The organism is Mesorhizobium sp. M1348 (assembly GCF_040317925.1).
Classification (GTDB): domain Bacteria; phylum Pseudomonadota; class Alphaproteobacteria; order Rhizobiales; family Rhizobiaceae; genus Mesorhizobium.
This window is the reverse complement of record NZ_JAMYLH010000014.1, coordinates 115,344-166,728: the sequence shown is the minus strand read 5'-3', so window position 1 is coordinate 166,728 and position 51,385 is coordinate 115,344. Positions and strand designations below refer to the sequence as shown.

Here is a 51,385-nt window from a genome sequence, read left to right as displayed (position 1 = left end):
GTCGGGTCATCCGATGCTGGCCTCCACTCCAGCCAGCATCTTGAATCACAAAACAGATAAATCTGGAATCCCCTTTGATTCCGTCAAAGGGGGAACCGCTCTAAAGCACGTCGCGTTCGACCTGCCTCATGCGACACGCTTTAGGTTCTTGTTTTGACGCATGTCGTCATCGCAAAACCGCTGCACACCTTGCGCGACATGCATTAACTATCGAGCAGCGCCTGCAGAGTCTCGATGCGGTCGGCTTCGGCCGCCGGCTTGTCCCAGCGCAGCCGCGAAATGCGCGGAAAGCGCATGGCAACGCCGGATTTGTGCCGCGTCGAGCGGTTGAGCCCTTCGAAGGCTACCTCAAGCACCAGCCCGTTCCTGCGGTCGGCACGCACCGAGCGGACCGGGCCGAAGCGCTCGATCGTGTTGTCGCGGACATATTTGTCGATTTGCCTCAGTTCCTCGTCGGTGAAGCCGAAATAGGCTTTTCCCACCGGCACCAGCTCCTCCGATCCTTCCGGCCCGGACCAGACGCCGAATGTGTAGTCGGAATAGAAGCTCGAGCGCTTGCCGTGGCCGCGCTGGGCATACATCAGCACCGCGTCGACCGTGTGCGGATCGCGCTTCCATTTGAACCACGGACCCTTCGGCCGCCCGGCCACATAAGGCGAATCCCAGCGCTTCAGCATGACGCCTTCGATGACCGGATGCAGCGGCTTGCGGCGCAATTCCTCCAGCGCCTGCCAGTCGGTGAATTCGACCAGTGGTGAGATATCGAAGCGACTCGGATCGAGTGTCCTCACGAAGGCCTCAAGCCGGCCGCGCCGTTCGCGGAAGGGCAATCCCCGCACATCCTCGTCACCAATCTGCAGCGCATCGTAGCAGCGCATGAAGGCCGGGTATTGCTGCTGGATCTTGGGTGACACGCTCTTGCGGTTCAGCCGCTGCTGCAGGTCCGAGAAGGTGCCCGTCGCCTGCCTGGGGTCACCGACCAGAAGCTCGCCGTCGAGGGCGCCGGAAAAATCCATCGCCTCGGCAAGGTCCGGAAAGGCGCCGGAGACATCGTCGCCGGTGCGCGAATAGAGCCGGCGAATGCCGCCTTCGCAAACCGCCTGGACGCGGATGCCGTCCCATTTCCATTCGGCCGCGTAGTCGGCCGGGTCGAGCTTTTCGAGATCGCCGTCACCGACGGCATTCGACAGCATCACTGGCCTGAACAGCGCCAGCGCCGTTTTCCTGGGTTTTTCCGCCTTGCCCTCCAGCCAGGCGAACAGCGCCGTATAAGGCGGCGTCAGCCCGTGCCAGAGTTCCTCGATCTCGGCGATATCGACCTTACCGAAATCGGCCAGCGCCTGCTTGGCCAGCCGCGCCGAGACGCCGATGCGCAGGCCGCCGGTGACCAGCTTTATGATGGCGAAGCGCGCCGAAGTGCTGGCGCTGTCGAGCAGCCGGGCCAGCACTTGCGGCCCGTCGGAACGGCTCGCCGCCTGCAGCTTGGCCACCACCTCGGCCAGCGTCGGCTCGTGGTTCGCAATATCGACCGGCGCTTGCGGCCAGACCAGCGACACGGTCTCGGCCAGATCGCCGACATAGTCGTAGGAATAGCCGAACAGCACCGGATCCATGCGCTCGATCACCAGCGTGCGCAGCATCGCCGGCTTGACCGCGGCGATGGACAGATCGCCGGTGATGGCCGCCAGCGCCAGCCCGCGATCCGGATCCTCGACGCTGCGGAAATAGTCGGTCAAAAGCGTCAGCTTGCCATTGCGCGACGGCGTCAGGACGAGACGGTCGAGAAGCTCGGCGAAGCGGTTCATGGGAGGGGCGCCAACAGGATAGGTTTGCGCTCTGTCACACCCCAGAGGGGGGTGTGAAGGATCGCGGCGCCCGCGATTGGTGGTTCAACAATTGCCATCAATCGCCCTCGTCCTCATAACCGACGAGATGCAGTGGCCTGGCGGCGATGCCTTCGAGTTCGCACCAGCGCACCAGCGCCTCCTCGCGGCCATGCGTTACCCAGATTTCTTCCGCGCCGGTCTCCTTGATCGTCGCCGTCAGTTCGTCCCAGTCGGAGTGATCGGAGATGATCAGCGGCAGCTCGACGCCGCCCTGCTTGGCGCGCTGGCGAATGCGCATCCAGCCTGAGGCGAAGCACGACATCGGATCGGGAAAACGCCGCGCCCAGCGATCGGCGAAGGCGGATGGCGGGCCGACGACGATGGCGCCGGCAAAGTCGCTTTTTTGGCCGGTCTCGACGGTCGCCGGTTCCAATGTGCCGAGATCGATATTTTGGCTCTGGTAATACTCGCTGAGCTTGGCCAGCGCGCCATGGATGTAGATCGGCTTTTCGTAGCCGGCATCGCGCAGCAGGCGCATGACGCGCTGCGCCTTGCCGAGCGCATAGGCGCCGACCAGATGCGTGCGCTCGGGAAACTGCTCGGTCGATCTCAGCAGCCGGGCGATCTCTTCGCTATCGGGCGGATGGCGGAACACCGGCAGGCCGAACGTCGCTTCGGTGATGAAGACGTCGCATTTGAGCGGCTCGAACGGCTCGCAGGTCGCGTCCTTCTGGCGTTTATAGTCGCCGGACGCGACGATGCACGTACCTTGATGCGCCACCTTGATCTGCGCCGAGCCCAGCACATGGCCGGCCGGGTGAAAGCTGACGGCCACACCGCCAAGCGCAATCGTCTCGCCGAGCACCGCGGCTTGCGTCGTTCCGGCAAAACCTTCGCCGTAACGCAGGCCCATAATGTCGAGCGTCTGCTGCGTCGCCATCACCGAGCGGTGGCCGGAGCGGGCATGGTCGGAATGGCCATGCGTGATCAGCGCCCGGTTGACCGGCCGCACCGGGTCAATGAAGAAATCGCCGGGCGGGCAATACAGCCCTTCCGGCCGGGGATGAAGCAGGTCGCTGGCGCGCATGGCCCCAAGATAGGCGCTAATTCCGGCGCGGGAAGCCTTTTGTAAGTCACTGCTGACTCCAGCATAGAGCGCAAGCCGGCTGCAACACCCGGCGGAACTCGATCACAATGAAACCGCTCCAGACCTCGTCCGGCGATTTGACCGCCGACCGCCGCGCCGACTATGCCGAAATGCTCTATGCATCCGGCGATCATGCGGCAGCGGCGGAATTGCTGCTCGGCGCGCTCGAACTGGCGCCGCAATGGGCAGCCGGCTGGTTCCGCCTCGGCGAGATGCAGGAGACGGCGGGCGCGCCCGATCTCGCCGCGCAGGCCTGGACGACGGCACTGCGGCTCGACCCGGCGGACAGGCTCGGCGCGGTGCTCAAGCTGCAATTGATCGGCAGGACAGCGGCGGCCCAGGCGCCGCCCAGCGCCTTTGTCGAGACGCTGTACGACCACTATGCCGGGAGCTTCGAGGGTGAGCTGGTCGACAGGCTCGGCTATCGTCTGCCCGAATGCCTCGACCGCGCCATCCGGGCAGCACGGGCGGGCCGGTTTTCGCTGGTGCTCGATCTCGGCTGCGGCACCGGCCTCATGGGCCAGAAGCTGCGGCCGATAGCGGATCGGCTGGAGGGTTACGACATCTCGGCCGGCATGCTGAGGCAGGCGCGCGCCAAGGGTGTCTACGATCTGCTCGTCAAGGCGGACCTGCAGGAGTTTTCCTATTCTGGCCCGAAAGCCGATCTGGTTACGGCGGCCGATGTGTTCATCTATGTCGGCGCACTCGACAAGGTGGTGAATAAGATTGCCGGAATGCTTGCCGGCGGCGGTTTGTTTGCGTTCTCCGTCGAGACGCTCGCCGGCGGCGACTCGTCTGGCAGCGGCGATTTCGCCTTGCTGCCGTCCCGCCGCTACGCGCATTCGCAAAGCTATGTAGAGCGGGTTCTGGACGCCAACGGCTTTTCGGTCCTGTCGCTGCAGGCAACGATTATCCGGCAGGATCGCCGCGAACCGGTCGAAGGGCTGGCCGTAGTGGCAAGCTTGCTTTCCGGCAGCGTAAAATCTGGCTAAGACTCCTGCCGCTGCGCAGGAGCGCGGCAGCTGCGAAAGACAAGGAGCACGTTCATGCGCTGGAACATGATGGTCTTGGCGTCTTGCCTGGCGATGGCCGGCTGCGTCGGCAATTCGATGTCCGAACGGCAGGACGAAAACGTCCAGTCCTCGCTGCTATATGACAAGGTGCCTTGCGATCAATTGCTGGCGCAACGAAACGGCCTGGCGCAGCAATATCATTTGCCGGTGGACGCCAAGCCGTCCTTCTCCAACCCGGCGACGGGCTTTGGCCCGTTCACGCCGGACACGCGCTCAAAAGCCAAGCGTGACGCCGACCAGGCAAGCGGCAAGATCGACGCCATGAACCGGTCGATCAGCCGCCGCGAATGCGGCAAGCCGGCCAAACAGAACAAGTTCGGCCTGACCTGACCGGATCCTAATCCGCCACCTTCCATTGCTCCCGCGAGGCGCTGGCGGGATAGACGCCGAGTATGCGCATCTCGCGCGAGAAAAACCGCAACTCGTCGAGTGCCAGCTTCACCAGCGGATCGTCGGGATGGCCCTCTATGTCGGCGTAGAACAGCGTCGCTGTAAACGCACCGAGCTGGTAGCTTTCCAGCTTGGTCATGTTGATGCCGTTGGTGGCGAATCCGCCCATCGCCTTGTAGAGCGCCGCCGGCACGTTGCGGACGCGGAAGATGAAGGTCGTCATCATCCTGGCGTCGGCCGAGGGGCGTTCGGCCCATTGCTTGTTCTTAGTCAGCACGACGAAGCGGGTGACGTTGCTGTCGGTGTCCTCGACATTCTCCTCGATGATGTCGAGCCCGTAGAGCGTCGAGGCCAGCGCCGGCGCCAGCGCGGCCATGGTGCGGTCCTTCATCGCGGCGACCATCTTGGCGGCGCCCGCGGTGTCGCCGGCAACCGTCGCCTTCCAGCCGTTCTTGCGGATGTATTTGCGGCATTGGCCGAGCGCGTGGATGTGGCTGTGCACGGTCCTGATCTCGTCGCGCCTGACGCCGGGCAGCACCATCAGCTGGAAGTGGATCGGCAGGAAATATTCGCCGATGATGTGCAGCTTCGATTCCGGCAAGAGGTGATGGATGTCGGCGACGCGGCCGGCAATGGTGTTCTCGATCGGGATCATGGCCAGATCGGCCTTGCCGGTCTCGACCGCGTTGAAGGCGTCCTCGAAGGTCGGGCACGGCAACGGCTCCATCGACGGGAACATGTTGCGGCAGGCGGTGTCGGAATTGGCGCCCGGCTCGCCCTGGAAGGATATTTTGTTGGTCTTTTCAGGCATGCGCAGAGTCTCGGGAATTGGGGAAGAATTTCTTAGTTGGAAAGGAGCGCCCTGGCGCGTTCGAGATCGTCCGGCGTATCGACGCCAAGCGGCACCGACTGCACGATCTCCGCATCGATGCGCATGCCGGCCTCCAGCGCCCGCAATTGCTCCAGCCGCTCGCGGCGCTCCAGCGGCGACGGCCTCAGCGCAACGAAGCGTTCGAGTGCGGCGCGGCGATAGGCATAGAGGCCGATATGATGGTAGAGCGGGCCTTCGCCCCAGGGCGCGGTGGCGCGGGTGAAATAGAGCGCCCTGAGCCGTGTCGCCGAGAGTGGCGAGCCGACCAGCTTGACGACATTCGGATTGGTCTTTTCCTCGTCGCGGACGATCTCGACGCAGAGCGTGGCGATATCGACCGCAGCGTCCTCGAAAGGCTTCAGCGCGGCGCCGATAATAAGGGGGTCGATAGTCGGCAGATCGCCCTGCACATTGACGATCGTCTCGACGCTGTTGCCAGGGTCGAGAATGGTCAGCGCTTCGAAGATGCGGTCGGAACCGGTTTCGTGGTCCGCCCGCGTCATCACCGCCTCGAAATCATGCGCGCGCACCGCCTCCGCAACGCCTTGCGTATCGGTGGCGACGACCACCCGGCCGAGCCCCGCTTCGGCGGCGCGGCGGGCGACGTGGACGATCATTGGAGTGCCGGCAATGTCGGCCAGCGGCTTGCCCGGCAGGCGGGTCGAGGCCATGCGGGCCGGGATCAGGATGAGCGTGGACATGAGGCGGGCAGGGGCTCGAAAAAGAGGAGGACAAAAGTGGCAAAAGGTCTCACTGGCAGCGCCCTTATAGGTGTTGCAACGCCGGAGCAAAAGACCTAGTTTCCGCGCGATTTGACCGCCTCGCAGGGTGGTTCACGATACCGACGGACGGAGTGGACGGATCGGTCCGCCGGAAAAGGGAGCCTGGGGCGTATGGATTCCAACGAAGTCAACAAGCTGCTCGCCGCTTTCCTCGGCACCGTGTTCATTGTCTTTTCCGTTGGCATCGTGTCCGACGCGCTGTTTGCCTCTCCAGCGCCGGAAAAGCCCGGCTTCGCCATCGAGGCGACCGAGCCCGCCGAAGGCGGCCCGGCCGCTCCCGCCGCGGAGGCCAAGCCGATCGCCGAGCTGCTGACCACCGCCAACGCCGAAGCCGGCGCCGCCATCTTCAAGAAATGCCAGGCGTGTCATTCCGGCGAAAAGGGCGGCCCCAACAAGGTCGGGCCCGATCTGTGGGACATCATCGACCGTCCGGTCGCCGAGCATGAGGGCTTTGCCTATTCTGCCGGCATGAAAGAGTTCTCCAAGGGCGGCAGCGAGAAGTGGACCTACGACAACCTGAACCACTTCATCACCTCGCCGAAGAAGTTCGTGAAGGGCACGGCGATGGGCTTCGCCGGCCTGCCGAAAGATGAGGACCGCGCCAACGTCATCGCCTATCTGCGCACGCTGTCGGACAATCCGAAGCCGCTGCCGGCACCCGGCGCCTCGGCCGAGAACGCGCCCGCCAAGCCGGCCGAAGGTGCAGCCCCTGCCAAGCCGGCAGAAGGCGCGGCGCCAGCCGCTCCGGCCGCACCCGCAAAATAACAAAACTGTAATGACATAATCCTTGAAAAAGCCGGGTTCAGCCCGGCTTTTTCGTTAGGAAAAATGCATATGCGACGACAAAGCCGCTCGGTTGCGGTTTTCAGCGGCGCCAAATGATCTAGATTGGGCCCAGACGCTATGGTGACGGCGCTATATCGCGAAGGGGAGAACGCATGACGGTTGGCCGAGCGCGGACGCTTCTGAAATCGGTGCTGATGCTGGCTGCTTTTGCCGGCGGCCTGCAGGCGGCCTTCGCGGACGAATGGCGCACGACCTCGTCGCTGATCGGCGAATCCAAATACGGCGACAATTTCAAACACTACGATTATGTCAATCCAGATGCACCAAAGGGCGGCACGCTGAATTCGGTGGCGCCCGGCACGTTTGACAGCTTCAATCCCTACATCGTCCAGGGTTCTGCCGCCGCTGGCTTCGTCCCTTTTGGCGGCGGTCTGCTCTACGACACGCTAATGGAGCAGGCGACCGACGAAGGCAGCACCAGCCATTCGCTGGTCGCTGAAGCCTATAAATATCCGGCCGATTATTCCTCGGCGACCTACCGGCTCGATCCGCGGGCGAAGTGGCATGACGGTCAGCCGATTACCGTCGACGACGTGATCTGGTCGTTCCAGGTGCTAAAGGCCAACAGCCCGCAATATAGCCGTTATTTCGAGAACGTTACCGATGCGGTCGCAATCTCCGATCGAGAGGTCGAGTTCCATTTCAGCCAGAAGGGCAATCGCGAACTGCCCAAGATTCTCGGCGATCTCGTCGTACTGCCCAAGCACTGGTGGGAAGGCAATGACGCCAACGGCAAGAAGCGCGACGTCACCCGGCCGACGCTGGAGCCGCCGCTGGGTTCGGCCGCCTACAAGATCGCCAGCTTCAAGCCAGGTTCGGAAATTGTATGGCAGCGCGTGCCTGACTATTGGGCCGCCAAGTTGCCGGTGAAGATCGGCCGAGAGAATTTCGACACGAAGCGGTACACCTACATCCTCGATGAGAATGCAGCTTGGCAGGCATTCACCAAGGGAGGGCTTGAGGACATCAACGCGGAAAACAGCTCCAGACGCTGGTCGACGGCGTATAACTTTCCCGCGATCAAGCAAGGCGACGTCATCAAGAGGGAGTTCAAGACCGAGTCGCCCGAGCCGATGCAGGGTTTCGCGCTTAATCTGCGACGTCCGCAGTTTCAGGATCGACGCATACGCGAGGCGTTGACCGACGTGCTCGATTTCGAAAGCATGAATCGTACGCTGTTCTTCGGTCTTAACACCCGCACGAGCAGCTATTTCCAGGGCACCGACCTGGCGTCCAGCGGCCTGCCGAAAGGCAAGGAGCTGGAGATTCTCGAGCAATATCGTGACAAGCTGCCGCCTGAAGTGTTCACCGAGGAATTCAAACTGCCGGTCTACGACACGCCGCAGGCGGAGCGTAAATACCTGAAGTCCGCGGTCGACCTGTTCGCCAAGGCTGGTTGGGTCATCAAGGGCGGCAAAATGGTCAATGCCCAAACGGGCCAGCAATTCAAGCTGGAGATCCTGGGACGGGACCCGACAGACGAAGTCATCGCAAATCCCTACGTCGATAATTTGCGAAAGATCGGTATTGATGCCGCACTTCGCATTGTTGACCCCAGTCAATATGTGAACCGCACCCGCAGCTTCGACTTCGACATGGTGACGGGGATCTTCCCACAGTCGGATTCGCCCGGCAACGAGCAACGCGACTTCTGGAGTTCAAAAGCCGCCGACGCACCTGGCTCACGCAATCTGATGGGCATTAAGGATCCGATTGTCGACGCGCTGGTCGACCGCGTTATCTACGCCACCGACCGCGACGATCTGGTTGCTGCCACCCATGCGCTCGACCGAGTTCTATTATGGAACTACTATGTCGTGCCGCAATGGCATAGGCCGGTGGTCTGGCTGGCCTACTGGAACAAGTTCGGCATGCCTGAAAAGCAGCCTGCCTATTTAGGCGTGGACACGGATTCCTGGTGGATCGATCCGGACAAGGAAAAGGCGCTGGCGGCCAAATACAAGAGTGGCAATTGATGGCGGCGCTGCCCCGTCGCTACTTCCTCGCCCTGGGCGGTGCCGCCGCGGCAGCTGCATGGCTGCCCGGCCGGGCTTTCGCCACGATCCCGACCGGCGTGAAACTGCACGGCCTGTCCGCCTTCGGCGATCTCAAATACGCGCCGGATTTCAAGCATTTCGACTATGTCAACCCGGACGCTCCCAAGGGCGGCCGGATGAATTTCGCCCCGCCGAACGCTACCTTCAATCAAAGCTTCCTGACTTTCAACACGTTGAACTCGCTGGTGTTGAAGGGGGATTCGCCGCCGCGCACCGAGCTCTGTTTCGATTCGCTGATGACAAGCGCACTTGACGAGCCGGATGCGGTCTACGGCCTGCTTGCCGAATCCGTTACCTTGTCGCAGGACCGCAATGGCTTCCGCTTCAGCCTGCGGCCACAAGCCCGCTTCCATGACGGCTCGCCGCTAACCGCGGAGGACGTTGCCTTCGCATTGAACCTCTACAAAGAGCGCGGACATCCGAATCTTTCCCAACCGCTGCGGCATATGACGGATGCGGTCGCAATCGATCCGCTTACAGTCAGCCTTGCCTTCAACGGCCAACAGTCCGCGCAGAATATCCTCGCCATCGTTGTTATGCCGATCGTGTCGAAAGCCTTCTACACGGCCAACGATTTCGACGCCTCGACGTTAACCCCACCGCTTAGCTCCGGACCATACAGGGCGGGACGGGTCGCGGCCGGGCAGACTGTCGAATATGAACGCGTCGCCGATTATTGGGGCCGCGATCTGGCCGTGAACCGCGGGCTTAATAATTTCGACCGCATCCGCATCGATTTCTATCTTGATCGCCAGGCAGCGTTTGAAGCTTTCAAGAAAGGGGACACGCATTTTCGCGAAGAATTCACATCGCGGGTGTGGGCGACCGGTTACGACTTTCCAGCGCTGAAGGATGGCAGGGTCATCAAACGGGAATTTCCCGGCGAGAAATCGCCCTCCATGCAGGCTGTCGCGCTGAACCAGCGCCGTCCACAATTCCGCGACATACGCGTGAGACGGGCAATCGCCTATTGCTTCGACTTCGAATGGACCAGGCGGGTGCTGTTTTTCGGCGCCTACGAGCGTTCGCAATCGAACTTCGAACGATCGGATTACAAGGCCGAGGGCCTACCCTCGCCCCAGGAACTGAAACTGCTGGAGCCATTTCGAGCCGAGTTGCCGCCGGAGACCTTTGGCGAACCGGTGATGCAACCCGTCTCCGACGGTTCTGGCCATGACCGTAAGTTGCTGCGCGAGGCTTCGAGGCTGCTTGCCGAAGCCGGCTGGAAGCGAGCGGGCAATTTCGTCGTCAACGATAAAGGCGAGCGGCTGCGGGTGGAAATGCTGGCCGAGGACGAGGGCCTGGTTCGCATGTTGGCGCCCTGGTCCGAGAATATGAAGGCGATTGGCATCGACGCTTCGGTCCGGCAGGTCGATTCGACGCAATTTGAAGCGCGGCAGAGCAATTTCGACTTCGACTTCAACATGCTCGCATGGTTGATCGGGGCGACGCCCACCACCGACGGTTTAGAGATCCTCTATGCTTCGCGGATGGCGAAAACGCCGGGGATGCGCAACTATCCAGGTACGGAAAGCAAAGCCATCGACGCGCTGATCGAGGCAGCCGGCAAGGCGCAGACCCGCATCGAACTCGTCACCGCGCTCAATGCCCTCGATCGGGTCTTGCGCGCGCGGCTCGACTGGATTCCAACATATTATCAGGCGAATCACCGAGCGGCCTATTGGGACATGTTCGGCTTTCCCGCTCAGAAGCCGGATTACGGCTTTCCGGTCGAGACGTTGTGGTGGTTCGACAAAGACAAGGCGGCACAGATTGGCAAAGCCTGAGATTTTCGCACAAGCGAGGCAGAGAGCCTGATGGGCGCCTATATACTGCGCCGCATCCTGTTGATGATCCCGACCCTGTTCGGCATCATGGCGGTGTCATTTGCCGTCATCCAGTTTGCTCCGGGCGGGCCGGTCGAGCAGGTCATCGCCAGGCTGACCAACCAGGGCGGCAGCGATCGCCTCGGCGGCGGCGGGGGTGATGCCGGCGGCGCCAATTTCGATGTGGCCGGCGACGTCGGCTCGAAATATCGCGGTGCGCAAGGGCTCGATCCGGAATTCATCAAGAAGCTGGAGAAACAGTTCGGCTTCGACAAGCCGCCGCTCGAGCGCTTCGGCATGATGCTGTGGAACTATCTCCGTTTCGATTTCGGCGACAGCTATTTCCGCGACATATCGGTGCTCGACCTGATCCTGGAAAAGATGCCGGTGTCGATCTCGATCGGGCTGTGGATCACGCTTTTGTCCTATTTGATCTCGATCCCGCTCGGCATCCGCAAGGCAGTCAAGGACGGCTCCACCTTCGATGTCTGGACCAGCGGCGTCGTCATCGTCGGCTACGCCATTCCGGGTTTCCTGTTCGGCATATTGCTGATGGTGCTGTTTGCCGGCGGCTCGTTCTGGGACTGGTTTCCGTTGCGCGGAATCACCTCGGACAATTGGGACCAATTGTCATGGCCGGCGCGGATCGGCGACTATTTCTGGCACATGACCTTGCCGTTGACGGCGCTGGTGCTGTCGGCCTTCGCCACGACGACGCTTTTGACCAAGAATTCCTTCCTCGAGGAAATCCGCAAGCAATATGTGGTCACCGCCCGCGCCAAGGGCCTGTCGGAACGGCGGGTGCTCTACGGCCACGTCTTTCGCAACGCCATGCTGATCGTCATCGCCGGCTTCCCCGGTGCCTTCATCTCGGCGTTCTTCACCGGTTCGCTGCTGATCGAGAACATCTTTTCGCTCGATGGGCTCGGCCTGCTCGGCTTCAACTCGGTGGTGCAGCGCGACTATCCGGTGGTCTTCGCCAATCTCTACATCTTCTCGCTGCTTGGCCTGTTCGTCGGGCTGTTGTCCGACCTGATCTACACCTGGGTCGATCCGCGCATCGATTTCGAGCGGAGAGACGTCTGATGGCGCAGGCCACAGCCGAAACGGCGCCGGCACGGATCGCGCGGCCCTTTCTGTCGCCGCTCAACCAGCGGCGCCTGCAGAACTTCAAGTCCAACCGGCGCGGCTACTGGTCGTTGTGGATCTTCCTGTTCCTGTTCGTGCTGTCGCTGGGTTCGGAACTGGTCGCCAACGACAAGCCGATCATCGCCTCCTACAAGGGCGAGATCCTGTTTCCGGTCCTGGTCGCCTATCCCGAGGAGAAGTTCGGCGGCTTCTATGCGGTCACCGACTACCGCGACCCGGTCATCCAGGACGAGATCAATGCCAATGGCTGGATGATCTGGCCGCCGGTGCGCTACTCCTACCAGACCGTCAACAACTCCATTCCAGAGGCAGCACCGACCAAGCCGTCCTGGCTCTACGACAAGAAAACGCGCTGCAACCAGTATCCGAAAGGCGAGGCGGACCCCAATTGCATCGTCGGCAACTGGAACTGGCTCGGCACCGACGACCAGGCCCGCGACGTGCTGGCGCGCGTCATCTACGGGTTCAGGGTCTCGGTGCTGTTCGGCCTGATCCTGACCGCCGGCTCGGCGCTGATCGGTGTGGCGGCCGGCGCCTTGCAGGGCTATTTCGGCGGCTGGACCGACCTTCTGTTCCAGCGCTTCATCGAGATTTGGTCGGCCATCCCGGTGCTGTATCTGCTCTTGATCGTTGCTGCCATCCTGCCGCCCGGCTTCTTCATCCTGCTCGGGCTGATGCTGCTGTTTTCCTGGGTGGCACTGGTCGGCGTGGTCCGGGCCGAGTTCCTGCGCGCCCGCAACTTCGAATATGTCAATGCGGCGCGCGCGCTCGGCGTGTCCAACGTCACCATCATGTTCCGGCATCTGCTGCCCAACGCCATGGTGGCGACGCTGACCTTCCTGCCCTTCCTGCTCAGCGGCTCGATCTCGACGCTGACCTCGCTCGACTATCTCGGCTTCGGCCTGCCGCCCGGCGCCGCCTCGCTCGGCGAGCTGTTGAAGCAGGCGCAGCGCAATCTCAACGCGCCATGGCTCGGCATTTCCGGCTTCGTCGTCATCTCGCTGATGCTGTCGCTGTTGGTCTTCGTCGGCGAGGCCACGCGCGACGCCTTCGATCCGCGCAAGACGTTCAGATGAGGGCGATGCGGGCTGGCATTCGGCATGTTATATTCCCGAGAATGGCAATCCGGACAAAAGCGGACGTATCCTCAAGGCGTTGGGGAAGGAAAGGGTTATGAATAGGGTCATCCTTGAACACTACCCGGCATCGAAGCTCCCGGATGAACTGCGAAAAGGCATAGCTCCGAGCGCTTCGGTCAAAGTGACAGTGGAAGAGGAGGCCAACAGGCCTCTTGGCCGCGAACAATTGCTTGAACTCATGCGGAATGCTCAGGCCAACGCGCCGGGAACAAGCCTCGACGAGGCTGTCGCGCGTGTTCGTGCCCTCCGCGATGAGTGGGAGGATTGATGGCTGCAGTCCGGATTTATGTCGATACCAATATTTTCATCTATGCCTTTGAAAACAACGATGCGCTTGCAAAAAAACTGCTTCAGGTCATTTCACTGAACGGGGGCAGAAAGCAGCCTTTCCTGACGACGAGTGAGATCGTCCTCGCAGAGTTGATGGTCGATCCCTTGAGAAAGAACAATGAGCGACTGATCGAACTCTACGACAATATATCAATCGGCAACGCCTTCATCTCAATTGGGGCGGTAACTCGCGAGGTTCTCTGGCACGCAGCACAGTTGCGTTCGGAATTCGTTTCCTTGAGATTACCGGACGCGATCCATCTCTCCACAGCGATGCACTTCGGCTGCACCCAATTTCTGACTGCGGATACGAGATTGAAAGAGACCTATTCTATCGCGCCAAATCGTCTCGTTCCCCCTCAAATGGCAGCCAAAATTTCGATCATACGACCGGAAATTTCCGCCTTGGACAGGGTTGTCGCGGAAATTGAGCCATGACCGCCTCTCTCCTTTCCGTACAAGACCTCAGCGTCGCCTTCACGCAAGGCGGCGACCAGTCGATCGCCGTCGACCATATCTCCTTCGACCTCGCCAAGGGCGAGACGGTCGCGCTGGTCGGCGAGTCCGGCTCCGGCAAGTCGGTCACCGCGCTGTCGGTGCTGAAGTTGCTGCCCTATCCGACCGCCAGCCACCCGTCGGGAAAGATCCTGTTCCTCGGCGCCGACCTGCTTGCCGCCGACGAGAAGGACCTGCGCCGGGTGCGCGGCAACAAGATCACCATGATCTTCCAGGAACCGATGACGTCGCTCAACCCGCTGCATACGATCGAGCAGCAGATCGTCGAGGTGCTAAAGCTGCACCAGGGCCTGGGGGACCGCAAAGCCAAGGCGCGCACGCTGGAACTTCTGCACGAGGTCGGCATCCGCGAACCGGAGAAACGGCTCGACGCCTATCCGCACCAGCTTTCCGGCGGCCAGCGCCAGCGCGTCATGATCGCCATGGCGCTGGCCAATGAGCCTGAACTCTTGATCGCCGACGAGCCGACGACGGCGCTCGACGTCACCGTCCAGGCGCAGATCCTCGAACTGCTCGCCGGCCTGAAAAGCCGCAAGAACATGTCGATGCTGTTCATCACCCACGATCTCGGCATCGTCAGGAAGATCGCCGACCGGGTCTGCGTGATGACCAAGGGCAAGATCGTCGAGACCGGCCCGACCAAGGAGATATTCGCCAATCCGCAGCACGCCTACACGCGGCATCTGCTTGCCGCCGAGCCGAAAGGCAAGCCGCCGGCGGCCAACCAAACCGCCAAGCCGGTGATGGTCGGCAAGGAGGTCAAGGTCTGGTTTCCGATCAAGAAGGGCTTCTTCCGGCGCACCGTCGACAATGTGAAGGCGGTCGACGGCATCGACGTCACGGTGCGGGCCGGCCAGACGCTTGGCGTCGTCGGCGAATCCGGTTCCGGCAAGACGACGCTCGGCCTGGCGCTGGCCAGGATGATCTCGTCGACCGGGACCATCCAGTTCAACGGACGCGGCATCGATCAGCTGTCCTTCAACGAAATGCGGCCGCTGCGGCGCGAGCTGCAGATCGTCTTCCAGGATCCGTTCGGTTCGCTCAGCCCGCGTATGTCGGTCGCCGAGATCATCGAGGAAGGGTTGAAGATCCACGAGCCGAAACTGTCGCCCGATGCGCGCGACGAGCGTGTCGTCGACGTGCTGAAGGAAGTCGGCCTCGATCCGGCGACGCGCAACCGCTATCCGCACGAATTCTCCGGCGGCCAGCGCCAGCGCGTCGCAATCGCGCGCGCCATGGTGCTCAACCCGCGCTTCGTCATGCTGGACGAGCCGACCTCGGCGCTCGACATGAGCGTGCAGGCGCAGGTCGTCGACCTCTTGCGCAGCCTGCAGGCCAAGCATGACCTCGCCTACCTCTTCATCAGCCACGATCTGAGGGTCATCCGCGCGCTGGCCAACGAAGTCATCGTCATGCGCAATGGCAGGATCGTCGAGGCCGGCCCTTCCGAACAGATTTTTGGCAACCCGCGGACCGACTATACAAAGGCGTTGATCTCGGCCGCCTTCAAGATCGAAACGGCGCCGGTCGGCATCGTCAGCGAGTAGATTTTCGCCAGAGATCATGCACAAAATCAAAACGCTGCCGCGCCCTTGCACGTTGGGACGCGAACGCTGTTGGTAAAAAGGGATAAACAATCCGCAATGGAAAAAGGCCGCATACTGCTTGCCCTCACCGGTATTCATCCGCTGCGCTGGCGCGAACTGCTGTCGGCGGAACGCGAAGTGGTGCTCGAGCCGAATGGCGCCGGCGATCCCTCGATCACCTATGCGGTGGTGTGGAAACAGCGGCCGAACCTGTTGTCGTCGCTGCCCAATCTGCGGGCCATCTTCTCGATCGGCGCCGGCGTCGACCACATTTTCGCCGATCCCACCTTGCCCGACGTACCGGTCGTCAAGGTGGTGGCCGACAACCTGACCCAGTACATGACCGAATACGTCGTCTGGCGGGTGCTCGACCACCATCGCCAGGGCATGCTCTACCGCGCCCAGCAGCAGAAGAAGATCTGGCACGAACCGCAGCAGCGGCCGGCCAGCGACATCTCGGTCGGCATTATGGGGCTCGGCACGCTTGGCCGCGCGGCGGCATCGGTGCTGTTGTCACTCGGCTTTCCCGTTAATGGCTGGTCGCGCAGCGACCGGCCGATGCAAGGTGTCTCGACTTACGCGGGCGAGGCCGGCCTGATCCCGTTCCTAAACGCCACCGACATCCTGGTGGTGCTTCTGCCGCTGACGCCACAGACGCACGGCATCATCAATTACGGCGTGCTGAAGGAGCTGCGCAAGCGCAACGGGCTCGGCGGCTCGGTGCTGATCAATGCCGGGCGCGGCAGGCTGCAGAAGGACGCCGACATTTTGCGCGCGCTGGACGACGGCACGCTGAAGGAAGCCAGCCTCGACGTGTTCGAGGTCGAGCCGCTGCCGAAGACCAGCCCGCTATGGAGCCATCCGAAAGTGTTCGTGACGCCGCATGCGGCGGCGACCTCCGATCCGGTCCACCTGGCGCCGATCATGCTGCGCCAGATGGACGCCTTCGAGCGCGGCGAAGCGCTGGAAAATGTGGTGGATCGCGACGCGGGGTATTGATTTTCTAGAGCGCCGCTTTCCAGTCTCAGCCCCAGCCAAGCGGCACGTAGTCGATCTCCATAAACGCCGCGACCTCCGGGATCCAGCGGTCGCGGACGAAGGCGACGTGGTCGGGATGGTCGTTATAGCCGGAATAGGCCCGCTGGTCGGCGAACTCCATCGAGAAGCCGAAGCGGTAGTCGTTCTTGGGGCTGACCTGCCGCAACTGCTCGAAATGCGTGACGCCCTTTATCGCCGTGAGGATCCTCTTGGCGTCGGCGAGGAACCTTTTTTCCTCGAGCGAATGCGGCGGGTGTTTTAGCGTGAACACGACGGTGTGACGGATCATTTTCTGCTCCTGCGATGTCGATCCTGCTATGCGCTGTCGGCCCAGGCGCGGATCAGGTTATAGGCGATCGCCCCCTTCGGCGGCGTCACCAGGCCGCCCGGATGCTCGCGGGCCAGCATCGAGAGCACCTCGTCGCGAAAGAACCAGCGGCAATCTTCCAACTCGTTGAGGTCGGGCTGGATATCGTCGTTGAGCGGTTCGCCGAAGCAGCCGATCATCAGCGAATAGGGGAACGGCCAAGGCTGGCTGGCGTGGTAGACGACGCGGCCAAGCCGGATGCCGGCTTCCTCCAGCGTTTCGCGGCGCACCGCCGCCTCGATCGTCTCGCCCGGCTCGATGAAACCGGCGAGCGCCGAATACATACCGGGCCCGAAGTGCCGGCCGCGGCCGAGCAGGCATTTTTCGGGCGTTGCCGTCAGCATGATCGCCACCGGGTCGGTGCGCGGAAAGTGCTCGGTGCCGCAGGCCGGGCAACGCCGCTTGTAACCGCCCGCCCGCATCTCGGCTTCGGTGCCGCATTTGCTGCAGAAGCGATGGCTGGCATGCCAGGCGAGCAGCGCCGCCCCTTGCGCCAGCGCGCCGGCCGCCGCTTCGTCGATCAGCCCCTGCATATAGACCGAGCGATAGTCGATCGCCTTGATCGCCTCGGGAAGCTGCTCGGGCTCGACCCCGGCCGGCACCGCCAGCACCGGGCCGCTTTCGGAAAAGCCGAGCAGGACGCCGTTTTCGAGCGATGCTTCGAGCGGCCGGCTTTCGGCCGCTCCGAACCAGGGGTCGAATGCGCCTTGCGCAAGCTTCAAATAGAGCCGGCCGCCACGCATCAGCAAAAGCCGCGCCGAGGGATCGGCGAGCGCCTTTTCGACGGAATCATCGGCGCGGTTTTCGGACTGCCGGTCGATAATGTTGCCGGCGAAGCCGACGAACTGGCTCGGCTCGCGCAAGGGCGCGTCAAACAGGCGAAAGCTCATGCAGACTCGGGAAGGTTCAAGGTGGACACGGGAGAGGCTTATAGCGCTGCCTTGATCTTTTCCGCAAACTTGCGAAGGTCGGAGCGCTGATAGGGCTCACGCAGGCCGTGCCCCCACACCGGGCCGGGCCAGCCGGGATCGCCTTCCGAGCGCGCAATGACGTGTACATGCAACTGTCGCACGATGTTGCCGAGTGCGCCGGTGTTGATCTTGGTGCAGCCGGTCACGCGCTTCAGCGCCAGCGCCACCATGTTGGTCTCGAAGGTCAGCATCGCCTGGTCGAGCGGCGTCATATCGTGGATTTCCTCGATGCCCGGCCGCTGCGGCACCAGCAGCAGCCATGGCCAGCGGCGGTCGTTCATGACGCGCAATTCGCACAGGCCGAGCCACATCAGCTGTTCGCTGTCGGCTTCCAGCTGGGCGTCAAGCGTGAATCCGGCCTTGAGGCCCGGCAGCATCGGCGTTTCCCTCACTTTTGACGTTTTTTGAACTCCATCGACGCTAGAGCGGCTTCCGAAGGGCCGCAAGGGGCAGCAAGCAACATTGGCCGTCGTGGCGCTTATTGTGCGCGAAGAAGTGAGGGCCCGGGCAAATTGCATCAGGTTGGGCGCTGCCCCGCCGAGGTCGACAATTTTGATCACGGCCACATTTTGTTCTTGCTTTGTGCCGGCAGCTATGCTACTAATCTCGCTATGGTGATTATTCGCACCAACGACCCGCCCGCCGAGGCGGGTTTTTGGTTTCAGCTGTCGTCGTCGCTCACGACCTCTATCATCCGCACTTGCATTTCATCGCCGGATTGCCGATATGGAGGCTGGGAGGTTGGTGGTGGACGGTCCACTCGCCAACCGGGTCAGGTCCGGAAGGAAGCAGCCCTAACGAGCCCGGAACGGGTCATTGTTCCAGCCTCCCGCCTCTTCGCCTTTTGCCCCGACATTGACGGCGCCAAGCCGTGCGGGCGAAACTATGCGCAGGAATCGGCCGCCTCCAGTGGCAGCCCTTGGAGCTTAACGGGCGAATGAGCGAAGCCGGAAACGAGGCCGGGAAATTGGACAAGCCTGCCGCCTATCGCGTGCTGGCGCGCAAATACCGACCGTCGAATTTCTCCGAGCTGATCGGCCAGGAGCCGATGGTCCGCACGTTGACCAATGCCTTTGCCACCGGCCGCATCGCCCAGGCCTGGATGCTGACCGGCGTGCGCGGCGTCGGCAAGACGACGACCGCGCGCATCCTCGCGCGGGCCCTGAACTACAAAACACCGACGGTCGACCAGCCTTCCGTCGACCTTGCTGTGCTCGGCGAGCATTGCCAGGCGATCATGGAAGGCCGCCATGTCGACGTCATCGAGATGGACGCCGCCTCGCATACCGGAATCGACGACATCAGGGACATCATCGAACGTGTGCGCTACGCCCCGGTGTCGGCGCGCTACAAGGTCTACATCATCGACGAAGTGCACATGCTTTCCACCCAGGCCTTCAACGGCCTGCTGAAGACGCTGGAAGAGCCGCCGCCGCACGTCAAGTTCATCTTCGCCACCACCGAAATCCGCAAGGTGCCGATCACGGTCCTGTCGCGCTGCCAGCGTTTCGACCTCAGGCGCATCGATGCGGCGATGATCAAGGCCGACCTTGCCAGGATAGCCGGTCTGGAGGGTATCGAAGTCGAAGACGATGCGCTGGCGATGATCGCGCGCGCGGCCGAAGGCTCGATGCGCGATGCGCAGTCGATCCTCGACCAGGCGATCGCCCATGGCGGCGGCGCGGTCAGCGCCGAAGCGGTGCGTGCCATGCTCGGCCTCGCCGACCGTGCCCGCATCGTCGACCTGTTCGAACATGTCATGAAGGGCGACGTCGCCGCGGCACTTGCCGAATTCCGTGCGCAGTACGATACGGGCGCCGATCCTGCCGCTGTGCTGACCGACCTTGCCGAGTTCAACCATCTGGTCACCCGTCTGCGTTTCGTGCCGGCTGCCGTCGACGACGCCTCGCTGTCCGAGGACGAGCGCCGGCGCGGCGCCGATTTCGCCAGCACGCTGTCGGTCAAGGTGCTGTCGCGGACGTGGCAGATGCTCTTGAAAGGCATTCCCGAGGTGCAGACCTCCAACCGCCCGGTCAGCGCCGCCGAGATGGTGCTGATCCGGCTGGCCCATGCCGCCGACCTGCCGACGTTGGACGAGGCCCTGAAATCGCTGGAGAACGGCGGTACCCTGCTGGGCGCCGCGCCGCGCGTGAATGGCACGCCGGCAAGCCCCGGCCCTGCAAACCATGCGCCTGCAAGCGGTGGTGCCGGCGCCGTGGCGCAGGCGCGGATGCCGACGGCCAATGGCGGCGCGCAGACGATGCGCCTGATCGAGGCCGAGCCCGTGCCGACGAACTTCGTTGCTCCGCCGGAGCCGGCGGTCGAGGCGCCGCCGGTGCCGGTGAAATCGCTGGCAGACATTGTCGCCCTTGCCGACGCCCAGCGCGACATGGCCTTCAAGGTGCTGGTGAAGCGTTGCGTGCGCCTGGTGCGCATCGAGCCCGGCCGTATCGACGTCAGCCTGACCGACGATGCGCCGAAGATGCTGCTCAATGATTTGACCGCCAAGCTGCGCGCTTGGACCGGCCGGAACTGGCTGGTGTCGCTGTCGAGGGAGGAGGGCGGCCAGACGCTGGCAGAGATGGAATCGACAAAGCGCGAAAACGCCTTCCTCGATGCCAAGAGCGACCCGACGGTCGCCGCCATCCTGGCGCGCTTTCCCGGCGCCAAGATCATCGACGTGCGCATTCCCGACGCGCCGGAAGCCGATGCGGCCGAGGCCGAAATGCCGGTCGAGCCGCCGCCTGACGACGACGAAACCTGAACAACCAGCACCAACTGCAAAGGACAGTGCGATGAAAGATCTTCTTGGCCTGATGGGCAAGGCAAAGGAAATGCAGGCCAAGTTCCAGGCCATGCAGGATGAGATCGCCACGCTGGAAGCCACCGGGCAGGCCGGCGGCGGCCTGGTCAGCGTGACGCTGACCGGCAAATTCGAGATGAAGTCGCTGAAGATCGACCCGGCGCTGTTCAAGGAGGACGAGGTCGAGATTCTCGAGGACCTGCTGCTCGCTGCCCACAACGACGCCAGGACCAAGGTCGAGCAGACCATGCAGGAGAAGACCAAGGCGCTGACCGCGGGACTGCCGATCCCGCCGGGAATGAAGCTGCCGTTCTAAGGTGTGTTGATATTCAGGTGATGCCGGCCTGCAAACGGCGGCTTCCTGCGCTTCCGGTGCTCACGTACGAAAAGTACGCTCCGCTCCGGGTTCTCGGAAGCCACCATTTTCGGCTCGGCCTGACCTGAATCTCAGCACACCTCGAGCTGTGTTTACAGTTACCGCGTCGACTGAACCAATCTCTCCAGGCTTGGGCAAGCCCTCCTGCGGAGATTGCGGCGCCCCAAGGTCACGGCATGAATCCTTGGAACCATGCCGGCACCTGACCGAAGAGGGCAGCGATCCAACGCTCTTCGCCCGCCAGCTGTGTCTATTGGGCAACTCCCCACACTTAATAACGCTTTAGCCATCTTTTTGCCCGAAAGTGTCTCATTCTTGCCGCAACCAGGGGCGGGCTGGCAGCAGAATGAGGGGACGCCTGTTTGATCTCTACCCGATGGAAGACGCCGTTGCGGCTCGGCGTCGTTGTCTCGCCGCTGTTTTTGGCCGCTTGCAGTCAGACCGCCTCGCACGGCATGTCCAGCCTGACCGATGCCATTACGCCGGGTTTCCTGAGCTCGCGCTCCTACAATTCCACGCCCAAGGAGAAGGAGTGCCTGGAGCGGGCAATGTTCTTCGAGTCTAACCGGTCGAGCCGTGACGGCATGATTGCGGTCGGCACGGTGGTGATGAACCGGCTGCGGTCCGGCAAGCACGGCGACACCATCTGCGAAGTGGTTGGCGAGCGCGGCCAGTTCGCGCCGGGCGTCATGACACGGCCGATGAATTCGAAGGCGATGCCCGACGTCGAGGAAGCCGCCGAGGCGGTGCTCAAGGGCGAGCGCAAAGCCAAGCTGAAGAACACGATGTATTTCCACACCGCCGGCCTGCGCTTCCCCTACAAGAACATGCACTACACCATGGTCGCGGGCGGCAATGCCTTTTATGAAAAGCGCGGCCGCAACTGGCAGCCGCTGCCGGACGAGCCCGTGATTGCCATTGCCCAGGCCAAGCCGCAAGCGCCTGCCGCTCAGGCCATACTTGTCGCCTCGGCGGAGCCGGCACGCGAGGTCAAGCCGACATTCGCCAAGGCGACCTATGTGACCGCCGCTGCATCGCAGCCGGCAAAGCAGACAAGGGTGACTGCCGGAATGGCAACCGCGGAGAGGGCGACGGCGGAGAAGCCGATGCTTGTGGCGCTGCAAGAACCAATGCAGGAGCCCGATGCGGCCCGTTTTGGCGGAACCGTGAGCGAGCGGCCTGTCACCTCCTTCCAGGCCGCGCCGGCAGAGCCGACAATGTCATTCGAGGCGACGCCCGAGAACACCGACGCCATCGGCGCGATGATCGCCGGCCAGACCCGGCCGCTAGAAGACAACTGAGGCGGTCAACGTCGGCGCCGCCCCTCATCTGGCTGCCGCCATCTTCTCCCCGTATAGTGACGGGGAGCAGGACGCCTTTGCCAAGGATTTCGCCAATTTCCGGCGCTACAAAAAGGGTGCCGAGGTTGCGGTCAGCCCTTTCTCCCCGTCACTATACGTGGAGAAATGCCCGGCAGGGCAATGAGGGGCGGCGCAAACCCGGGCGATTGCCTCTTTGCGCGTTGAACAGCACGCGCCCCAGCAGTGTTCCAAAACCCGTTGAAAAATCATAGAGCCTGATCCATTCCGAAAGATCGGAATGGGGCTCTATCGTCTTGTTTGACCATGATCTTTTCCGAAAACCGGTTTCCACTTTTCGGGATCATGGTCTAAACCGGTGCGATGTCGAAGCGAATCGCCGGTCCCGAGATCGAACGCCTGATCCAGCTGCTGGCCAAGGTGCCGGGGCTCGGTCCGCGTTCGGCACGGCGCGCCGCGCTCCACCTCATCAAGAAGAAGGAGCAGCTGCTGGCGCCGCTCGCCGCCGCCATGGGCGAGGCGGTCGACAAGGTGCGCATCTGCTCGACCTGCGGCAATGTCGACACCTCAGATCCATGCATGATCTGCACCGACCCGCGCCGCGACCCCACCACGCTCATCGTCGTCGAGGACGTGGCCGACCTTTGGGCGCTGGAGCGGGCGACCGCCATGAACGTGCGTTACCATGTGCTCGGCGGTACGCTGTCGCCGCTCGACGGCATTGGCCCCGATGAGCTCAACATCCGCTCGCTGGTCGATCGCGTCGCCGGCGGCGAGGTCAAGGAAGTGATCCTCGCCGTCAATGCCACCGTCGAGGGCCAGACCACCGCACATTATCTCACCGACCAGCTTTCCGGCTTCGACATCAAGGTGACGCGCCTGGCGCACGGTGTTCCGGTCGGCGGCGAGCTCGATTATCTCGACGAAGGCACGCTGGCCGCCGCACTGCGCTCGCGGACGGCGTTTTGAGGCGAGCTGCGGGGAGGGTGCGAATGATGACTGCAAACTTGGCACTCCGTCCGCAGGAACCCAAACCTCTCCGATTGGCTCTGCTTTCCCTGTTTGCAGCCCTTATCGCCTTCCTCCTCGCCACCCCCGCCTCCGGGGCAAAGATCGACGACCAGTTCCGCGCCTGGCTTGGCAACAACCTCTGGCCCGAAGCCAAGGCCAAAGGTATCTCAAAGAAAACCTTCGATGCCGCCTTCGACGGCGTCAAGCCGAACCTCAAGCTGCCCGACCTGGTGAAGCCGGGCGAGAGGGCGACGACGCCGCAGAAGCAGCATCAGGCCGAGTTCGGTTCGCCCGGCGCCTATTTCGCCGAAAGGATAGTCCGAGCGGTGACCGCCGGCGGCCGCACCCGCGAGGCGGCCAACGCCAGCACGCTTGCCGCGATCGAGAAACGCTACGGCGTGCCTGGCGAAGTGCTGCTGGCGATCTGGGGCCGCGAGAGCGGCTTCGGTGCGGCAAAGCTGCCCTATGACGCCTTCGAGGTGCTGGGCACCAAGGCGTTCATGTCGACGAAGAAGGCGTTCTTCCGCACCGAGCTGCTGGCGGCGCTCGAGATTGTCGAGCGCGGGCTTGCCCCGGTCGACGCGATGAAATCGTCCTGGGCCGGCGCGCTTGGCCAGCCGCAGTTCATGCCGACATCGTTTCTGAAGCATGCCGTCGATTTCGACGGCGACGGCCGCACCGACATCTGGAATTCGACGCCCGACATACTGGCATCGATCGCCAATTATCTCGTGCATTATGGCTGGGTCAGGGGCCGCGGCTGGGGCTTCGAGGTGACGGTGCCGGACAGCGTCTCGTGCTCGCTCGAAGGTCCCGACCAGGGCAGGAAGATTTCGCAATGGGCTGATATGGGCATCAGGCGCGTGTCGGGCAAACCGTTTCCGGCGAGCGAACTGAAAGCCGAAGGTTTTCTTTTGATGCCGGCGGGACGCAGCGGCCCGGCCTTCATCGTCACCCCCAATTTCTATGTGCTGAAGCAGTATAACACCAGCGATCTCTATGCCCTGTTCATCGGCCATGGCGCCGATCGCATCGCCCATGGCGACAGCAATTTCTCGGGCAATTGGGGCGCGGTCGGCGGGCTCTACCGCTCCGACATCGCCGCCCTGCAGCGGGCGCTGGAGGCAAAGGGTTATGATGTCGGCAGCGCCGACGGCCTGCCCGGCTTCAAGACGCGCCGCTCGATCGGCAAATGGCAGGCCAGCAACGGCCGTTCCGCCACCTGCTTTCCCGACGCCGACCTGGTTACCGCGCTGAAATAGCCGGGTTTTCGCACCGCCGGTCTGGCCCAATCAACCGTTCTGCAAATGCTCGTTGCCGCGCTCGAAACCGCCGGATATGGTGAGCCGGAACTGCACAAAAAATTGCCTAGACAACGGTCCGGGGATCACCGTTCGACGCGGCAAGAAATGCCACAACCCTGAGCCGGGAACTCAGGTCAACAAAAACAGGGAACAGTTAAAATGATGATGGAAAAGTTTGCTCTACGCTCCCGCTTCTTGCTCGCGGGCGCGGCAATGTCCGCGCTACTTCTGGCCGGTGCGCCTGCCTTCGCGGTCACGCCCGCCGACACGCTGGTCGAGGGTTTCGCCATCGACGACATCATCTCCATGGATCCGGGCGAGGCATTCGAATTGTCGACCGCCGAAATCACCGGCAACACCTATGATCTTCTGGTGCGCCTCGACCTCAGCGACACCTCCAAGGTCAAGGGCGATCTCGCGGAAAGCTGGAGCGTCTCCGACGATGGCCTGACCTACACATTCAAGCTCAAGCCCGGCCTCAAATTCGCTTCCGGCAATCCGATCACGGCGGCGGACGTCGCCTATTCGTTCGAGCGCGCCATCAAGCTCGACAAGAGCCCGGCCTTTATTATCGGCCAGTTCGGCATCGATGGCGGCAACGTCACCGAGAAGGCCAAGGCTGTTGATGATACGACGTTCCAGTTCACCGTCGACAAGGCCTATGCGCCGAGCTTCGTGCTGAACTGCCTGTCGGCGACGGTCGCCTCGGTCGTCGACGCCAAGCTGGTCAAGGAGCATGTCGCCGCGGTCACGCCGAGCGCCGATTACAAATGGGACAATGATTTCGGCAATGCCTGGCTGAAGACCGGCTATGCCGGCTCCGGTGCCTTCAAGCTGCGCGAATGGCGCGCCAACGAGGCCGTCGTCCTCGAGCGCAACGACAATTACAACGGTGAAAAGGCAAAGCTTGCGCGGGTCATCTATCGCAACATGAAGGAAAGCTCCGGCCAGCGTCTGGCGCTGGAAGCCGGCGACATCGACGTTGCCCGCAATCTCGAGCCGAACGACCTCGATGCGATCGCCAAGAATGCCGACCTCACCACCACCAGCGCACCGAAGGGCACGGTCTTTTATATCAGCCTCAACCAGAAGAACCCGAATCTCGCCAAGCCCGAGGTTCGCCAGGCCTTCAAATATCTGGTCGACTACGACGCCTTGAGCTCGACCATCCTCAAGGGGATCGGCGAGATCCACCAGACCTTCCTGCCCAAGGGCGTGCTCGGCGAACTGGACGAGAACCCGTTCAAGTTGGACGTCGCCAAGGCCAAGGAACTGCTTGCCAAGGCGGGTCTCGCCGACGGCTTCAGCGTCACCATGGACGTGCGCACCGGGCAGCCGACGACGGGCATGGCGGAATCCATCCAGCAGACGCTGGGACAGGCCGGCATCAAGCTGGAGATCATCCCCGGCGACGGCAAGCAGACGCTGACCAAATACCGCGCCCGCAACCACGACATCTATATCGGCCAGTGGGGCCAGGACTATTTCGACCCGAACTCCAACGCGCAGACCTTTGCCAGCAACCCCGACAATTCGGATGAAGGCAAGACCAAGACGCTGGCCTGGCGCAACGCCTGGGACATTCCGGACCTGACCAAGCAGACCGAAGCGGCTCTGCTCGAGAAGGACGCGGCCAAGCGCGCCGCAATGTACCAGGATCTCGAGAAGAAGATCCTCGATACCAGCCCGTTCGTCATCATCCACCAGCAGCTGGAAGTGGCCGGCCTGCGCAAGAACCTCAAGGGCTTTGCCCTCGGCCCGAGCTTCGACACCAACTTCGTCGGCCCCGTCTCGAAGGAGTGACGGCGGCGGACGCGCCGTATGAGTGTGGCTGAAAGCGAAGCGATGGCAGGGCGCGGCGGCGCCCGCGCCGTTGCCGTGGCCTCATCAATCGCCCGGTTTCTGGTCATCGCGATAACGACTTATCTTGGTCTGCTCGCGGTGACCTTCTTCATCGGCCGTGTGATCCCGATCGACCCGGTGCTGGCGGTGCTCGGCGACCGGGCGCCGGCCAATGTCGTCGAACGCACGCGCCGCGAGATGGGCCTCGACCTGCCGCTGGTCGAGCAGTTCTACATCTATGTCAAACATGCCCTGAACGGTGATTTCGGCACCTCGGTGCTGACCACCAATCCGGTGATGACGGACATCCGCCGCGCCTTTCCGGCGACGCTCGAACTGGCAACGCTGGGGACGCTGATCGGTTCGGTGATCGGCGTGCCGCTCGGCGTGCTGGCCGCCGTGCGGCGCGGCAGCATCATCGACCAGATCGTGCGCATCATCGGTCTTGTCGGCTATTCCGTGCCGATCTTCTGGCTGGGATTGCTGGCGCTGGTGCTGTTCTATGCCAAGCTGCAATGGATCGCCTTTCCTGGTCGTCTCGACGTCGTCTACGAATACACGTTCTCGCCGATTACCGGCTTTTACCTGCTGGATGCACTCTGGCAGCGGCAGTGGGACGTATTTGCCGATGCCTTCCGCCACATCATCCTGCCGGCCTCGCTGCTCGGTTATTTCTCGCTCGCCTATATCAGCCGCATGACGCGCTCCTTCATGCTGAACGAACTCACCCAGGAATACATCGTCGCGGCGCGCGCCAAGGGCCTGTCGGAAACGCGCATCATCTGGGGTCACGCGCTGCGCAACGCTGCGGTGCCAATGGTTACGGTGATCGCTCTGTCCTATGCCGGGCTGCTCGAAGGCTCGGTGCTGACCGAGACGGTGTTTTCGTGGCCGGGCATCGGCCTCTACATCACCAACTCGCTGCAGAACGCCGACATGAATGCCGTGCTTGGCGGCACCATCATCATTGGCTCGGTCTTCATCGCCATCAACCTATTCTCCGACCTGCTCTACCGGGTGCTTGACCCAAGGACCAAGGCAGGATGAGGACCAAGGCAGGATGAGCACGGAAGCGATTCAAACCCGCCGTGATTGGCTGCTCAGCGAGCGGCCGGCGTCGCGCGTGCAGGCAAGGCTCGGCCGCGCCTATGTTGCCTGGCGGCGCTTCTCCGCCAACCGGCTGGCGTTTGCCGGCCTGCTCATCATCATCGCCCTGCTGGTGGTCGCGGCCTTCGCCGATGTGCTGGCGCCCTATTCGCCGACATTCGGCGACCTCAAGGGGTCGCGGCTGCTGGCGCCAAGTGCGGCGCACTGGTTCGGCACCGACGATCTCGGCCGCGATATCTATTCGCGCATCATCTTCGGCTCGCGCTGGACACTATACGTCGTCATTCTGGTTGCCATCATCGCCGCGCCAATCGGCTTGCTGGTCGGTACCGTCGCCGGCTATGCCGGCGGCTGGACCGATGCGATCCTGATGCGCATCACCGACATCTTTCTCGCCTTTCCGAAGCTGATCCTGGCGCTGGCCTTCGTCGCCGCGCTCGGCCCCGGCATCGAAAACGCCGTGCTCGCCATCGCCATCACCTCGTGGCCGCCCTATGCCCGCATCGCGCGCGCCGAAACGCTCACGGTGCGCAATTCGGACTACATCAAGGCCGTGCAGCTGATGGGCGCCTCGCCGTTCCGCATCGTGCTTCGCCACATCATGCCGCTCTGCATCTCCTCGCTGATCATCCGGGTGACGCTCGACATGGCCGGCATCATCCTGACCGCCGCCGGCCTCGGCTTCCTCGGCCTCGGCGCGCAGCCGCCGCTGCCGGAATGGGGCGCGATGATCGCATCGGGCCGCCGCTTCGTGCTCGACCAGTGGTGGGTTGCGGGCGCGCCGGGCTTTGCCATTCTCATCGTCAGCCTCGGCTTCAACCTGCTCGGCGACGGCCTACGCGACGCGCTCGATCCCCGAAGCGGTGACCAATGAGCACGCTTCTCGAAGTCGACGACCTGCGCGTCACCTTCCCGACGCGCACCGGCCTGATCGAGGCGGTGCGCGGCGTTTCCTTCTCGCTCGGCCGCGAGCGGCTCGGCATCGTCGGCGAGAGCGGTTCGGGCAAGTCGCAGACCGGCCGCGCCATCATGGGCGTCACCCCGCCGCAGGCCGAGGTGACCGCGAAGACGCTCGCTTTTGACGGCATCGACCTGCTTGCCGCCTCGCCGCGCGAGCGCCGCGCGCTGCGCGGCAAGCGTATCGCCATGATCCTGCAGGATCCGAAATATTCGCTCGACCCGGTGATGAGCATCGGCCGCCAGATCGTCGAGACGCTGCGCACGCATGAGAAGGTCTCCAAGGCCGAGGCTCGAGACCGCGCGCTTGCCATGCTGGAGGCTGTGCAGATCCGCGATCCGGCCCGTGTCTTCGACCTGCATCCGCATGAGGTCTCCGGCGGCATGGGGCAGCGCGCCATGATCGCCATGATGCTGATCGCCGGGCCGGAGATGATGATCGCCGACGAGCCGACCTCGGCGCTCGACGTCACCGTGCAGCTCGACGTGCTCGGCATCCTCGACCGGCTGGTCAGCGAGCGCGGCATGGGGCTGATTTTCATCTCGCACGATCTGCGCCTGGTCTCGTCCTTCTGCGATCGTGTCATCGTCATGTATGCCGGCAAGGTGGTCGAACAGCTCAAGGCCTCGGAGCTCGGCCGCGCCCAGCATCCCTATACGCGCGGCCTGCTCAACTGCATGCCCAAGATCGGCGCCGACCGCCACCCGCTGCCGGTACTCGACCGCAAGCCGGAGTGGGCGGCATGACGGCAGCCCTTTCCGTCGACAGGCTGGAGGTGATGTTCGACCGCTTCCGCGCGCTGAAAGGCGTCAGTCTCGAAGTCGAATCCGGTGAATCCTTCGGCCTCGTCGGCGAGTCCGGCTCCGGCAAGTCGACGCTGCTCAGGGCAATCGCCGGCCTGGCGCCGGCCGCATCAGGCACCATTACCGTCAACGGCAAAACGCTCGGCGTGCGCCGCGACAAGGCGTTCTACCGCGAGGTGCAGATGGTGTTCCAGGACCCGTACGGCTCGCTGCACCCACGCCAGACCGTCGACCGCCTGCTGCAGGAGCCGCTCGCCATTCACGGCTTCGCCGACGGCGAAAAGCGCATCCAGCGGGCACTCGACGAGGTCGGCCTGGGCACCGGTTTCCGTTTTCGCTATTCGCATCAATTGTCCGGTGGCCAGCGCCAGCGCGTGGCGATCGCGCGCGCCCTGATTCTGGAACCGTCGATCCTGCTGCTCGACGAGCCGACCTCGGCGCTCGACGCTTCGGTGCAGGCGGAGGTGCTGAACCTGCTGGAAGAGATCAGGCGGCGGCGCAAGCTGACCTTCCTGATGGTCAGCCACGACCTCGCCATCATCACTCACATGTGCGAGCGGCTGATGGTGATGCAGAACGGCGAGGCCGTCGAAAATCTGGCGGCGAGTGACCTTGTCGAGCGTCACGTGACCAAGGACTATACGCGCAACCTGTTGAGGGCGAGCGACGGGTTTGTCAGGGCTTAGCGGTATCTTTCTATTCCACGTGCTGCGACTCAATTCGCAGCCGTGCGGTCAGGCCACGCTGCCTATAGGAACCTCGTCGCCACCGTTTGCGCTCTCCTCGTTTTCAGGCGTTCCTTTCGGCTCCTTGATCCTGAACCACGTCACATAGAGCGCTGGCAAGAACAGCAGTGTGATCGCCGTGCCGGCGATGATGCCGCCCATCATGGCATAGGCCATCGGCCCCCAGAACACTTCGCGTGCGATCGGGATCAGCGCCAGGCTCGCGGCCGCCGCGGTCAGCGCGATCGGCCGCATGCGATGCTCGGTCGCCTCGATGACGGCGGCCCAGCGGTCCTTGCCCTCGTTCACAAGATCCTCGATCTGGACGATCAGGATGACAGAATTGCGGATCAGGATGCCGATCAGCGCCAGCACGCCGAGGATGGCAACGAAGCCGAGCGGTGCCCCGCTCGGCACCAGCGCGGCCACCACGCCGATCAGGCCGAGCGGCGCCACCGCCACGACAAGGAACAGGCGCTGGAAGCTCTGCAACTGCACCATCAGGATGGTCGCCATGATGAACAGCATCAGCGGCACCACGGCGGCTATCGGCCCCTGGCTGTTGGCGCTTTCCTCGACCGAGCCGGCGGTGGCGATCGAATAGCCCGGTGGCAATTTGGCGATGAAGGCGTCGACCGACGGTTTCACCTCGTTGACCACGGTGGCGGGCAGCACGTCGCCGACCAGCCCGGCGCGCACGGTGATGGTCGGGATGCGGTCGCGGCGCCACACTGTCGGCTGTTCGAGCTCGTAGCGGAAGTTCGCCACCGCGGCCAGCGGGATCGCCTCGCCGGTTCCGGTTGGCAATTGCATGTTCTGCAGTGTGCCGATCGAACCCCGTTCGGCCTCGCGCGAACGGGCCACCACATTGATCAGATAGGTCGCGTCTCGCACCTGGGTGATGGTGGAGCCGCCGACCGTGCTGTTCAGCGCGCTGGCGATATCCGAAGAGGTGATGCCGAGTTGCCGTGCCTTGTCCTGCAGCACGTCGACCCTCAGCACGCGCTCGGGTTCATTCCAGTCGAAAGTGGGTGCGGCCAGCTGCGGATTGGCGGAAATGATGCCGGCGAATTCCTGCGCCAGTGTCCGTACCGTCTGGACGTCAGGACCACCGACGCGGTACTGCACCGGCCGCCCGACCGGCGGCCCGAGTTCGAGCGGCTTGACAAAGGCGTCGGTGCCGACGAACTCGTCGCGCAGCAGCTTTTCGAGCGCCGGCTTGACCCGATTGCGCGCCTCGATGCTCTTGGTGACGATGACGGTCTGGCCGAAATAGGGATTGGCCGGTTGCACGTCATAGGCCAGCACGAAGCGAACCGCGCCCTGGCCGATATAGGAGCTGAAGTGGTCGATATCGGGATTGCCGACCAGCGCCCGCTGTTCGAACCGCTCCATCTGGTCCCGGGTCTCGGCAATTGAGGAGTTCTGCGGCAGATTCCAGTCGACGATCAGTTCGGGACGGTCGGATGGTGGAAAGAACTGCTGCTGGACGAGGCCAAAGCCGGCCAGCGACGCCGCGAACAACAGCACCGTGGCGATGATGGTCAGCCAGTGATGGCGCACCGAGCCGACGAGGACGCGCCGGAACAGCGCGGTGAAGCGGCCGGGCTTTTCATGGTGCTGCTTCATCGTCGCCGGCAGGATGGTGACGCCGAGCAGCGGCGCAAACAGCACCGCGACGATCCATGACACCAGGAGCGACACGGCGATGACGACGAACAGCGTGAAAGTGTATTCGCCGGCGGCGCTGTTGTTGAGGCCGATCGGGATGAAGCCCGCGACCGTCACCAGCGTGCCGGTCAGCATCGGAAAGGCGGTCGAGGTATAGACATATGTCGCCGCCTTGCGCAGATTGTCGCCGACCTCCAGCCGCGCCACCATCATCTCCACCGCAATCATGGCGTCATCGACCAGAAGGCCGAGCGAGATGATCAGCGCGCCCAGCGAAATGCGCTGCAGCGATATGCCGAGATAGGCCATGGCCGTGAAGGTGATGGCCAGCACCAGCGGGATCGACAGCGCCACGACGAAGCCGGCGCGCATGCCGAGGCTGATGAAGGACACGGCAAGCACGATGGCGACCGCCTCGAACAGGGCGCGCGTGAAACCGGAAACCGCCTCCTCGACGATGACAGGCTGGTCGGCGACCAGATGCACGCCGACGCCGACCGGCAGGTCGGCCAGTACCTTGTTCATCTCCTCGTGCAGGGCCTCGCCGAACTCCAGCAGATTGGCATTGGGCTTCATGCCGATGGCAAGGCCGATCGCGTCCTGCCCGTTGAAGCGGAACAAGACCGTCGGCGGGTCGACATAGCCGCGCGAAATCGTCGCCACGTCGCTCAGCCGGAAGAAGCGATCGTTGACGCGCAAATTGATGGCGCGAAGGCTCTCTTCCGAGGTGAACTGGCCGCCGACGCGCACACTGATGCGCTCCGGCCCGGACTGGATGACGCCGGATGGGGTGATTGCGTTCTGCGCCTGCAGGCTGGCCACGATCGCTTGCTGGTTGAGGCCGAGGGCCGCGATCTGGCGGGTCGAGAATTCGAGGTAGATCGCTTCGTCCTGGGCACCGACCAGATCGACCTTGCCGGCATTCGGCACGGTCAGGATCTTCGTCCTGACATCCTCGACATAGTCGCGCAACTGGCGCGGCGCCAGCCCGTCGGCGGTGAAGGCATAGATGTTGCCGTAGACGTCGCCGAAGCGGTCGTTGAAGAATGGTCCCTGCACGCCTTGCGGAAACTGCGCCCAGATGTCGTTGACCATGTTGCGCACCTGCAGCCAGGTCGGCACGACGTCGCGCGCCTTGGTCGTCGGCTTCAGGTTGACGAAGATGACGGTCTTGCCGGCAGAGGTGACGGATTTGGTATAGTCGAGGCTGTCGAGCTCTTCGAGCTTCTTCTCGATGCGGTCGGTCACTTGCCGCACCGTCTCGTTGACCGATGCGCCCGGCCAGTTGGCCTGGATGACCATGGTCTTAATGGTGAAGGCGGGGTCTTCCTCGCGGCCGAGATTGAGATAGGCAAAGACGCCGGCCACGACGAAGACCAGCATGAAATACCACACCAGCGAGCGATGGCTCAGCGCCCAGTCGGAGAGGTTGAAGCCCTCCATATGGCCTCTCCCTCAGAGATCTTGACCTTCTGTCCCTCGGTCAGGCTGTGGACGCCGGCGGTGACGACGCGCATGCCTGCATTGAGGCCCTCGGCGACGGTGAAAGTGGCGGCACCCTTGGAGGCAATTTTGATGTCACGGGCACTCACGCTCGACGTCTGCTGGTCGACGACCCAGACCTTTTCTCTGCCGTTCTTCTCCAGCAGCGCCGACAGCGGCAACTCGATCGTCGGCGTGATCTTGGCAATGCGGGTCGCCGTCACCGTCGAACCAAGCCTGAATGCCGGCGGCGGATCGATGAGCATCAGCCGGACGCGGCGCGTGCGGGTCGAACCTTCGGCCTGCGGGGCGATCTCGCGCAGCTTGGCGTCGCTGCGTATCGTCGGGAGCGATTGCAGGATGATCTGGAAGGGGGTGCCGAAGGCGAGATCGCCGGTCAACTGGTCGGGAATGTCGACGACTGCTTCACGCGGGTCAGAGCGCGCCACCGTGACGACGGTCTGGCCGGGCGAGACCGTCTGGCCGACCTCGGCGCCGACGGCGGTGACCACGCCATCGAAGTCCGAGAACAACCTGGTATAGCCAAGCTGTTCCTGCGATTTGGCCAGTGCGGCATTGGCCCGCTCGACACCGGCCGCGGCGGCCTGCCTGGCTTGCCGCGCGGCGTCGAAGACGGCCTGCGAGGTGTTGGCGGCGACAAGCAACTGGCGCTGGCGCTCCTCGCTTGCGGCGGCATTGGCAAATTGCGCCTGCGCGTTGGAGAGTTCTGCCTTCGCCGCCTGCACGGCAAGCTCCAGCGCCGTCGGATCGAGCGCCGCGATCGTCGTGCCCCTGGTGACGATATCGCCGACCTTGACATCGCGGACGACGACCCGTCCAAGCAGGCGGAAGGCAAGGTCGGCGCTGAACTGCGGTTCGACAGATCCGGCGAATCCGAAGGTCTCTACGGTGCGGGGCTCGACCACCACCGACAGCACAGGCCGGATGATCTCGGGCGGCTTCTCTTCCGATTGCGAGCAGGCGCCGAGCACGAGCCCAAACAGGGCAGGAACAAGCGGGGCAGGGCTGCGCAGGAGCCGGTTCATTGCTCCGCTCCCGCTATCTCGACGGTCTGGCCGGGGCTGAGCAACTGGCCGCCGGCGGTGACGACGGTTTGGCCTGCCTCGAGCCCCTTGTCGATGATGACCGAGCCGGATCCGAAGGCCAGCACCTCCACCTGTCTCGCTGCCACCGCCTTGGTCGCTTGATCGACGACCCAGACGGCCGGCCTGCCCGCGCTCAAGGTCAATGCCTGCCACGGCACGATGACGGCCTTCGACGGCTGGGCGCTGACCGACCCGATGACGGCCGCGCCGAGCGGCATGCCCGCGGGCGTGTCGGGAATGGCGACCTTGACCCGGATCGAGCCTGAAGTCGGATCGACCGCCGGCGAGATTTCACGCACCTTGCCCATCGCCTTGATCTGCGGATCCGACAACAGCGTGATTGTCACCGCGGGTGCTGCCGGCGTCTTTGCTACCATCGTTTCCTCTACGTTGAAGACCGCATCGCGGTCGCCGTCCTCGGCAAGGGTGAAGACGGTCTGCGCCGCCTGCACCACCTGCCCGGCTTCGACCTGGCGCACTGTGATCACGCCTGCCGCACCCGCCTTGAGTTCGGTGAAGGAAAGGTCCTCTTTTGCATTGGCGAGCGCGCTCTGAGCGGCATCGACGCTGCCTCGCGCCACCTTCGACGCCTGCTCGGCCGCATCATAGTCGCGCCTCGTGGTGTAGCCCTGGGCAAGCAGTGTCTTTTGCCGTTCGAAGGCGGCGGCGGCCTGGGTCAATTGCGCCTGCGCGGCGTCGAGATCGGCCTGCGCCGAGCGCAGGTCGAATTCCTGTTCCTGCGGATCGATGCGGGCGAGCACGGTACCTTGATCGACATGTTGCCCGACGTCGACAAGCCGTTCGGCGACGCGGCCGCCGACCCGGAACGAAAGATTGTTTAGCGTGCGCGCCGCGATCACACCGGTGAGCGAAGTCCTTGGCGCATAGTTGGCGATCGCCACGGTCTCGGTGAGGACCATGACTGGCAGTTTCTTCGCGGCGGCCTCCTGCTTCTGGCAACCGGCCAAAAGCAAAGGCAGCATTGCCATTGCGCAGGCTAGAATTGTGGAGGCAGGAAAAGACAAATGGCTGGGGGTTTTGACCGACGGCGGCGAGACGGACAATGTCGCGTTCCTGCTCATAACTCCCTCAACCGCGCGGACCGCCCCCTGTAGCAAGACGGCGCGGACAATGGCGAGGATAATTGATCCCCGCAAAAAGGAAACCTCTTCTCGTACGCGTATAGGCGGTTGGGTAAGCTGGCCAGTTAAGACATCGGCGGCAGGCCCAATCGCCCGCCGCCAGTGCCAACTTGAGGAAAGCGTGAAATAAGGTCAGAAGAGTCTCAACAGCCATCAAACGAGAACGGGCGCGGCCCGGAGAGGGGTACGATGACAAATTCAGCCATTTCCGAACGCAAGAACCAGTCGATTTCGCGCGGCGTCGGCATGACCACTCAAATCTATGCCGATCGCGCCGAAAACTCGGAGATCTGGGATGTGGAAGGGCGCCGCTACATCGATTTCTCGTCCGGCATCGCTGTCGTCAACACCGGCCACCGTCACCCCAGGGTGATCGAAGCGGTCAAGGCGCAGCTCGACCGCTTCACCCACACCTGCTACCAGGTCGTGCCCTATGAGAGCTATATCAGGCTGGCCGAACGGCTGAACGGCATGCTCCCCGGCAAGTTCGACAAGAAGACGATTTTTGTCACCACCGGCGCCGAGGCGGTGGAGAATGCCATCAAGATTGCCCGCAACGCCACCGGCCGGCCGGCGGTCATCGCTTTCTCCGGCGGCTTTCACGGCCGCACCTTCATGGGCATGGCGCTGACCGGTAAGGTCGTGCCCTACAAGGTCGGCTTCGGCGCCATGCCGGCGGATGTCTTCCATGCGCCGTTCCCGGTGGCGCTGCACGGCGTGTCAGTCGCCGATTCGCTGGCGGCGCTCGACCGGCTGTTCAAGGCCGATGTCGATCCGGCCCGCGTCGCCGCGATCATCGTCGAGCCGGTGCAGGGCGAGGGTGGCTTCTACGAGGCGCCGCGCGATTTCATGACTGCATTGCGCAAGATCTGCGACCAGCACGGCATGCTGCTGATCGCCGACGAGGTGCAGACCGGCTTTGCCCGCACCGGCAAGATGTTCGCCATGGACCACCACGAGGTGGCGGCCGACATCACCACCATGGCCAAGAGCCTGGCCGGCGGCTTCCCGTTGGCGGCGGTCACCGGGCGTGCCGAGATCATGGATGCACCGAACCCCGGCGGGCTCGGCGGCACCTATGGCGGCAGCCCGATCGGCGTCGCCGCGGCGCATGCCGTGCTCGACGTCATCGACGAGGAGAAGCTCTGCGACCGCGCCAATACGCTGGGCAACCGGCTGAAGCAGCGCCTGCAATCGATCCGCGACGAAGCGCCGGAGATCGTCGATATCAGAGGCCCAGGCTTCATGAACGCGGTCGAGTTCAACGATGTGACGAAGGGCCTGCCGTCGCCGGAACTCGCCAATGCGGTCCGGCTGAAGGCGCTCGACAAGGGCCTGATCCTGCTGACCTGCGGCGTCTACGGCAACGTCATCCGCTTCCTCGCGCCGATCACCATCCAGGATGGCGTCATGAACGAGGCGCTCGACATTCTGGAAAGTTCGATCCGCGAGGCCCGCGCCGCCTGAGCGATACGATTATCCTGCCGCGCGGGCAGGCTCTGCCTGCTGGAAGGCGGCGAGCGCTGCCTTCAGCCCGTCGGGCCCGGTCGCAACAATCTGCGGCGACGGCGAAAAGCCGGCGCCGAGCATCTTGCGGCCAAGCATGTGGTCGCCGGGCCGGTTGACCGATTCGATGCCGAGCAGCCGGCTTCCGGCGTAGTGGTAGATGGAGAATTTGTTCTCGGCCACGTCGCCCAGCACGACATGGCTGTCGCCGCCCGAAATCAGGCCGACCATCTGCAGCTTCATGTCGCCGATATCGGACCAGAACCACGGCACCGCTGAGTAGTTATCGGCGTGGCCGACGATGGTGCGCGCGGCGAGCCGCGCCTGGTCAGTGGCGTTCTGCACCGATTCCAGCCGCACATCGCCACCGGTGAACCAGTGCCGGTAGGAGGCGGCATCGCCGATGGCAAGGATTTCCGGCACCGACGTGCGCATCTGCTGGTCGACGCGGATGCCGTTGGCGATGGCAATGCCGGCGGCTTCGGCCAATTCGACATTCGGCACGACGCCGATGCCGATGACGACCATCTGCGCCGGCAATCTTTCGCCGGATGAGGTGATTGCAGCCGAAACACGGCCGTTCTCGCCCTCCAGCCGTTCGATGGTGGTGCCAGTGAGGATGCGCACACCGGTGGCTTCCAGCCGCTGGCGGACATGGCCGGCGATGACCGGCGCCACGGCGCGGCCGAGCAGCCGGTCGACCGCCTCGACCACCGCAACCTTGCGGCCGGCCGCGGTGAGCGTCGCGGCAATCTCCAGGCCGATGAAGCCACCGCCGAGGATGACGACGTCCTCGCTTTGCGCGCTCAATTCGCGGATCAGGCGGGCATCGCCGAGCGAGCGCAGCGACACAACGCCGGAAAGCTCCGAACCCGGCAGCGGCAGCAGGCGCGGCCGCGCGCCGGTGGCGAGGACAAGCCGGTCGAACGGCAACACACCGCCGCCCGATATCTCCAGCCTGCGGCCGCCTACATCGATGCGCTCGATCCGGAGGCCTGGCCGGTAGTCTATGGCGCTGCCGGTATAAAAAGCCTCGCCGCGCAACGGCTGCGGCTTTGCTTGCTGATCCTTGATGAAGGTCTTCGACAGCGGCGGCTTGTGGTAGGGCAATTCGTTTTCGTCGCCGACCAGGATCACCGGGGCTTCATAGCCCTCTTCGCGCAGGCTGGCGGCCGCTTGCACGCCCGCATGTCCCGCACCGACAATGACGATCCCGTTCTTCATAACAGCCCGATTCCTCATCCAAATCTAGGACGTCTCGCCAGGTGGCGATTGTCCGGCGCCGCCGCAAGAGCGCCGATCCGGGTCGCACCCGGAACGGCCGCCTGTCAACCGCGTCATGCGCCGGCATTCCCTATACATCGATGTTAAAGTTGACAGTTCTAGTTTAGAATAATTCTAAACTGTTGTTTCAATTGAATTTTTTCTGCGCCACCAGTTGACATCCGGCGTCTTCGCCGTTTTATGGAAGCTCGCGCGTCAGCGCATCCCTTTGATGTCTGGGCCTTGAACCCTTTCGATTGGAGGCATTTCGGTGTCTTTCTTCCGCGAAGCGCGCGATGGCGCGACCCCTCTTTGCCCGCTGGCAGCTGCCCGCCGCGGCGCCGGCATTTCATTGATTCCCGAGGAGAGACAGTCATGAGAACGATGATGACCGCGCGGTTTGGCGGCAGGCTTGCGGCGATCGGCGCCACCGCGATGCTTACTGCGGCGGTGTTCGTGCTGCCGGCCAAGGCGCAAACCGATGCCAAGGCGGTCATCAAGACTTATTCCGACATCGCGCTCGCCAAATACGAGGATTCGCTGATCACGGCCGAGGCGCTCGACAAGGCTGTCGATGCGCTGCTCGCCAAGCCATCGGCCGAAACGTTGAACGCCGCCCGCGAGGCCTGGAAGGCATCGCGCGTTCCCTATCAGCAGACCGAGGTCTATCGCTTCGGCAATGCCATCGTCGACGACTGGGAAGGCAAGGTGAACTCTTGGCCGCTCGACGAGGGCTTGATCGACTATGTCGCCAAGAGCTACGGCACCGAGTCGGACGCCAACGCGCTCTACACCGCCAATGTGATCGCCAACAAGTCGATCGAGATCAACGGCAAGAAGGTCGACGCCACCAATCTGACGCCGGAGTTCCTCTCCGGCACCCTGCAGGAGGCCGGCGGTATCGAGGCCAATGTGGCGACCGGCTATCACGCCATCGAATTCCTGCTTTGGGGGCAAGACCTGCACGGCACCGGTCCGGGCGCCGGCGAGCGGCCCTACACCGATTACGACCTCGCCAATTGCACCGGCGGCAATTGCGACCGTCGCGGACAGTACCTGAAATCGGCGAGCGACCTTCTGGTTTCCGATCTCAAGGATATGGTCAACGACTGGAAGGAAGGCGGCGCCGCCCGCAAGAACCTTGTCGATGGCGAGCAGAATGCCGCCATTTCGACCATCTTCACCGGCATGGGCTCGCTGTCCTACGGCGAGCTCGCCGGCGAGCGGATGAAGCTCGGCCTCTTGTTGCACGATCCGGAAGAGGAGCACGATTGCTTCTCCGACAACACCTACAACTCCCACCTATATGACGCGATCGGCATCCGTGCCGCCTATCACGGCAGCTACACGCGGCTTGACGGCACTGTCGTCGAGGGGCCGTCGGTGGCCGACATGGTCAAGGCGGCCGATCCGGCGATCGACAAGGAATTGTCGGCTAAACTGGATGTCACCATCGCCAAGATGGAGGCCATCAAGGCGCGGGCGCTTGCCGGCGAGGCCTATGACCAGCAGATCGCCGAGGGCAACGCTGACGGCAACGCCACCGTGCAGGCGGCGATCGACGCGCTGGTCGATCAGACCAAGTCGATCGAACGCGCCGTCGGCACCCTGAAGCTCAATGCCATCGCCTTCGAGGGCTCGGACAGCCTCGATTCACCGGACAAGGTGTTCCAGTAAACTTCGAAACCAACAGCCACGCGGCGCAATGAGCGCCGCTAGCCAGAGCGACAAATGCTGATCTGCCATTGCAACATCATCACCGAAAAGGAGATAGAGCAGACGATCGTCGGACTGCTGGATGAGGACCCCTGGCAGCTGATCGTGCCGGCGAAGGTCTATCATGCCATGCACAAGCGCGGTCGCTGTTGCGGCTGCTTCCCAAATGTGGTCGAAACGATCATTCGGGTCACCGAAAATTACCACGCCCGCTCGGCGGCGAGCGGCGTGGACATCGTTTCACACCTGGATCGCGTCAGAGGCCTGCGCGTCCAATACGGGAGCAGAACCCATGAAAGGCGAACAGCAGATCATAGAGCGGCTTAACGAGGCTCTGTTTCTGGAACTTGGAGCGGTCAATCAGTACTGGGTGCATTTCCGACTGCTGGAAGACTGGGGATACGCCAAGCTGGCGAAGAAGGAACGCGCTGAATCGATCGAAGAAATGCACCATGCCGATCGGCTCGTGGCGCGCATCATCTTCCTCGAGGGCCATCCGAACCTGCAGTCCGTGGCGCCGCTGCGCATCGGGCAGAATGTCAAGGAAGTGCTCGAATCCGATCTTGCCGGCGAATATGACGCGCGCACCGCCTACAAGCGTTCGCGCGAGGTTTGCAACGAAGCAGGCGACTACGTGACGATGAAGCTGTTCGAGGAATTGCTGGCTGACGAGGAAGGTCATATCGACTTCCTCGAGACGCAACTCGACCTGCTCGCCTCGATCGGCGAGGAAAAGTACGGCCAGCTCAACGCGGCGTCGGCCGACGAGGCGGAATAAGGATATGCGGGAATGCGGCGCTCCCTAGAGTTCTTGCGCCGCTTGCGGCCGGCCGAAGGTTGCGGCCTGCCGCCTCAGAAGAAGCCGCGATACGGTATCCTTCGCGGCGCTTTTCTTGTCGTGGTGGCGACGCTCACAGCCTCGGCGCTGGCCGGAGCGCCGCAACCGGCGGGGCTTGCCACCAGCCGCACCGATCTGACGCCGAAGGATCTGGCGCGCGTCACCGCCATTACCAGGCCGACCAGCGATTTTTCCAAGCCCGAGCAATTCGAGCTGATGCAGGGCGGCGCCGGCACCTCGAAGAAGGACGTCAACAAGGACGCCTTCTCGCAATCCTCTGCCAACATCAGCTTCGAGGAAGAGGGCACCTTCAAGCTCGGCAACGCCATTTTCCGCAAGAACTGGGTGTCGTCGCCATCCTCGACACAGGCCTCGGATGGGCTCGGTCCGCTGTTCAACGAGCGCGCCTGCCAGAACTGTCATCTGAAGGACGGTCGCGGCCATCCGCCCGAAGGCGACAGCGGCACCACCTCGATGTTCCTGCGCCTGGCAAGGGAAGCCAGTACCGAGGAGGAGAAAGCCGCGCTCGCCGATCACAAGGTGCTCAACTTCCCCGACCCGGTCTATGGCACGCAACTTCAGGAGCTAGCCGTTCCCGGCCTGCAGGGCGAAGGCAGGATGCATGTCGATTATCAGGAGCAAAAAGTAAAACTGGCGGATGGTAGCGCAGTGTCGCTGCGCAAGCCGAGCTATTCGGTCGAGGGCCTCGCCTACGAGCCGCTCGATCCACACACCACGCTGTCGCCGCGCATGACGCCGCCGATGATCGGCCTTGGCCTGGTCGAGCAGATCGCTCCTGCCGACATCCTTGCCCGCGCCGATCCGGCCGACCGCGATGGTGACGGCATTTCCGGCAGGCCCAACATAATACGCGACGGCAGCAGCGGTGAACTGACGCTCGGCCGTTTCGGCTGGAAGGCGCAGGCCGCATCGATCCGCCAGCAATCGGCGGACGCTTTTGCCGGCGATATCGGCATTTCGACGCCCGAGGTGCCGAAGCACTGGGGCGATTGCACTGCCGTAGAAAAGACCTGCCTTGCCCTACCCAACGGTGTGCAGGAGCGCCTCGGTCCGGTCGAAGCGCCGCCGCCCGTCATGGACCTCGTGACCTTCTATTCGCAAAACCTTGCCGTGCCGGCCCGGCGCGACCTCGACAGACCGGACGTGCTCGCCGGCAAAAAACTGTTCTACGATATGGGCTGCATCTCCTGCCATACGCCGAAATTCGTCACCCGCCGCGGCACCCCGAACAAGGCGCAGGCCTTCCAGCTGATCTGGCCGTATTCCGATTTCCTGCTGCATGACATGGGACCGGGCCTTGCCGACGGCCAGGCGGTGGGCGAGGCCACGGGAAGCGAATGGCGCACGCCGCCGCTGTGGGGCATCGGGCTCACCCAGACCGTCAGCGGCAACACCTTCTTCCTGCATGACGGGCGCGCGCGCAGCCTGGCCGAGGCGATCCTGTGGCATGGCGGCGAGGGCCAGAAGGCGCGTGACCGCTTTGCCGCTGCCGATGCGGCCGACCGCGCCGCGCTGATCAAGTTTCTGGAGTCGCTCTGATGCCGAAGCGTCTTGCGTCTGCACTCGTTCTGATGCTGGTCCTCGCCGGTGCGCTGCCGGCATCCGCGGTGGCGAAGGCTTCGGATGTGATCCAGCGGGCGATCGACGGCTTCGTCCGCCCGGCCTATGCCAGGCTGCATGACCATGCGGACAGCTTGACCGAGGCCATGCACACGCTTTGCCAGACGCCCTCGCAAGACAATCTCGATGCGGCGCGCGCCGAATTCTCGGGTGTCGTGGATGCCTGGTCGGTGGTGGAAATCATCCGTTTCGGGCCGATCGCGGAAAACAACCGGCTTGAGCGCATGCTGTTTTGGCCGGACCGCAAGAGCATCGGCCTGAAGCAGGTGCAGGCAGCACTTGCCGGCAAGGATCCGACAGCCGCCGATCCGGCCCAGCTGGCGACAAAGAGCGTCGCCATGCAAGGGCTCGGCGCACTGGAATTCGTGCTCCATGGCGACGGCGCCGATCAATTGGCCGGCAGGGACGACGCCTATCGCTGCGCCTATGGCGCGGCCATTGCCGGCAATATCGAGGCAATCGCCGGCGAGGTCGGCAATGCCTGGACCAAGCCCGACGGCTTTGCCGCGCTCTGGGCCAATGCGGGTCCGCAGAACGCGCTCTATCACGACGGCGCCGAAGCGGTGACCGAACTGGTCGGCGTCTTCATCAACGAGCTGGAAATGGTGCGCGACGTGCGCCTGAAAAGCTTCCTGGGCGCCAAGCCGGAGGCCGACAAACCGAAACAGGCGATCTATTGGCGCTCGCAAAACACCGCCCGCTCGCTGACCGGGAATCTGGCGGGAATGGACGCGCTGTTCCAGGCCTCGCAGCTTGGCGAAGCGCTGTCGCCCGATGCGCGCTGGATGGCGGAATCGGTCCACATCCAGCTCACCAACGGGATCGAGGCGGCCAAGGCATTCAGGGGTCCGATCGACAAGGCACTTGCCGATCCGGCGCTGCGCCAGAAGCTCGACTATTTCTCGCTGGTGACATCCAGCCTGACGAGCCTGATCGGCACCAGGCTGACCGCCGAATTCGGCCTGACCGCCGGCTTCTCGTCACTGGATGGCGACTGATCATGAGGACGCCGCTGATCGATCGGCGCGATTTCCTGAGGGCCGCAGGCGCTGGTTTCGTCGCGGCGATGGCGCCGTCAGCCTGGGCAAAGACACTCGACGCCGACGCGGTCTTCGCCACCGCTTTCGTCAAGCGCGACGGCGGCTATGGCGCGGCCATCCTGTCCGAGGCCGGCAAGTTGTTGCACACGATCGATCTGCCCGATCGGGGCCACGACGTTACCTTCGACCCGGTGTCCAAGCGTTCGGTGGTGTTTGCCAGGCAGCCGGGCACCTTTGCTGTCGTCTTCGACCATACCGGCCGCGGTGAACCGCACACCATTGCCAGCGTTGCCGGCCGGCACTTCTTCGGCCATGGCGTGTTCTCGGCCGACGGTGCGCTGCTCTACGCCACCGAGAACGATTTCGACAATGCCGCCGGCGTCGTCGGCATCTATGACGCGCATGCGAAATTCAAGCGCATCGGCGAGTTCCCGACCTATGGCACAGGCCCGCACGAGCTTTTGCTGCTTTCCGACGGCAGGACGATTGCTGTGGCCAATGGCGGCATCGAGACGCATCCGGATTATGGCCGCGCCGAGCTCAATATCGCAACGATGAAGCCGTCCTATGTTCTGGTCGACCGCCTTACCGGCGATCTCACCGAAAAGCACGAATTGCCGCCGGCCCTGCACCAGCTATCGATCCGCCATATGGATGCCGACCGCTCCGGCACCGTCTGGTTCGGCTGTCAGTATAGGGGGCCGGGCACCGATCGCCCCCCGCTGGTCGGCCGCGCGGCGCGTGGCAAGGACTTGCAATTGCTCGACATGTCGCAGGATGTGCTCTCCGGCTTCAGGAACTATATCGGCTCGGTCGCCGCCAACCCTGCCGCCGGCACTATCGCCGTGTCTTCGCCTGAGGGCAATTCGCTTGCCGTGATCGACGCGGCCAGCGGCCGCATCGTCGCCACCAAGGCGCTGGTCGAGGTCTGCGGCGTTGCACCCGATGGGGAGAGCTTCATGGCGACGACCGGCGCCGGCGAAATCGTCGAGGCCGGTGGTTCGATCCGTTCCGAGCCGGACTATGTCTGGGACAATCACGTGCTGCGTATCGAGCAGGTCGGCTAGTCCCGATACTTATTGTGGCGATTGCGTGCGTTGAAACTTACATTCGTGGACCCGCGCCGAAGCAAAGTCGCCTGACGATTTATCCATTATTCCCTTGCGGGGATCAGCCCTGGCGGGCAGAGGGAAGCTGTTTTCGAACTCAACCGGCCGCTTCATGAAATTGCTTGCCATCGACTGTGCCGCCAATCTCTGCGCCGCCTGCGTCTACGACGCGGCGGACGGGAAAGAGCTCGGCCGTTCGGTGCTCGATCTCGGCAAGGGTCATGCCGAGCATCTGATGGGTGTCATCGAAGGGGCGTTGAAGGCGGCCGGAACGGACTTTAGCGGCCTCGGCGCCATTGCCGTTTCCACCGGTCCGGGCTCCTTCACCGGTCTGCGCGTCGGCGTCTCGGCGGCGCGCGGCCTTGCGCTGGCACTGAAAATCCCGGCGATCGGCGTGACGACTCTGGAAGCACTGGCGGCGCAAGCGAGAGTAACGTTTCCCGGCCGCGCCGTTCTCGCCGCGCTCGATGCAGGGCGCGAGGAAATCCATGCGGCACTTTACGATGAAGCATCCGTTTTGACTTACGGTCCCTCGGTGACCACGCTTTCGCAAGCCGCCGCCATCGCGGTTGACTGCTCCGCGGTTCTTGCCGGCACCGCGACATCGCAAATTGCCGCCTCGGTCGGGCGCGCTTTTGATACAGGCCCGATCGGGGCCACCGCCGACATCGCCGTCTATGCCCAGCTGGCCGCGGCCCAAGGTGCCGGTAAAAAGGGCGAGGGCGAAAAGCCGAAGCCGCTCTATCTGCGCGGCGCCGACGCCAAGCCGCAGGCCGGCTTTGTTTTATCGAGGCAAAAAAACTGATGCGCATTCCGTTCCTCCAGCCGCGCCGCAGGGACTATGCGCTCGAGCCGCTGACGATTGCCGACAGCGCGGCCATGTCGGTGCTGCATCGCGAGGATTTCGCGCGGCCGTGGACCGACGACGAATTCGCCGCACTGCTCGAGCAGGATACGGTGTTCGGCTATGCCGCGCGCGAGACCGGACAGGGTGCCAAGCCGCCGGTCGGCTTCGTGCTCGCGCGGCTGGCGGCCGGCGAGGGGGAGATCCTGACGGTCGCGGTGGCACGTTCGCATCGGCGCCGGGGGCTCGGCTGGCAATTGATGGACGCGGTGCTGCGTGAACTGCACGCACAGCGCGCCGAGGCACTTTTCCTCGAGGTAGACGAGACCAATGTCGCCGCGATCGCGCTCTACCGGCGGCTCGGCTTCCGCGAGGTCGGCAAGCGCGCCAACTATTACAAGTCGCCGGAGCACGGCCCGACCGGCGCGCTTGTCATGCGCCGCGATCTTCGCTAGCCAAACGCCGGGGTGGTGCGGATGATCGGAAAAATCAGGATTTTCCTGGCGCTGGGGCTGGTTGTCGTCGGCTCATTGGTGCTTGTGCCGCTGCAGATCCTGTCGATGAGGACCGGACTCTGGCGCGAGACCTTCATCCTGAAGATCTGGCACAGGATGATCGTCAGGGCGCTGGGGCTGCGCATCCATGTCAAGGGAGCGCTGTCCGGCCAGCGCCCATTGCTGATTGCTGCCAACCACATCTCCTGGACCGACATCATGGTGCTGGGGTCGATGGTCGACGTGACGTTCATCGCCAGGGCCGACATGGCCGGCTGGCCGCTGATCGGCATGCTGTCGAAGCTGCAGCGCACCGTCTTCATCGAACGTGAGCGTAAGCGTTCGTCGGGCGACCAGGCGAGCGAGATCGCCGGCCGCATGGCCAAGGGCGACGCCATGGTACTGTTCGCCGAAGGCTCGACCGGCGACGGCAACATGATCCTGCCGTTCAAGAGCACGCTGTTCGGCGCCGCTACAATGGCGATTGCTGAAGGGGCGGCCGAACAGGTCTTCATCCAGCCGGTGGCCATCGTCTATACGCGCCTGCATGGCGTGCCGCTCGGCCGCCGGCATCGGCCGGTTGCCGCCTGGATTGGCGATGAGGAGCTGATGCCGCACCTCAAGGTGCTGATGGCCGAGGGCGCCCTCGACGTCGAGGTGCATTTTGGCGAGGCGATTGCTTTCTCCAAGGGCTCCAGCCGCAAGGAGACGGCAAAGCAGATGGAACGCCAGGTGCGCGAGATGGTGCAGGCGGCGCTCGCCGAACCGCGCCCAAGCCGGTAAGCTGCGCGGGTTCCGGCCAGATTCGTCTGTTTTTTGTCAGGGAAAGGCGCTAGAAGCCGCGAAATGGAATTGAACACGATAGAACGCGACGACATCGGCGCTGCCGCCGAAGACCTGGTCGTTCCGGCTGCCGCGACCAGGAAGGTCTTCGTCAAGACCTATGGCTGCCAGATGAACGTCTACGATTCGCAGCGCATGACCGATGCTCTGGCGGCCGACGGCTATGCCGCGACAGACGCCATCGGCGAGGCCGATCTGGTGCTGCTCAACACCTGCCACATCCGCGAAAAAGCGGCGGAAAAAGTCTATTCCGAACTTGGTCGCATCCGTGAGTTGAAGGCGGAACGTGCCAAGGCCGGGCGCGAAATGCTGGTCGGCGTCGCCGGCTGCGTGGCGCAGGCCGAGGGTGCCGAGATCATCCGTCGCTCGCCGGCCGTCGATCTGGTCATCGGTCCGCAGACCTACCACCGGCTGCCCGGTGTGCTGGCGAGGGCGCGTGGCGGCGAAAAGATCGTCGAGACCGACTATGCCGTCGAGGACAAGTTCGAGCATCTTCCGCAGCCAAAGCGCGCCGAACTGATCAGGCGCGGCGTGACGGCGTTCTTGACCGTTCAGGAAGGCTGCGACAAGTTCTGCACCTTCTGTGTCGTGCCCTATACGCGCGGCTCGGAAGTCTCGCGGCCGGTGGCACAGATCGTCGCCGAGGCCGAGCGCCTGGCGGATGCCGGCGTGCGCGAGGTGACGCTGCTCGGCCAGAACGTCAATGCCTGGCACGGAAGAGGCGAAAACGGCGAGGAATGGGGCCTTGGCCGGCTGCTGTTCAGGCTGGCCGAGATTCCGGGTCTAGCGCGGCTGCGCTACACGACCAGCCATCCGCGCGATATGGACGATGAATTGATCGCCGCCCATCGTGATTTGCCTGCGCTGATGCCCTATCTACATTTACCGGTGCAATCCGGCTCCGACCGCATACTCAAGGCGATGAACCGCAGGCATATGGCCAAGGACTATCTGACGTTGATCGACCGCATCCGTGCCGCACGGAACGACATCGCACTGTCCGGCGATTTTATCGTCGGCTTTCCCGGTGAGACGGAAGCGGATTTCGAGGCGACCATGCAGTTGGTGGAAGACGTCAACTATGCCTCGGCCTTCTCGTTCAAATATTCTCCGCGCCCCGGCACGCCGGGCGCGGAGATGAGCGATCACGTGCCGGAGGCCGTCAAGGACGAGCGCCTGCAGCGGCTGCAGGCGCTGCTTCTGAAACAGCAGCAGGATTTCGGCGCAAGCCTGGTCGGCAGGACTATCGACACGCTGATCGAAAAGCCGGGCCGCCAGGCCGGCCAGAAGGTTGGCCGCTCGCCCTGGCTGCAGCCGGTTATTGTTGATGAAAAGGCCGGCGAAATCGGTGACATTATCCAGGTACGAATCACGAAGACGGGCTACAACAGCCTGTTCGCCGAATTGGCCTGAAGGCCTCGGCAGATGAGGAGAGACGGTTGAGCGCTGCTGAAGTCAAGAATCTGCCCCAGAATCTACCCTCCGGGGCCTCGGATATGGCGCACATCGTACTGACTTTCGACAATAACAAGCTTGCCAGCGCCCTTTACGGCCAGTTCGACGAGAATCTGGCCAGGCTCGAGCAGAAGCTCGGCGTCGACATCCGCTCGCGCGGCAATCAATTGACCATCAAGGGCTCTTCCTCGGCCGCCGAGCAGGCACGCCGCGCCTTGGACAATCTTTACGGCATTCTGCAGAAAGGCACCGATATCGGCCAGTCCGATGTCGACGGCGCCGTGCGCATGGCGATCGCCACCGACGACCAGCTGACGCTGCCGACGCTGGAGCGCAAGGGCAAGGTGTCCGCCGCCCAGATATCGACGCGCAAGAAGACCATCTATGCCCGCTCGCTCAACCAGGACGCCTACATGCGCGCGCTGGAGCGGTCGGAACTCGTCTTCGGCATCGGCCCGGCCGGCACCGGAAAGACCTATCTGGCGGTGGCGCATGCGGCAATGCTGCTCGAACGCGGCATGGTCGAACGCATCGTGCTGTCGCGCCCCGCGGTCGAGGCCGGTGAACGGCTTGGCTTTCTGCCGGGTGACATGAAGGAGAAGGTCGATCCCTATCTGCGGCCGCTCTATGATGCACTCTACGACATGATGCCGGCCGACAAGGTCGAGCGGGCGATTGCCGCCGAGGTCATCGAGATTGCGCCGCTGGCATTCATGCGCGGCCGTACGCTGGCGCACGCTGCCGTCATCCTCGACGAGGCGCAGAACACCACGCCGATGCAGATGAAGATGTTCCTGACCCGGCTCGGCGAGAACTCGCGCATGATCGTCACCGGCGATCCGACCCAGATCGATCTGCCGCCAAACACCAAGTCCGGCCTGGTCGAGGCACTGAGAATTCTCGACGGCGTCATCGGCATGGTGACGGTCCGCTTCAATGAAGGCGACGTCGTCAGGCATCCGCTGGTCGCCGAGATCGTCAAGGCCTACGACCGTGACGGTAAGCTGGCCAGGGGCTTGGGTGTCGAAAGCTGATATGATTATGCGGCCGCATGGCTGAGGAACAAAAGGCGGGGGGGCCGCTTCCCGTCGAGATCGATATCGCGATCGAGGCGGGCGACTGGCCCGGCGAGGCGGTGCTGATACGGCTTGTCGACCGCGCCGTCTCGGCCGCCTTTGCCGAAACCGGTGGGGACGGCCGTTCCGAGCTCAGCATCGTCTTTTCCGACGATGCGCATATCCGTACGCTCAATGCCGGCTGGCGCGGCAAGGACAAGCCGACTAACGTCCTGTCTTTCCCGGCTTTCCCGCTCAAAAAAGGTGAGCCCCTGCCGCCGATGTTGGGCGACATCGTGCTTGCCGCCGAGACTGTCGCGCGCGAAGCAGCACTGGAAGACAAGCCCGTCGAGGACCATATCTCCCATCTCGTCATCCATGGCCTGCTGCATTTGCTGGGCTATGATCACGAAAGCGATGCCGAAGCGGAACTGATGGAAGCGACAGAGCGCGCAGCACTTGCGAGGCTTGCCATTCCCGATCCCTACACGTAATTACAAAAGACCAATTGACCGGACGATGATGAACGACAAACCAGAGACTGCCGCCCGCTCCGACGCCGGCAGTGCGATCAAGCCTTCCGAAACGACGGAAGAGGGCTCGAGTCCGAGTACCACGACCGGCAGCTTCGCCAGCGAGGCATCGCCTGCCGGTCCTTCCCTGTTCGATCGCGTGCTCGGGCTTTTCAGGCACCGCAACGGCACCAGCCTGCGCGAGGAGATTGCCGGTGCGCTCGCCGAAACGGCGAGCGATGCAGAATCCTTCTCGCCCGGCGAACGCGCCATGCTCAACAACATCCTGCGCCTGCGCGAAGTGCGGGTCGAGGACGTCATGGTGCCGCGCGCCGACATCGAGGCGGTCGAGATCACCACGAAGCTGGGTGATCTTCTGGGGCTGTTCGAGCAGTCCGGCCATTCCCGCATGCCGGTCTATTCCGAGACGCTCGACGATCCGCGCGGCATGGTCCATATCCGCGACGTGCTGGCGCACATCACCAAGGTCGCCCGCGTCAGAAAGGGCAGGACGACCAGGAAAACCCCGGTCGCGACGGTTCTCGATCTCGCCCAGGTCGATCTGGCGCGCACCATCGGCGATCTCAACCTGATCCGACCGGTGCTGTTCGTGCCGCCGTCAATGCTCGCCTCCGACCTGATGGGGCGAATGCAGACGACGCGCACCCAGATGGCGCTGGTCATCGACGAATATGGCGGCACCGACGGTCTCGTCTCGCTCGAGGATATCGTCGAGATGGTGGTCGGCGACATCGAGGACGAGCATGACGAGGACGAGCCGATGATCACCCAGGCCGGTGAAGGCGTCTTCATCGTCGACGGCAAGGCCGAGATCGACGACGTCGCCAAGATGATCGGCGAGGATTTCGCCGCCGGCGAGCACGGCGAATATGTCGACACGATCGGCGGCATGATCTTCAACACGCTTGGCCGGGTGCCGGCGCGCGGCGAAGTGGTGCAGGCCATACCCGGCTTCGAGTTCCATGTGCTCGACGCCGATCCGCGCCGTGTCAAGCGCGTTCGCATCGTCGAGACCCTGAAGGGCGAGCGCCGCCGCCGCGCCGTCCGCACCGAGCAGGCTTGAAAGACGCGGCTTGCCCGATGCCGGTTGAGGACCCGTTCAAGCACTCGACCTTGGGCTCCGGCGTCTTCTACCAGGATCCGCGGGCCGCATTGACCTGGCTTGAAAAGGCCTTCGGCTTCGAGCCGAGCATGGTTGTCAGCGATGCCGATGGCAGGCTGGTCCATTCCGAGATGCGGTTCGGCGATGGTTATATCATCGTCGGTTCCGAATGGGCCGACCATATAGCCAGCCCGGCTTCAGTTGCAGGCAAGAACACGCAGTCGGTCTATGTGCGCCTCAAGGACGGCATAGATGCCCACTGCGATCGTGCAAGGGCGGCGGGAGCCGAGATCGTCCAGGAGCCTGCTGACCAGTTCTACGGTGAACGGCAGTACAGGGCGCGCGATCCTGAAGGCCATGTCTGGACCTTTTCCCAGACTGTC

The 51,385-nt window shown here is 63.4% G+C and carries 48 protein-coding genes and 1 other RNA gene (1 of these 49 running past the window's edge); 38 read left to right on the top strand and 11 right to left on the bottom strand.

Annotated elements, in window-relative coordinates:
• Window positions 1–203 precede the first annotated feature (203 nt).
• Window positions 204–1,805: a cisplatin damage response ATP-dependent DNA ligase gene (locus NKH13_RS22455; protein WP_352721706.1), complete on the bottom strand. Its 1,602-nt coding sequence runs from the start codon at window positions 1,803–1,805 to the stop codon at window positions 204–206.
• Between the two features lie 97 nt (window positions 1,806–1,902).
• Entirely contained in the window at window positions 1,903–2,913 is a 1,011-nt protein-coding gene (locus tag NKH13_RS22450; RefSeq protein ID WP_352721707.1) for a ligase-associated DNA damage response exonuclease, read from the bottom strand.
• A 107-nt stretch (window positions 2,914–3,020) separates the two neighbouring features.
• Between NKH13_RS22450 and NKH13_RS22445 the strand changes: the two genes are divergently transcribed.
• Together NKH13_RS22445 and NKH13_RS22440 are read left to right on the top strand one after the other, a co-directional pair.
• Window positions 3,021–3,965, top strand: a complete 945-nt coding sequence (locus NKH13_RS22445) for a class I SAM-dependent DNA methyltransferase (RefSeq protein ID WP_352721709.1) — start codon at window positions 3,021–3,023, stop codon at window positions 3,963–3,965.
• 54 nt (window positions 3,966–4,019) lie between these two features.
• The gene (locus NKH13_RS22440) at window positions 4,020–4,376 is read left to right on the top strand and encodes a hypothetical protein (RefSeq protein ID WP_352721710.1); all 357 of its coding nucleotides are present in this window, start codon (window positions 4,020–4,022) and stop codon (window positions 4,374–4,376) included.
• 7 nt (window positions 4,377–4,383) lie between these two features.
• Here the strand turns inward: NKH13_RS22440 and NKH13_RS22435 are convergent, their stop codons facing one another.
• Window positions 4,384–5,247 (bottom strand): prephenate dehydratase, encoded by an 864-nt coding sequence (locus NKH13_RS22435; RefSeq protein ID WP_023717847.1) that lies wholly within the window; start codon window positions 5,245–5,247, stop codon window positions 4,384–4,386.
• A gap of 32 nt (window positions 5,248–5,279) precedes the next feature.
• Entirely contained in the window at window positions 5,280–6,008 is a 729-nt protein-coding gene (locus tag NKH13_RS22430) for a 3-deoxy-manno-octulosonate cytidylyltransferase (protein ID WP_352721714.1), read from the bottom strand.
• Between the two features lie 192 nt (window positions 6,009–6,200).
• Between NKH13_RS22430 and NKH13_RS22425 the strand changes: the two genes are divergently transcribed.
• The 9 genes from NKH13_RS22425 to NKH13_RS22385 all read left to right on the top strand — a co-directional run bounded on the left by NKH13_RS22425 (window position 6,201) and on the right by NKH13_RS22385 (window position 16,537).
• The gene (locus NKH13_RS22425) at window positions 6,201–6,854 is read left to right on the top strand and encodes a c-type cytochrome (protein ID WP_352467475.1); all 654 of its coding nucleotides are present in this window, start codon (window positions 6,201–6,203) and stop codon (window positions 6,852–6,854) included.
• A gap of 173 nt (window positions 6,855–7,027) precedes the next feature.
• Entirely contained in the window at window positions 7,028–8,911 is a 1,884-nt protein-coding gene (locus NKH13_RS22420; protein ID WP_352914387.1) for an extracellular solute-binding protein, read from the top strand.
• Entirely contained in the window at window positions 8,911–10,779 is a 1,869-nt protein-coding gene (locus NKH13_RS22415) for an extracellular solute-binding protein (RefSeq protein ID WP_352914384.1), read from the top strand. The genes NKH13_RS22420 and NKH13_RS22415 overlap by 1 nt, the downstream gene beginning before the upstream one ends.
• 30 nt (window positions 10,780–10,809) lie before the next feature.
• Window positions 10,810–11,904 (top strand): microcin C ABC transporter permease YejB, encoded by a 1,095-nt coding sequence (locus NKH13_RS22410; RefSeq protein ID WP_292662264.1) that lies wholly within the window; start codon window positions 10,810–10,812, stop codon window positions 11,902–11,904.
• A complete protein-coding gene (locus tag NKH13_RS22405) occupies window positions 11,904–13,043 on the top strand; it encodes an ABC transporter permease (RefSeq protein WP_292662261.1) in 1,140 nt (379 codons plus the stop codon). The genes NKH13_RS22410 and NKH13_RS22405 overlap by 1 nt, the downstream gene beginning before the upstream one ends.
• Before the next feature lie 97 nt (window positions 13,044–13,140).
• On the top strand, window positions 13,141–13,374 hold the full coding sequence (locus tag NKH13_RS22400) for a hypothetical protein (RefSeq protein WP_236379202.1): 234 nt from the start codon (window positions 13,141–13,143) through the stop codon (window positions 13,372–13,374).
• A complete protein-coding gene (locus NKH13_RS22395; protein WP_352721718.1) occupies window positions 13,374–13,874 on the top strand; it encodes a type II toxin-antitoxin system VapC family toxin in 501 nt (166 codons plus the stop codon). Before NKH13_RS22400 ends, NKH13_RS22395 begins: the two co-directional genes overlap by 1 nt.
• Complete coding sequence (locus tag NKH13_RS22390) at window positions 13,871–15,499, top strand: ABC transporter ATP-binding protein (protein ID WP_352721720.1); 1,629 nt, start codon at window positions 13,871–13,873, stop codon at window positions 15,497–15,499. Before NKH13_RS22395 ends, NKH13_RS22390 begins: the two co-directional genes overlap by 4 nt.
• 96 nt (window positions 15,500–15,595) lie before the next feature.
• Window positions 15,596–16,537: a 2-hydroxyacid dehydrogenase gene (locus NKH13_RS22385; protein ID WP_352721722.1), complete on the top strand. Its 942-nt coding sequence runs from the start codon at window positions 15,596–15,598 to the stop codon at window positions 16,535–16,537.
• Between the two features lie 25 nt (window positions 16,538–16,562).
• Here the strand turns inward: NKH13_RS22385 and NKH13_RS22380 are convergent, their stop codons facing one another.
• Genes NKH13_RS22380 through NKH13_RS22370 form a run of 3 tightly spaced genes read right to left on the bottom strand, consistent with a single transcriptional unit; the run spans window position 16,563 to window position 18,291 of the window.
• Window positions 16,563–16,865: a Dabb family protein gene (locus tag NKH13_RS22380; RefSeq protein ID WP_292662251.1), complete on the bottom strand. Its 303-nt coding sequence runs from the start codon at window positions 16,863–16,865 to the stop codon at window positions 16,563–16,565.
• Between the two features lie 26 nt (window positions 16,866–16,891).
• On the bottom strand, window positions 16,892–17,833 hold the full coding sequence (gene nudC, locus NKH13_RS22375) for an NAD(+) diphosphatase (RefSeq protein ID WP_352721723.1): 942 nt from the start codon (window positions 17,831–17,833) through the stop codon (window positions 16,892–16,894).
• A gap of 38 nt (window positions 17,834–17,871) precedes the next feature.
• Window positions 17,872–18,291, bottom strand: a complete 420-nt coding sequence (locus NKH13_RS22370) for an HIT family protein (protein ID WP_023676868.1) — start codon at window positions 18,289–18,291, stop codon at window positions 17,872–17,874.
• A gap of 359 nt (window positions 18,292–18,650) precedes the next feature.
• Between NKH13_RS22370 and ffs the strand changes: the two genes are divergently transcribed.
• From ffs to NKH13_RS22315, 11 genes are all read left to right on the top strand, one after another.
• Window positions 18,651–18,747: signal recognition particle sRNA small type (gene ffs / locus NKH13_RS22365), an RNA gene on the top strand.
• A gap of 104 nt (window positions 18,748–18,851) precedes the next feature.
• Window positions 18,852–20,678, top strand: a complete 1,827-nt coding sequence (locus NKH13_RS22360) for a DNA polymerase III subunit gamma/tau (RefSeq protein ID WP_352721725.1) — start codon at window positions 18,852–18,854, stop codon at window positions 20,676–20,678.
• A 31-nt stretch (window positions 20,679–20,709) separates the two neighbouring features.
• Entirely contained in the window at window positions 20,710–21,033 is a 324-nt protein-coding gene (locus NKH13_RS22355; protein WP_292662242.1) for a YbaB/EbfC family nucleoid-associated protein, read from the top strand.
• A gap of 422 nt (window positions 21,034–21,455) precedes the next feature.
• Entirely contained in the window at window positions 21,456–22,394 is a 939-nt protein-coding gene (locus tag NKH13_RS22350; protein WP_352914379.1) for a cell wall hydrolase, read from the top strand.
• Between the two features lie 381 nt (window positions 22,395–22,775).
• Window positions 22,776–23,381, top strand: coding sequence for a recombination mediator RecR (gene recR, locus NKH13_RS22345; protein WP_352493754.1), 606 nt, complete (start codon window positions 22,776–22,778; stop codon window positions 23,379–23,381).
• A gap of 26 nt (window positions 23,382–23,407) precedes the next feature.
• Window positions 23,408–24,685 (top strand): lytic murein transglycosylase, encoded by a 1,278-nt coding sequence (locus tag NKH13_RS22340; RefSeq protein ID WP_502908368.1) that lies wholly within the window; start codon window positions 23,408–23,410, stop codon window positions 24,683–24,685.
• A gap of 201 nt (window positions 24,686–24,886) precedes the next feature.
• Window positions 24,887–26,530, top strand: coding sequence for an ABC transporter substrate-binding protein (locus NKH13_RS22335; RefSeq protein ID WP_352721731.1), 1,644 nt, complete (start codon window positions 24,887–24,889; stop codon window positions 26,528–26,530).
• 18 nt (window positions 26,531–26,548) lie between these two features.
• Entirely contained in the window at window positions 26,549–27,616 is a 1,068-nt protein-coding gene (locus NKH13_RS22330; RefSeq protein WP_352914377.1) for an ABC transporter permease, read from the top strand.
• 13 nt (window positions 27,617–27,629) lie between these two features.
• The gene (gene nikC / locus NKH13_RS22325) at window positions 27,630–28,550 is read left to right on the top strand and encodes a nickel transporter permease (RefSeq protein WP_292653972.1); all 921 of its coding nucleotides are present in this window, start codon (window positions 27,630–27,632) and stop codon (window positions 28,548–28,550) included.
• Window positions 28,547–29,380 carry an ABC transporter ATP-binding protein gene (locus NKH13_RS22320; RefSeq protein ID WP_254816190.1) on the top strand — a complete coding sequence of 278 codons (834 nt, stop codon included), beginning with the start codon at window positions 28,547–28,549 and terminating at the stop codon, window positions 29,378–29,380. Before nikC ends, NKH13_RS22320 begins: the two co-directional genes overlap by 4 nt.
• Complete coding sequence (locus NKH13_RS22315; RefSeq protein WP_352914374.1) at window positions 29,377–30,123, top strand: ABC transporter ATP-binding protein; 747 nt, start codon at window positions 29,377–29,379, stop codon at window positions 30,121–30,123. Before NKH13_RS22320 ends, NKH13_RS22315 begins: the two co-directional genes overlap by 4 nt.
• Before the next feature lie 48 nt (window positions 30,124–30,171).
• Here the strand turns inward: NKH13_RS22315 and NKH13_RS22310 are convergent, their stop codons facing one another.
• The 3 genes from NKH13_RS22310 to NKH13_RS22300 are packed head-to-tail and all read right to left on the bottom strand — an operon-like array spanning window position 30,172 to window position 35,341.
• Entirely contained in the window at window positions 30,172–33,276 is a 3,105-nt protein-coding gene (locus NKH13_RS22310) for an efflux RND transporter permease subunit (RefSeq protein WP_352914372.1), read from the bottom strand.
• A complete protein-coding gene (locus tag NKH13_RS22305) occupies window positions 33,243–34,361 on the bottom strand; it encodes an efflux RND transporter periplasmic adaptor subunit (RefSeq protein WP_352914370.1) in 1,119 nt (372 codons plus the stop codon). Before NKH13_RS22305 ends, NKH13_RS22310 begins: the two co-directional genes overlap by 34 nt.
• Window positions 34,358–35,341 carry an efflux RND transporter periplasmic adaptor subunit gene (locus NKH13_RS22300; RefSeq protein ID WP_352914368.1) on the bottom strand — a complete coding sequence of 328 codons (984 nt, stop codon included), beginning with the start codon at window positions 35,339–35,341 and terminating at the stop codon, window positions 34,358–34,360. Before NKH13_RS22300 ends, NKH13_RS22305 begins: the two co-directional genes overlap by 4 nt.
• Between NKH13_RS22300 and NKH13_RS22295 the strand changes: the two genes are divergently transcribed.
• Window positions 35,340–35,693 (top strand): hypothetical protein, encoded by a 354-nt coding sequence (locus NKH13_RS22295; protein ID WP_352914366.1) that lies wholly within the window; start codon window positions 35,340–35,342, stop codon window positions 35,691–35,693. The two genes, NKH13_RS22300 and NKH13_RS22295, sit on opposite strands and share 2 nt — an antisense overlap.
• Before the next feature lie 59 nt (window positions 35,694–35,752).
• Window positions 35,753–37,030 carry a 4-aminobutyrate--2-oxoglutarate transaminase gene (locus NKH13_RS22290; protein ID WP_352914365.1) on the top strand — a complete coding sequence of 426 codons (1,278 nt, stop codon included), beginning with the start codon at window positions 35,753–35,755 and terminating at the stop codon, window positions 37,028–37,030.
• A gap of 9 nt (window positions 37,031–37,039) precedes the next feature.
• On the opposite strand, the gene NKH13_RS22285 is transcribed toward NKH13_RS22290, so the two are convergent.
• Window positions 37,040–38,293, bottom strand: a complete 1,254-nt coding sequence (locus NKH13_RS22285) for an NAD(P)/FAD-dependent oxidoreductase (protein WP_352715830.1) — start codon at window positions 38,291–38,293, stop codon at window positions 37,040–37,042.
• A 426-nt stretch (window positions 38,294–38,719) separates the two neighbouring features.
• Between NKH13_RS22285 and NKH13_RS22280 the strand changes: the two genes are divergently transcribed.
• The 14 genes from NKH13_RS22280 to NKH13_RS22215 form a co-directional block, all read left to right on the top strand.
• Complete coding sequence (locus NKH13_RS22280; RefSeq protein WP_502914576.1) at window positions 38,720–40,009, top strand: imelysin family protein; 1,290 nt, start codon at window positions 38,720–38,722, stop codon at window positions 40,007–40,009.
• Window positions 40,010–40,063: 54 nt separating this feature from the next.
• Window positions 40,064–40,375, top strand: coding sequence for a (2Fe-2S)-binding protein (locus tag NKH13_RS22275; protein ID WP_023676882.1), 312 nt, complete (start codon window positions 40,064–40,066; stop codon window positions 40,373–40,375).
• Window positions 40,341–40,826, top strand: a complete 486-nt coding sequence (gene bfr / locus NKH13_RS22270; RefSeq protein ID WP_023676883.1) for a bacterioferritin — start codon at window positions 40,341–40,343, stop codon at window positions 40,824–40,826. Before NKH13_RS22275 ends, bfr begins: the two co-directional genes overlap by 35 nt.
• A 12-nt stretch (window positions 40,827–40,838) precedes the next feature.
• Window positions 40,839–42,446, top strand: coding sequence for a di-heme oxidoreductase family protein (locus NKH13_RS22265; protein ID WP_352914363.1), 1,608 nt, complete (start codon window positions 40,839–40,841; stop codon window positions 42,444–42,446).
• Window positions 42,446–43,525, top strand: coding sequence for an imelysin family protein (locus NKH13_RS22260; protein WP_352914362.1), 1,080 nt, complete (start codon window positions 42,446–42,448; stop codon window positions 43,523–43,525). The genes NKH13_RS22265 and NKH13_RS22260 overlap by 1 nt, the downstream gene beginning before the upstream one ends.
• 2 nt (window positions 43,526–43,527) lie before the next feature.
• Complete coding sequence (locus NKH13_RS22255; RefSeq protein ID WP_352715825.1) at window positions 43,528–44,634, top strand: DUF1513 domain-containing protein; 1,107 nt, start codon at window positions 43,528–43,530, stop codon at window positions 44,632–44,634.
• 154 nt (window positions 44,635–44,788) lie between these two features.
• Window positions 44,789–45,481, top strand: a complete 693-nt coding sequence (gene tsaB, locus NKH13_RS22250) for a tRNA (adenosine(37)-N6)-threonylcarbamoyltransferase complex dimerization subunit type 1 TsaB (RefSeq protein WP_352914360.1) — start codon at window positions 44,789–44,791, stop codon at window positions 45,479–45,481.
• The gene (rimI, locus tag NKH13_RS22245) at window positions 45,481–45,975 is read left to right on the top strand and encodes a ribosomal protein S18-alanine N-acetyltransferase (RefSeq protein ID WP_352715821.1); all 495 of its coding nucleotides are present in this window, start codon (window positions 45,481–45,483) and stop codon (window positions 45,973–45,975) included. The genes tsaB and rimI overlap by 1 nt, the downstream gene beginning before the upstream one ends.
• 21 nt (window positions 45,976–45,996) lie before the next feature.
• Window positions 45,997–46,797 carry a lyso-ornithine lipid O-acyltransferase gene (olsA, locus tag NKH13_RS22240; RefSeq protein WP_352715819.1) on the top strand — a complete coding sequence of 267 codons (801 nt, stop codon included), beginning with the start codon at window positions 45,997–45,999 and terminating at the stop codon, window positions 46,795–46,797.
• A gap of 63 nt (window positions 46,798–46,860) precedes the next feature.
• On the top strand, window positions 46,861–48,270 hold the full coding sequence (miaB, locus tag NKH13_RS22235; RefSeq protein ID WP_352715818.1) for a tRNA (N6-isopentenyl adenosine(37)-C2)-methylthiotransferase MiaB: 1,410 nt from the start codon (window positions 46,861–46,863) through the stop codon (window positions 48,268–48,270).
• Window positions 48,271–48,353: 83 nt separating this feature from the next.
• On the top strand, window positions 48,354–49,346 hold the full coding sequence (locus NKH13_RS22230) for a PhoH family protein (RefSeq protein ID WP_502914575.1): 993 nt from the start codon (window positions 48,354–48,356) through the stop codon (window positions 49,344–49,346).
• A gap of 17 nt (window positions 49,347–49,363) precedes the next feature.
• Window positions 49,364–49,861, top strand: a complete 498-nt coding sequence (gene ybeY / locus NKH13_RS22225; protein ID WP_352914355.1) for an rRNA maturation RNase YbeY — start codon at window positions 49,364–49,366, stop codon at window positions 49,859–49,861.
• Between the two features lie 28 nt (window positions 49,862–49,889).
• Window positions 49,890–50,963, top strand: a complete 1,074-nt coding sequence (locus tag NKH13_RS22220; protein ID WP_254816261.1) for a hemolysin family protein — start codon at window positions 49,890–49,892, stop codon at window positions 50,961–50,963.
• Window positions 50,964–50,980: 17 nt separating this feature from the next.
• Window positions 50,981–51,385: the 5' portion of a VOC family protein gene (locus NKH13_RS22215; RefSeq protein WP_352914352.1), read on the top strand. 66 nt of this gene lie beyond the right edge of the window; 405 of the gene's 471 nt are visible here — the first part of the coding sequence; its start codon is at window positions 50,981–50,983; its stop codon lies beyond the right edge, outside the window.

Excerpts from the sequence above, each read along its gene's own strand:
- NKH13_RS22440 (WP_352721710.1), top strand. The coding sequence starts at position 4,020 with ATGCGCTGGAACATGATGGTCTTGGCGTCTTGCCTGGCGATGGCCGGC.
- nudC (WP_352721723.1), bottom strand. The coding sequence starts at position 17,833 with ATGAGCTTTCGCCTGTTTGACGCGCCCTTGCGCGAGCCGAGCCAGTTC.
- NKH13_RS22435 (WP_023717847.1), bottom strand. The coding sequence starts at position 5,247 with ATGCCTGAAAAGACCAACAAAATATCCTTCCAGGGCGAGCCGGGCGCC.
- NKH13_RS22445 (WP_352721709.1), top strand. The coding sequence starts at position 3,021 with ATGAAACCGCTCCAGACCTCGTCCGGCGATTTGACCGCCGACCGCCGC.
- NKH13_RS22315 (WP_352914374.1), top strand. The coding sequence starts at position 29,377 with ATGACGGCAGCCCTTTCCGTCGACAGGCTGGAGGTGATGTTCGACCGC.
- NKH13_RS22305 (WP_352914370.1), bottom strand. The coding sequence starts at position 34,361 with ATGAACCGGCTCCTGCGCAGCCCTGCCCCGCTTGTTCCTGCCCTGTTT.
- olsA (WP_352715819.1), top strand. The coding sequence starts at position 45,997 with ATGATCGGAAAAATCAGGATTTTCCTGGCGCTGGGGCTGGTTGTCGTC.
- nikC (WP_292653972.1), top strand. The coding sequence starts at position 27,630 with ATGAGCACGGAAGCGATTCAAACCCGCCGTGATTGGCTGCTCAGCGAG.
- NKH13_RS22320 (WP_254816190.1), top strand. The coding sequence starts at position 28,547 with ATGAGCACGCTTCTCGAAGTCGACGACCTGCGCGTCACCTTCCCGACG.
- NKH13_RS22310 (WP_352914372.1), bottom strand. The coding sequence starts at position 33,276 with ATGGAGGGCTTCAACCTCTCCGACTGGGCGCTGAGCCATCGCTCGCTG.
- NKH13_RS22280 (WP_502914576.1), top strand. The coding sequence starts at position 38,720 with ATGACCGCGCGGTTTGGCGGCAGGCTTGCGGCGATCGGCGCCACCGCG.
- NKH13_RS22220 (WP_254816261.1), top strand. The coding sequence starts at position 49,890 with ATGAACGACAAACCAGAGACTGCCGCCCGCTCCGACGCCGGCAGTGCG.
- NKH13_RS22430 (WP_352721714.1), bottom strand. The coding sequence starts at position 6,008 with ATGTCCACGCTCATCCTGATCCCGGCCCGCATGGCCTCGACCCGCCTG.
- NKH13_RS22425 (WP_352467475.1), top strand. The coding sequence starts at position 6,201 with ATGGATTCCAACGAAGTCAACAAGCTGCTCGCCGCTTTCCTCGGCACC.
- NKH13_RS22395 (WP_352721718.1), top strand. The coding sequence starts at position 13,374 with ATGGCTGCAGTCCGGATTTATGTCGATACCAATATTTTCATCTATGCC.
- rimI (WP_352715821.1), top strand. The coding sequence starts at position 45,481 with ATGCGCATTCCGTTCCTCCAGCCGCGCCGCAGGGACTATGCGCTCGAG.
- NKH13_RS22290 (WP_352914365.1), top strand. The coding sequence starts at position 35,753 with ATGACAAATTCAGCCATTTCCGAACGCAAGAACCAGTCGATTTCGCGC.
- NKH13_RS22385 (WP_352721722.1), top strand. The coding sequence starts at position 15,596 with ATGGAAAAAGGCCGCATACTGCTTGCCCTCACCGGTATTCATCCGCTG.
- NKH13_RS22455 (WP_352721706.1), bottom strand. The coding sequence starts at position 1,805 with ATGAACCGCTTCGCCGAGCTTCTCGACCGTCTCGTCCTGACGCCGTCG.
- NKH13_RS22400 (WP_236379202.1), top strand. The coding sequence starts at position 13,141 with ATGAATAGGGTCATCCTTGAACACTACCCGGCATCGAAGCTCCCGGAT.
- NKH13_RS22275 (WP_023676882.1), top strand. The coding sequence starts at position 40,064 with ATGCTGATCTGCCATTGCAACATCATCACCGAAAAGGAGATAGAGCAG.
- NKH13_RS22300 (WP_352914368.1), bottom strand. The coding sequence starts at position 35,341 with ATGGTCCTCACCGAGACCGTGGCGATCGCCAACTATGCGCCAAGGACT.
- NKH13_RS22370 (WP_023676868.1), bottom strand. The coding sequence starts at position 18,291 with ATGCTGCCGGGCCTCAAGGCCGGATTCACGCTTGACGCCCAGCTGGAA.
- NKH13_RS22450 (WP_352721707.1), bottom strand. The coding sequence starts at position 2,913 with ATGCGCGCCAGCGACCTGCTTCATCCCCGGCCGGAAGGGCTGTATTGC.
- tsaB (WP_352914360.1), top strand. The coding sequence starts at position 44,789 with ATGAAATTGCTTGCCATCGACTGTGCCGCCAATCTCTGCGCCGCCTGC.
- NKH13_RS22335 (WP_352721731.1), top strand. The coding sequence starts at position 24,887 with ATGATGATGGAAAAGTTTGCTCTACGCTCCCGCTTCTTGCTCGCGGGC.
- NKH13_RS22405 (WP_292662261.1), top strand. The coding sequence starts at position 11,904 with ATGGCGCAGGCCACAGCCGAAACGGCGCCGGCACGGATCGCGCGGCCC.
- NKH13_RS22285 (WP_352715830.1), bottom strand. The coding sequence starts at position 38,293 with ATGAAGAACGGGATCGTCATTGTCGGTGCGGGACATGCGGGCGTGCAA.
- NKH13_RS22330 (WP_352914377.1), top strand. The coding sequence starts at position 26,549 with ATGAGTGTGGCTGAAAGCGAAGCGATGGCAGGGCGCGGCGGCGCCCGC.
- recR (WP_352493754.1), top strand. The coding sequence starts at position 22,776 with ATGTCGAAGCGAATCGCCGGTCCCGAGATCGAACGCCTGATCCAGCTG.
- NKH13_RS22265 (WP_352914363.1), top strand. The coding sequence starts at position 40,839 with ATGCGGCGCTCCCTAGAGTTCTTGCGCCGCTTGCGGCCGGCCGAAGGT.
- NKH13_RS22415 (WP_352914384.1), top strand. The coding sequence starts at position 8,911 with ATGGCGGCGCTGCCCCGTCGCTACTTCCTCGCCCTGGGCGGTGCCGCC.
- NKH13_RS22380 (WP_292662251.1), bottom strand. The coding sequence starts at position 16,865 with ATGATCCGTCACACCGTCGTGTTCACGCTAAAACACCCGCCGCATTCG.
- miaB (WP_352715818.1), top strand. The coding sequence starts at position 46,861 with ATGGAATTGAACACGATAGAACGCGACGACATCGGCGCTGCCGCCGAA.
- NKH13_RS22355 (WP_292662242.1), top strand. The coding sequence starts at position 20,710 with ATGAAAGATCTTCTTGGCCTGATGGGCAAGGCAAAGGAAATGCAGGCC.
- NKH13_RS22360 (WP_352721725.1), top strand. The coding sequence starts at position 18,852 with ATGAGCGAAGCCGGAAACGAGGCCGGGAAATTGGACAAGCCTGCCGCC.
- NKH13_RS22390 (WP_352721720.1), top strand. The coding sequence starts at position 13,871 with ATGACCGCCTCTCTCCTTTCCGTACAAGACCTCAGCGTCGCCTTCACG.
- bfr (WP_023676883.1), top strand. The coding sequence starts at position 40,341 with ATGAAAGGCGAACAGCAGATCATAGAGCGGCTTAACGAGGCTCTGTTT.
- NKH13_RS22420 (WP_352914387.1), top strand. The coding sequence starts at position 7,028 with ATGACGGTTGGCCGAGCGCGGACGCTTCTGAAATCGGTGCTGATGCTG.
- NKH13_RS22255 (WP_352715825.1), top strand. The coding sequence starts at position 43,528 with ATGAGGACGCCGCTGATCGATCGGCGCGATTTCCTGAGGGCCGCAGGC.
- NKH13_RS22340 (WP_502908368.1), top strand. The coding sequence starts at position 23,408 with ATGACTGCAAACTTGGCACTCCGTCCGCAGGAACCCAAACCTCTCCGA.
- NKH13_RS22230 (WP_502914575.1), top strand. The coding sequence starts at position 48,354 with ATGGCGCACATCGTACTGACTTTCGACAATAACAAGCTTGCCAGCGCC.
- NKH13_RS22260 (WP_352914362.1), top strand. The coding sequence starts at position 42,446 with ATGCCGAAGCGTCTTGCGTCTGCACTCGTTCTGATGCTGGTCCTCGCC.
- NKH13_RS22295 (WP_352914366.1), top strand. The coding sequence starts at position 35,340 with ATGACTGGCAGTTTCTTCGCGGCGGCCTCCTGCTTCTGGCAACCGGCC.
- NKH13_RS22410 (WP_292662264.1), top strand. The coding sequence starts at position 10,810 with ATGGGCGCCTATATACTGCGCCGCATCCTGTTGATGATCCCGACCCTG.
- ybeY (WP_352914355.1), top strand. The coding sequence starts at position 49,364 with ATGGCTGAGGAACAAAAGGCGGGGGGGCCGCTTCCCGTCGAGATCGAT.